Genomic DNA, 57,671 nt, shown 5'->3' on the forward strand with positions numbered 1-57,671 from the left:
CCAGCATCCTTTACCGGAGGCTTAATGGCCTGTATAATATCTATGGCTTCGGGATTTGTTGGTGTGATGATGATGACTGCCTTTTTTATTATTGGCTCAGTTGCTACTTCGTGGAAAAGAGATCAAAAGCGGAATTTTTCGGATCTGGATGAAAACAAAAATGGGAGAACAGCCGCTCAGGTTTTTGCTAATGCTGGTGTTTCTACTATCGCTGGTGTTATAGTCATTGTTTATCCTCAATCTGCTGCCCTTATGTTGCCTGCAATGGCCGCGGCTTTTGCATCTGCTACTGCAGATACGCTTTCCTCAGAACTTGGAGTAATCTACGGCAAGCGATTTTATAATGTAATCACGCTGAAATCGGATCAACGTGGGAGAGATGGTGTGATCAGTTTAGAAGGTACTTTGATTGGTGTAATGGGAAGTCTGGTGATTGCGTTGGTATATGCAATTGGTTTTGGATTTGATATTAACTTCTTGTGGATTACTTCGGCGGGTACAGCAGGGAATTTATCAGATTCAATACTCGGAGCATTGTTGGAACGCAAAGGGTTAATAGGAAATAATGTAGTCAATTTTTGTAGTACGCTAGCTGCAGCAATGATCGCTTTAATGTTGCTCGCTTTTCCGTGAAAATTTAAAGTTCAATCTAAATATCATCCTTCTAAGCTTCGACATACCTCTTTTCTTAAAAGAAGAAGCCAATGAGTTTATAGCAACCGATCAATTCCTGCCCAATCGATTTGTGAAAAATACTTCCAGAGAGAGAATTTACTTGATTTACATTTTAGCAGAACAGAGCCAATAAAGAGCTTGTTGTTTAAGTATCTAAGGTTTTGAGGTGAAGGCACCCAAAATCTTTTGGAAAACAAAATCCTGATAAAATGTAACTAGGAAATATGGAAGGAATCGACATTCTTGGAATAGTGGCGGGTATATGTACATCGTCGTCTATTCTTCCCCAGATTATTAAAACCTTGAAAAAGAAAAAGGCAGAAGAGGTATCTATATTCATGTTTATTGTTTTGATGACCGGAAATGCGCTTTGGATTTATTACGGATTCGTGAAGTCAGATATCGCGATCATTTCCACGAACTTCTTTGCGCTGGCATTGAACATTGTGATGATTGTGCTCAAATTTCGTTATCGCTAAGTTGTGCTAGATGAATTCTGAATTATAAACCCTACTAAAATCTCTCAAAATGACAATAGCTTATCATGCTTCACACGAACAATTTGCCCCTAGCGTTTTACTCGAACTTAGCAAATTAGCGCAAGCTTGTGGGTTTAATGCTATCTCCTCATCAGATCATTTTCATCCCTGGAGTGAGCGGCAGGGTGAAAGCGGCTTCTCATTTGCCTGGCTTGGCGCAGCACTTCAATCTACAACTTTACCCTACAGCGTAGTTTGTGCTCCTGGCCAACGTTATCATCCAGCCATAGTGGCTCAGGCCATTGCCACGCTCAATGAAATGTTTCCCGGACGGCTATCGGTTGCCCTGGGAAGTGGCGAAGCTTTGAATGAAAGTATCACTGGTGATAAATGGCCCGAGAAATCTTTAAGGAATGCCAGACTTTTGGAATGCTATCAAGTAATTTCAAAGCTTTTAGATGGGGAAGAGGTTAACCATAGAGGTCTGGTTAATGTAGAGAAGGCAAGACTATACACGTTGCCAAAAGAAAAACCACTGTTATTTTGTGCGGCAGTTAGCCTGGAAACTGCAAGGTGGGCTGGCGAATGGGCAGACGGCTTATTAACGACGCATAAACCGCATCATGAACTCGAAAAAGTAGTGCAGGCGTTTAGAAGCAATGGTGGCGCAGGGAAACCCATTCATTTAAAAGTTCAGGTATCTTATTCATGATCGAAGGAGGAAGCAGAAGCTGGCGCTTATGACCAGTGGCGCAGCAATATTTTTCAGGGAAGTGTATTGGGTGAATTGCCAACAGTGTCACACTTTGATGCTGCGCACAATTAGTAAAGCCTGCTGATATGGAAAAACACGTGAGAATTTCCTCCAGCCTAAATCAGCATACAAAGTGGATTGAACAAGACCTAAGTTTAGGAATCGATCGTGTGATCTTACACAATGTAAATCGAAATCAAAAGGAATTTATCAAAGATTTTGGTGTCGAAGTACTTCCTAATCTTCGTTTTTAAATAGAAACATTCTCGCTATTCGTTTATGAAAAGGCATTCGATATGATTTCTTTTTGTTAAGTGAGCTTACTGAGAAGTAAGCTCACACATAAATTAATGATGATATCAAAATTAAAGCCTTATTTTTTTTTCCTGCAAAGCAGATATAAAGCGATGCCAACTGCTACTGTGGTCAACGCTTTTTTGGCGAAAGGGCCAGCATTGTATTTCATTTCCGATTTCATGCCTCTCTCCGCAAAAATATTAGGAATTGTTCCTTTTTTTAAATCATCAACAATCCCTTCCCAAGCGTTCACGCGGTCGGCTAGAATAAGCGGAATCCAATGTCGGTAACGGTCTTCACTATGTTTAAATGCATATCTTCTAATCATTCCACTTAAACCTGATGGAGGAATCGACTCCCCAAATACCATACTAAACGCTGGCCTTTCGTTCGATTTAAGTAATTCAATGTTCACCGGTTGTGGCTCTGACCGCTCATAAACACTACGCTTATGGTCGTCTCCCGTATAGTTTTTCATTGGATAAGTGGGTTCGTTTTCAGGGTCTATATCTATTCCCCAACCCGGAATGCTTTTGTAATCTATCGAATTTGTTTTCATCTTATTTAATTTTTTGTTGAAGGAATTAATACCGTTTTGATACACTCGTCAAGTTTCTTCGAGAAAATGTTATAGGCATCTGCAATTTCTTCCAGTGGAACACGATGGGTAATTAAATCTTTCGGACTAAGCCTGCCGGATTGCACATGATCAATTAATTTAGGAAGAAGTCTTTTTACTGAAGCTTGATTGGCACGTAACGTTATTCCCTTGTTCAATACATTTCCAATAGGTACGTAATTAAACGGTGGACCATAAACACCCACCACTGACACAATACCGCCTTTTTTCACGGAATTAATGGCCCATTGTAGTGCTGTGGCAGCACCCGCCTGCATCAGCGTAATTTTTCCAGTGAAGGTTTGCAATGCGTTCCCTTCTGCCTCGCAACCCACGCAATCGATACACACATCGGCACCAAACCAATCTGTTGTTTTCTTGAGGAACAAAACCGGATCAGCCATAGATTTGAAGTTATACGCTTCACACTTCGCATAATTTTTTGCAAACTCTAAGCGATAGTCCACGTGGTCGATGATGATGACCCGTGCAGCACCAAAAAACCAGGCACATCTTGCAGCCATAATTCCAATAGGTCCGGCACCAAAAACTACTACGGTATCGCCTTCTTTAATACCACCCATTTCTGCCGCCTGATAACCAGTGGGCACCACATCGGTAAGTAACACCGCGTCATCCGGATCCATATCTGGAGGAATCACTGTTGGTCCCACGTTAGCATAAGGCACTCGTACATATTCAGCCTGTCCGCCGTTATATCCTCCCGCCGTATGGGAATATCCAAAAATGCCACCCACTGCAGTTGCCATGGTATTTGATTCATGGCAATTTCCATATAGGCCTTGTTTGCAGAAATTACACTTTCCACATGCAATATTAAATGGAACCAGAACCTGATCGCCTACTTTAACATTGGTAACTAGTGGCCCAACTTCTTCGATAATTCCGATAAACTCGTGACCGAAGGTTGATCCAACCCTCGTATCGGGCACCATACCATGATAAAGATGAAGATCAGAACCGCATATACAAGTTCTGGTCACCCTCACGATGGCATCCTCGGGATGAAGAATTTCTGGCATTGGACGTTGCTCGGCCCGGACCCTGAATGGTCCTCTATAATTCATTGCTAGCATTTCAAAAAAAATTAATGGTTTAAGGATTTAGTTATTTGAAATTGAATATTGGTATGAAAAAATTAGAGGAAGAGATGGTAAAACTTTTATTTTTTTCATAGCTAAAAACTCTTAGTTGTTAGTTGAAAAACATGCCCTAAGAAGCAAAAGTTTTGTAAATATTCGTTTCAATATATCTTCAGCAAGCTTATTGTTAATCAACTCTTTTCTACAAAGGTCTATCATCGTTGGCTTTCTACATACTTAAGCGGTGAGATTTGAAATGTACATGTCTGATCTACATAATCGCTTTTTCGCTGCTATAAAAAATCGATGTTGCCACAAAATGATAAAACCATCATTTAAAATTCTTGGTTTTTTAGAAGAGGACTAATGTAAACCGTTTGAGAAAAGCTGATCGAAGTCTAAAATATTACTGAAAGTCTTTCAGTAAACGTGAAATTGAAAAATCGAAAGCTTATGGAAAAAATATCTCAAAGTGAGGATAATCATTTTATCCCAATGACTTCATCATCCAGCTATGATGATGGAGTAATTTCTGGTGATGTATACTATTACACCAATCAAATTGTGAATATTGCTATGGTGGGCAAACCTGGTGAATCGTGGTTTCTAGTTGATGCTGGAATGCCAACTTCGGGAAAAGAGATTCTCAAAGTTGCAACAGAAAGATTTGGAGAACGAAAACCTGACTTTATTTTGCTCACTCATGGTCATTTTGATCATGTCGGAGGTCTTGTTGAACTTCTTGAAAATTGGCAAGTTCCAGTCTATGCACATCAGGCAGAGTTTCCTTTTCTAAATGGCACACAAGATTATCCTGAACCAGATGACACTGTTGAAGGTGGGCTTCTGGCAAAAATTTCTTCACTATATCCGCATAAGGCTATAAATATCGCCCCTTATCTAGAGGTTCTGCCTGAAAACCAGACCTTGCCAGGATTTGAAGATTGGAGCTGGATACATACGCCAGGACATTCGCCCGGGCATATTTCCATTTTCAGGCCAATAGATCGTGTACTGATTAGCGGTGACGCTATTGTAACCGTGAGGCCAGATTCACTCTATAAAGTTCTCTTCCAGATTAAAGAAGTTAACGGCCCGCCACGGTATTTGACTACTGATTGGGATGCTGCCCATCAATCGGTGAAAACGTTAGCCAGCCTTGATCCGGAGTTTCTACTTACCGGACATGGCCAGGTGATGGAAGGTGAAGAAATGAGATCGCAATTAAAAGATTTAGCCGAAAACTTTCACGAAAAAGCGGTACCGAAACATGGGAGATTTAGCTAAGATAGCGTCTGCCATTTAATTATGATGGATACTAATCAAAAATCAATGTGAAATATTAAAAGGACATCAAAGACATGAAACTTACAGATACGTTAATTAAGGTAATTAATAAGGCCTATCCGGAAAATGAATTTATTGAAACAAACTTCGGTAGTTATGATCTTTCGCTGAAAACAGACGATGACGGCAGAGCAATTATGATTTTCATTGGTAAGAAGGATGCAAATGGAAAAATCAGAGGCGAGCGCTACGCCAGAAGGCTTAAATTCGGATCGAATGGTGAGGTTATTAAAGACCATTGGGAGCATAAAGGCCCTGCCACTCCTTAATAGAAACGGACGCGGCGCAATTGAATGGTTGCGCAGCGTCCATTAGAATACAATAAAAAAAGTTATAAAAGGGCATTAGCTGATAAGCATTAGGATCACTGTATAAAATAAGCTAACTCACTTAATATTTCTTCCCAGCTCATCTAGCAGTTCTTTCTCCTTTTTTAATCTCGGTAACTCGTCTTTTACAAAAGCTTTTACCCTTTGTTGTCTTGCGTTATAGGCATCCTCATAAGCTTCAATGTTTTTATTCAACTCAACTGATAATTGTTTATAAAATGGTCTGTCGAATGCTATACCTACCTGCCGAGATAACCAACGAAGTGAATCAACTTGTTCGATCCGCAATGCCTCATTTAAAAGCACTTTATTTTTATTGCAAAAACCCTCCAAGTTTTTTTTATAAAATCTGGTGCGTTCACGTGCTTTTTTTGCATATGTTTTAATTTCTTCACTGCTTCCGGAAGACAAAGCCGCAGTAAGTAAACTATCCTGAACAACTAGAGATTGGCTCGCTGCTTTCAAATATCCTGCTGCATCTTCCTCCATATTTGTTTCGAATGTTTCAACCCCTCCAACGTGATCTTTAACAGCAGTATCATTTCCAACGCTGTCTTTTTCCATTGATGAACGTTTGTCGGCTATATTGCAGCCCAAGCCAAGGTTGGCTAGTGCTATAATGGTAATTGTATTTCTCCACTTAAATGTTCTTTTAATCATAATATTATATTTTATCTTCTTGAAAACATCGCTCTTTAATTGTTTGTTGATTCTACCTGTGATAGGAGAGAAAAACACGTACATTTTGAAGCTAAGCAGGTAGTTAACTTCTGTTTAGAAAAGATTGAGACTAATGAGATCTAATTCCGTTCAAATGAAGTAGCTCGACAAATGATGGTCCTAAAAATTCAAATCGCGATTGATTTGGTTTGGAAGTAATTAACCTGAGGTGATCAAAACCAATTCATGCCAAATATGTTGTCTTTCATATTAGCTATGTTATGCAATCGTATAGTTTCAACATCAATACCTACAAAGTTGAGGTAAATCAGTTTAATAATGAATACCATGTCAGTCTTGATGGGGTTCATGCAGGTGTGATATTTCCCGAAAAACTTGAAGAACCGCCATTTACAATCTGGAAAACCAGTGATCTTATTCCTGAAGATTTGGTCCAAAAAATAGGTGCAGCGATTGAGCAAGAACAGCGCTAATTTCAATGGAAGTCTAGTTAGCCGTTAATTGGTTGGTTTTTGTAGGGAAACGTTCGGAATGTAAATGAAAAGATTTAACCATCTTTTATCTTAATACGCTACTTTAGTTTAACTCCATTACGTACTGAAATCCAGTTTTTTATTTCCCTCATTATCAACGTTTAGATCTTATATTTTAATTTAAAAAAATGGAAACGCTTATACCAGGTTTGTTCTTGTATCCAGATTTTATTGATCTAGCAAAAGAAACAAAATTATTTAATGAAATTGATGGTCAGTCATGGATAGTTGATTATCAAAGAAGGCTTCAATATTATGGCTTTAGAAATGAACTGGAGGCACCCTACAATCTGGTGAACTATCCGATCGCTATTCCTCAGGAAATAGATCAACTGGCGCAGGAAATTGTTGAAAAGCATATTTTAGATCATCAGCCTGATCAGGTAATAATCAACGAATACCTTCCTGGTCAAGGCATTAAATCACATAAAGACCGGGCTTATTATGAGAATCAAATTTGCGGGATCAACCTCGGAAGTGGATGTGTGATGAAATTTACTAATACCAGCACTTTTGAAGTTATCGACGTGGTGATTCCCAGGCGATCTTTATATGTGATGCAGGATGATGCCCGCAAAAAATGGAGTCATGCAATTCCGCCAAGAAAAAAAGATATGATCGATGGAAATATAGTTCATAGAGATAGGAGAGTTTCGATCACTTATCGAAAAGTGAAACCATCCAAGGTGCAGCCACTCGATCCAAACGGAAAAGTTGCCCAAATGTTAGCCGAAAACTTAGGTGTTTAAATGATGTTGTGACACGAACTTAGCGTTCACTGTAAGCCTTTCGCCATGGTTTTTTTTTGGTTATAGAGAATGTTGCTTAAGCTTTAGGATAACGGCAAAAAGCATTAATTGAGCTGCTACAGATTTACAATTTCCTTATGACACATAGTACGGACATTGGATAAAGGAAATTTTATTCTACTGTTTTTTCAAATAGTAGGAAATGCTGTAAGGGGAGAAATTTGCCGTTCTTAACCAGCTTAAATCCACTGGCTTCGAGCTCTTTTTTCACTTGCTTTACACTCATTTTGTGCTCTGGTTTGATTGCTACCTGTGGGTTTTCTGCTTTATACTCTAATAGCAGCAGCTGACCATTAGGTTTAAGCGCTTTGCTTATCGCTGCGAGGTATGCTGCAGGGTTTTCTAATTCATGATAAACATCTACCATAAATGCCAGGTCAATTGAATTGGCTGGTAAATTGGGTGAGGTATCTGAGCCTTTGATCACTTCCACGTTTTTAACACCATCGTCGAATGCTTTTTTCTTAAGGTGATTAATTGCATCATTTTGGATTTCGACTGCATATACTTTAGCCTTCGGAATACGTGTAGCAATCCGGAAAGTATAAAATCCAGATCCTGCACCAATATCAGCAACAACGGTGTTGCTCTTTAGTGGCATCGACGCCAAAGCCAGATTAGTGTTTTCTTCCGCTGTCCGGCTGTTTCTTTCCAACCATTCTACGCCTTCGAAGCTCATTACCTGGGCAATCTCGCGGCCCATATATACCTTGCCTGTACCATTTGCAGATGGTTTTTTGAAAGTGTAAGGCGATTGTTGTTGCTGTGCAACGGCCGTTTGAAGCAATAACACCAAGAAAACGGGAAAGACAAAATTTGATATTTTCATAGTAATGAAGTATAATTTATGTGAAATTATCTATTTCTAAAACGATGTCATGAGGTTATAAAATCGACTAAACAAATGTACATTTCTTTTTTGGTGATGTTTTTTATCTCTACGAACGGGAAAAGATCAAATTATGATTTTCAACGGCGGAAGTTTTGAGTTTTGACCTAAACTCCTCATCACTTTTAAACCTGAGCTGCGTTATTGTTCTGGTTTCATAGCTGACTGAAAATTGATCTGTTTCAAAAGGCCATGGCTCAACAATGAGTGATTCTTCTTTTTGAAAGAGGAAATAGGGAAGTCCGTTAGGTCCGGTACTGATTTCTACCTTGCGGCCTTCAGGCGGGATTTGCGACTGACAGATCAATAAGGAAAGGGCATCTGAAAATTCCAAAAGAGCGTAAGCCAGGTCAATTGATTTTTTTGTAACTTCTGTATCCTTAAGCCATCGGGGTTCGTGCTTTTTTAGATTTGTTATAAAACTTTTGGCTAATGGATCGCTCCCGTGGGTAAAAGAAATGTGTCTGGCGATTAATAGCGCAATAACCCGGCTTTTGGTCAATGCCATGTCCATCAATCTCGTCGAACTGTCCAGGTCAAATCTGGTACTCTTAAAATTGATCGGTGCTCCATTCTCATCAATAAGCGGACTGCGTTCGAATTCATTGTAAACGTCATCATGTTCAGCTGTTGCGATTAAGGTCTCAACCCATTTTTCGGGCTGATCCGTAACTTTCCATCGAGCGCAAATCTGCCCGGCGAGCAATCCGTGTGAACGCTGGGTAACGATGTGCCAGCTTTTTTCATCATATTGTACAATCATGATTATTGACCTTTTCTTTCGGGTCCAAAAGATCAACAGAATTTAATTCAATAGGTTTTATCAATGTTTTGACCAGCAGTACGAGACTAAATTTATAAAAAGACAGACTTAATATCCCCATTCTAAAATCGATTGCTGTTTATCCTGATAGATGATCCCCACCATAAAAGTTATCTGGTAGTTTCTAATTCCAAAGGCCGATGCGGCACCATTTTGTATCTAAAGCAAAATTCTGGTTACGCTTACTAATTTTGCGCTTCGGAAGATACTTTATGTCACCCTCCTTGCTACCTTTAAAGTCTAGAAGTTTTGCAAATGAAAAACAACCTTTCAATATTATCTCTTTTAGCAGGCTGGTTTTTGATGCTACCTGTGATCGCTCATGCTCAAAATAAAGGCTATCCTGCTCAATACGGTCAGCCGTTTACGGGCGTTCCCGATACCAGGGATGTGATGCTTTATCAGGTAAACACTCGGGTCTTCAGTAAAACAGGTGATTTTGCAGGCGTAACTCAAAGATTGAACTCGATTAAAGAGCTTGGTATTAATGTGATCTACTTAATGCCCATTTATCCAGTAGGTAAACTCAAAGGCGCAAATTCTCCTTACGCAACAATGAATTATGATGAGGTAGGAAAAGAATTTGGTACGCTGAACGATTTACGAAAGCTGGTGGATGAGGCGCATAAAAGAAATATTGCCGTAATGCTTGATATTGTGGCTAATCATACTTCGTGGGACCATCCCTGGATAAACAAACCGGGTTATTATCTGCGTGATAGTTTGGGTGAAATCAAATACCCAGAAACATGGCGGGATGTTGCCCAATTAGATTTTCGCAACCAAGAATTGAGGTTGTCACTGATTCATTCCATGAAGTCTTGGGTATATAAAGCAAATATCGACGGCTTTCGTTGTGATTATGCTGATGGTCCTCCACTTGATTTCTGGAAACAGGTAAATGATAGTTTGAAGACCATTAAAACCCATAATCTTTTGATGTTGGCCGAGGGCAGTAGTCCCAGATATTTTACTGCTGGTTTTGACTACTTTTTTGGTTTCAATTATTTCAAGAATCTGAAAAGTATCTTTAGCAATAATAAATCTGTAAAGTCGATTGATACGTTAAATAATAGTGACTATAAAGGTGCAAAGAGTGGCCAGGCAGTGGTTCGATACTTAACAAATCACGATGTAAACGGATCAGATGGCACGCCGCTTGAGCTTTTCGGTGGCAAAAAAGGTTCTGCTGCCGCCTTCGTTGTTACCGCCTACATGAAAGGCGTTCCAATGATTTATAACGGACAGGAGATAGGAACGCCATTCAGGCTTACCTTTCCTTTTACGGAAAAATCAATCGACTGGTCTCTCGAAGAAACTAACCGGGATGTGCTGGCGGAGTATAAGAAAATAGTTGGTTTCCGAAACAAAAGTAAGGCTGTACGGAGGGGTGTTATGGTTTCATACAGTAGCGATGATGTTTGCGTTTTTACCAAAACCCTCGAAAAGGAAACTGTACTTGTATTAGCTAATTTGAGAAATAAACCTGTTGCTTACAGTCTTCCAGATAAGCTTGCGGGCAATTGGAAAAACATCTGGGATGGTTCAAAAACCAACCTGACGAAAGTAATCAGGCTGGAACCTTTTCAATACTTAATTCTTCAAAAATAGAAATCATCAAGTTTGATATTGCCTTACTCATAAATTTAAGCCACCTTTTTTATAATATCCTTCGTCTCACTAAACTTTTGCGTCAGCGTATTGTTTGTTGGCATATGGAAAAACTTAGCCTCTCTGTAAATACGCTGTTTCTTTTTGTGCTGGCCTTTGGCGGACTGTATTTTGCCGCTCCATTCTTGATTCCGGTAACACTGGCTGCAGTGTTGTCGATGGTTTTCATTAGGCTATCCAACTTCTTTGAACGCAAGGGGGCTTCGAGGGCCTTTGCTTCTTTTGCGTGTATATTGCTGTTCGTTCTTGCCATGGGGCTGATCATTGCGCTGTTGTCCATCCAACTTGGAAGTCTTGCTGATCATCTCGACGGGATGGAGAAGCGAATAGTTGGGATGTTGGAGTCGTTAAAGTCCTGGATCAATGAAACGATTGGGATCAAAAAAGCGGAGCAGCAAAAGGCCATTGAGCAAGGTACTAAGGGTAAATCAGGTGGGTTAATCTTATCTTTTGCTTCTGGTTTGATGGGCGTTCTGATCAACACCGTTCTTGTGCTGGTTTATATGTTTCTTTTTCTTTCCATGCGTGGCCACATCAAAAAGTTTTTGCTGAAGCTGGTTCCAAAAAAGGAAAACGAGGATACAACTGAAGTCATTCACCAGGCAGGGAAGGTGTCGCAGAAATATCTTAGTGGTCTGGCTGCCATGATCGGTGTATTATGGATCATGTATGGAATAGGTTTTAGCATTGTTGGGGTGGAAAGCGCCATTTTTTTTGCTGTCCTTTGCGGCCTTCTCGAAGTGATCCCATTTATTGGAAATCTAACCGGTACCGGTTTGACTGTGCTCGCCGTTGTAGCCCAGGGTGGAGATGGAAAGATGATTATTGGTGTTTTAATTACCTATTTTCTTGTGCAATTTTTGCAAAGTTATATCCTGGAACCCGTTATTGTTGGTGAGCAAGTTAACATTAACCCACTTTTTACCATTATGGCGATTGTGCTAGGTGAGTTGGTGTGGGGCGTCGCGGGAATGATTTTGGCAGTGCCGTTATTGGGGATGGCTAAAATCATTTGCGATCACTATCCGCATTTGCAGCCCTATGGTTTTCTTATTGGTCCCGAAAATCCCAGAAAACCAAAAACCTCCGTTTTGGATTATTTTAAAAAGGTGTTTGCTAAAAATTGATTTTAAGGATTTAAGAAGCTCTCGTTGTACTAGCTTCCCTGTTGCGTTCCAGATTATTCATCCATCAGTTTTATAAATAATTTTTCCGCTTTGATAATCTTCCTCTTGGTATTGCTTTAAGCTTCAAAAGCATTTTTCATTATATGATGAGCAGAGTTTACGCAAATGTTATCTTTGCGAAAATGAAAAAATCAGGAAAGGAAAATCTTCAGGAAATTTACGGTAACATCGACATTTATCTTTTCGATCAACTCCTGAAAGGGACTTATGATCATTGTGAGAAAATACTGGATGCGGGCTGCGGTGAGGGTCGCAATCTGGTGAATTTTCTTCGAAGTGGTTTCGAGGTTTTTGGGGTTGATCAGCAGCCCGAAGCGATTCAGCAAGTTGAGGAACTTGCCCACATTTATGCTGCGAAACCTTTATCCGGTCATTTTCAGGTGGCCAATATTACTTCGCTTCCCTTTCCAGATGCAGATTTTGACCTTGTTATTAGCAGTGCGGTTCTTCATTTTGCGGAAAACATGGAACATTTTGAAGCCATGCTTAACGAGATGTGGCGGGTATTAAAACCAGGCGGATATTTATTCTGCCGGCTCGCCTCTGATATTGGAATTGAATCAAGTGTCCACTTTATTGGCAACGGACGTTATATTCTCCCGGATGAGTCTGAGCGATTTTTAGTTAATCAGGAAATGCTTATCCGTTTAACCAGAAAGATGGGAGGTGAGCTGCATGAGCCCATAAAAACCACAAATGTTCAAAACCTTCGCAGTATGACCACCTGGTGTGTACAAAAACAATAGAATCACTTTTCATCTCCGATATTTAAGAACAAGGCTCTAGTGCTGCAGCTAATCTAGTTTTGCGAGTTATCAATCGCTAACTTAACGGTAGGATAACCTGTTGATGGAATGAACCGCCCGAGACCATGATTTTTTAGTTGTCGGATAGCGGTGAACTGCTATACGATATCATTTGCTGGAGCTATTTCCCAAAGTTGCAGGATGTGGAAATATATTTATATTATTGCATAAATCATTCCCTAACCAAATGATAAAAACGCTGATATTCCTGCTTGCTCTTTTCGTCGCCGGTAATTCCATGGCGCAGGAATTGCTGGGCACACCCAAAATCGTCAATTATACAAATGAAGTGTATAAGGGAGGAATTCAGAATTGGGATGTGAAACAAGATCGGGGCGGCATTCTTTACTTTGGAAACAATGAAGGATTGCTGACCTTTGATGGCAGATACTGGAATCTGCATCGTTTGCCTAATTTTACCGCTGTACGATCTCTAGGGATTGATTCCAGAAGGAGGATTTATGTAGGCGGCCAGGATGAATTTGGTTATTTTTTTCCTGATGCGCAAGGAATTCTCCGCTATCATTCGCTTTTATATTTACTGCCAGAGGACTTGAGGAAACTAGCGGACATCTGGGATATTTCAATCGTAAAGGATGAAGTTTTTTTTCGTTCAAACAATGCTGTGCTGCACTACAAGAATGATGTGATCAAATATTACAAAACCGCTACCACCTGGCTTCACCTTGGAGAAGTGAACGGAAAGGTTTTTGCTCAGGTGAGAGAAAAAGGGCTGCTCCTGTTTGACCAAGGTATCTGGACTCCCTATTGTGCAGACACTGTACTAAAGCAAGCCAGCATTACCTCTATCATGCCATTTGGAAAGGATTCTATTCTCATATCTACATTGAAAAGAGGATTGTTTATCATTTCAAAAGGAAAGCTAACCTCATTTGAAACTGAGTTTGATCCTGTACTGTTCAATGACAGGATTTTTTTTGCTAGCCAAATCAGTTCAGGTCAATACGCAATTGGTACCACTTCGGGAGGAATTTACATCATGAATAGGGAAGGTCAGGTGGTTCAAAAATACAATTATCGGGAAGGTTTACAGAATAACAATGTCCGGGGTATTTTGCTAGACAAGCATAAAAATGTGTGGCTCGCCCTTGATGATGGAATTTCATATATAGCCATTAACAGTGCGATCAAGAATATCTTTCCGGATAGAACTAAGCAGATCACCAGTTATGCTTTCCGGAAGCACAATCAATCTATTTACATCGGTACATCTAACGGACTTTACCGTTCCGCAATCACTGGCAATTCTGCTGATATAAGCTATTCTGTTTCTAACTTTCAGGAAGTGAAAAACACCAAAGGCCAGGTTTGGGGACTCAATGAATTCAACAACCAATTGCTTATGGCCCATGAAGAAGGGACATTTCTGATCAATAATAATGTAGCGGTGCCCATGTTTAGTTTGCCAGGCACGTGGATGTTCGAGTCTCTTGAAAACATCTTTCCCGTTACAGATGTGATTGCCGGAACTTATACCGGACTTCAAAAACTTGCCTATAGCAATGGAAGATTTGGCAATATGGGCAAGGTTGAAGGCATCAAAGAGACCCTTAGGTTCATCGTTGCAGATAACAATAATCCTGACTTAATTTGGGCTTCGCATCCATACCATGGCGTTTATAGAATTTTGCTGAAGCCTGATCATAAAAGCATTTTAAATGTTAAAATGTTTACTGATGTAGATGGGCTACCTTTCAAACTCTACAACTACGTTTATCGGATCAAGAATAGGGTAGTGGTCGCAACCACTAAAGGAGTTTATGAGTTCGATTCAAACAAAAATCGGTTTGTCCGTGTCAGCTTGTTTGGAAAGTTGTTGGATGATACACCGATTCAGTATCTGAAAGAAGATAACGACGGAAATGTTTGGTTTGTAAGTAATAAAAGGGTTGGGGTTATTGATTTTAGCAGACCTTCTGGTAAAAGTAATTTCAGCATTTTTTACATGCCTGAACTTGATGGGAAAGTGGTGGGAGGATTTGAATCAATCTATGCCCTGGATGATAAAAATATTTTTATTGGGGCAAATAAGGGAGCTTATCATATTAATTACAGCAAATATATACGGAATATAACCAGACCAAATATTGTGCTCGGAGCTGTAAAGCTACAAGGCAAAAGCGATAGCCTGGTTTTTGGGGGATACTTTGTAAAGAACAATGCGATTACCGAGCGGCAGGACGTCTCTCATATTCCAAGCTTTAACAATGAGCTAAACTCAATTCATTTTGAGTTTTCATCTACACTTTTTGAACAGGATAAGAATTTAACTTTCAGCTATCAGTTGGTTGGTTTCGATGATCATTGGTCAGTCTGGAGCGATAAGAGCGAAAAAGACTACACCAACCTCCCGGCCGGGTGCTATACTTTCAATGTCAAGGCAAGGTCTCATATCAATAACGAATCGAAGGTTTTGAGTTATGTTTTTGAGGTTAAGCATGCCTGGTACGATACCTGGTGGATGAAAATAATATACATCTTGTTAACTGCGCTTGCGATTAAAGTGTTGATCAAATGGCAGAAAGCAAAACATCAGAAGGCCCAGCATCGCATGAGTTATCTGCATCAGCTTGAGCTTGATCGAAATGAGAAAGAAATTATCAGACTGCAGAATGAGAAATTGGAAGCCGAAGTGAATTACAAGAACAAGGAGCTTTCTACCATGACCATGCACTTGCTGCAACGTGGAAAAGTTTTGGCCAAAATCAAGGAAGTTATCTCGGCAGTTGTTAAAAACCATGATATTACCGATAGTAGCACCAGCTTTCGGCATCTCATCCGGCTGATCAAAGATGTAGAGCGAAAGGATCAGGAACTCGATCATTTAAGTGTGCATTTCAGCCATGTGAATACCGACTTTTTCAATAAGTTAAAATCCAGATATCCTGAACTCAGTCAAAATGACTTAAAATTCTGTGCTTATTTATCAATGAACCTTTCTACAAAAGAAATGGCCCAGCTGATGAATGTTACCATCAAAGCGGTGGAAGTGGGCCGGTACAGACTTAGAAAAAAGTTGCAGCTTAAGCCTGAAACTAATCTCTACGAATTTTTAAATGAAATTTCCAAAACAAAAATGATCTAAATCGCCTCTTCAAAATCAACTTTAATTTGTATCAACCAAGTTAGAATTACGCTTGATTTGATGCTATCCCTTTCATTATGCGGTGCTGTCCGATTGGTTCGTCAGATTAATTTCTATACTGAAGGATAAGCTTATCATGAAATTGATTATTAATTAGAATTGGCATTATTAACAGGTTGTTAATGCTATTATTTCAAACGATTGAAACGTTAAGAAAAGTATCTTTTTGTAGTATTTTAATTAGGCTATTGTATTCTTTATCTGTCTTGTTGGTAAATTTAAGAAAAGCAACTATCAATCATTTAGAAAACAGACAGTCCTATCATTTCCCTCAGTACAGCCTCCAGGAGATTGTCTGAGCAGCTTAACAAATCAGTTCATTTCTAACCAAATTCTTATGAGTTCAAAAATCAATTTATTATTGGCGGGCATTGCCATGCCATTATTTTTAAGCATCTTCTCTGGCTGTTCTAAGGAGGAACAAAGTCAAAATCAGTTCTCTACCGCTACTGAAGAGAAAGTTAGTTTGGAGAAAACCATGGCAACAGCTGCCGCCCAGGCCTATCCCAGTAATATTAATACGCAGTTTAGTCGAGCCGATGGTCCGTATAGTTCCAGTGCCGCAAGTGCGGATTTTGGTGGGGCAACACTTTCTGGCTGGAATCAGGATCGTGCCTACATTTCAAGTGGCTGGGCCAGGGCTACGCTGGCCCCTAATGCAGTCTCCAATGGCTTGATTGCCGGTGCAGATATATCCGATGGATCAGCATATGAGGCTAATTTTAAAGTCCGTTTTCATTCTCAGTTCGACTGGAGCCGTGGAGGTAAAGTGGGCTTTGGGTTTCTGATTGGCGAGGGCAACACTGGTTGTGATATTGCTACCGATGGCGATGGAGGAAGTCTGCGATTGATGTGGTACAATAACGGAAGCCGAGTTTACTTTCAACCATATGTGTACCATAGAGATATGGCCGGTCCTTGTGGAGATACCTTTGGAAAAAGTTATCCTTCGAGCGGAAGCCTGGTAAAAGGTCAGAGTTATAATGTTCATCTCTACGTGAAGGCTAACACCGGATCTAGTACAAACGGTTGGGTGCAGGTGCGAATCAACGGAACCGCTGTCCTCGATCAGGCCATTCGGTGGACCACCAATGATGCGCAAAGGCTGATCAAGCGCCTTTCCTTGCATAATTTCCGTGGTGGAAAGGATGTGGCCGTATGGGGAAGCAGTCAAACCAGTTACATCTATTTCGATGACCTGGTGGTAAATAAAATTCAGTAAACTGGCGCTTCAAAGCGTGAAGCTTTAACCAGTCGTAAGCATAACTGCAACAGTCCCGGGCATGGATATTCCTGCCCGGTCTTTATTCCTTTTTACCTAATTAGACATCCGCTGAACTTCTTAAAGCATGACTTTACTTCTAATACATAAAACTCAGAGTATGTTTTTTCAAGTACCTGTTTATCAGTTTTTTGTATTGTATGTGTAGGGTCAATGTAGGGGCGGTTTCTAATTTTTTGTCATTTGAGGAAGCCTTTGTATGGTTGCTGTAGTAGTGCTGAATTGTGCGATTTTCATTTACCGCTTTAGATTTGATTCCATCATCCGGCAACCAAATCCGGATGTATATAACTAACCAAATATTAATTTAAAATTGATTTTCTATGAGAAGAAGATTTACATTCGTATTCTTCATTTACTGTCTCTTGGCATTTCCCTTTGTACTTTATGCTCAGGATATTGCCGTTACAGGAAAGATCACCGACCAAAAGGACGGTAGCCCATTACCGGGCGTAACAATTAAGCTTAATGGATCTTCCAGGGCAGCATCTACCGATCCTAATGGTGTGTTCACTATTCAGGCGCCTGTTGGTGGAACGCTTACGATCAGCCTAATCGGTATGAACACTCAAACGGTTACTATACCTTCGGGAGGGAAGGTTAATGTATCATTAACAACCAATTCTCAGGATCTGACTGACGTTGTCGTGATCGGTTACGGCGTGCAAAAGAAAAGTGTGGTAACTGGTGCGATCTCAAGTGTTCGTGCTGCGGATTTGGAGAATCAACCAACAACCACCAGGATTGAGCAAGCGCTTCAGGGTCGTACTTCTGGTTTGACTATTGCTGCACAATCTGGCCAGCCTGGCTCGGCATCAACTGTTCGGCTCCGTGGATTTACTTCCTTTGGAGGTAAAAATGATCCATTGTGGGTAATTGACGGGGTTGTGGTAGACAATGGTGGTATTGGTTACCTCAACCAAGCTGATATCGAGTCGATTGAGGTGCTTAAAGATGCGGCTTCTGCAGCTATCTATGGCGCCAGAGCTGCTTCAGGTGTGATCATCGTGACTACCAAAAAAGGAAAACAGGGTAAAATTGAAATGAGCTACAATGGCTATTACGGACAGGCCAAGGCAGCAAAGAAACTCGACCTCCTAAACGCCACGGAATATGCAACTTTGAGAAATGAAGCATATACCAATGATTATGTTTCAGGAACATTTACTTTGCCTTTCGCCAATCCAGCGGCATTTGGCGAAGGTACCGATTGGCAATCCATGGTATTCAATGACAATGCAGGCAGACAAAACCACGAATTCTCCATCAGTGGGGGCGGTGAGAAATCTACCTTTTATCTTTCAGCAGGTTATTTCAAGATTGATGGGATTGTAGCAAAGGACGTCTCAAAATTCAACAGGGCAAATATCAGGATCAATTCTACACATAAACCCTATAAATGGTTGACTATTGGAGAAAATCTTGGTTACAGTCATGCCATTACTAATTCTGTGGGGAATACCAATAGTGAGTTCGGTGGACCATTGAGTTCTGCAATCAATTTAGATCCCATCACTCCCGCCATCATCACTGATCCGGCTGTTGCCGGAGCTGCTCCCTACAGTACCCAACCGGTATTTCGCGATCAGTTTGGAAATCCTTATGGTATTTCCACAAGAGTGGCGCAGGAGATTACCAATCCACTTGGAGACATTCGAAGAAGAATCGGTAATTACTCGTGGGACCATAACATTGTGGGAAATGCTTTCCTGGAAGCGGAACCGATTAAAGGACTTCGTTTTCGTTCCACTTTGGGTTCAAAACTGGCTTTTTATGGCAGCGATGGATTCAATCCCATTTATTACTTAAACTCTTCTACAACTAATACCAGAACGCAGTTTTCACGTAACATCAATTACGTAATTACCTATAACCTGGAAAATACGTTGTCTTACACCCGCTCTTTTGGCAATCACAATCTAAGCTTACTAGTTGGTCAGGGTTCCTATAGCGACGGGTTCAGTAGAAGTGTAAGTACGACCTTTTTCGATGTTCCTGCCCAGGATTTTTATTCTGCCTCGATGAGATTCAAACCTGTTGCTACAAACAGAACTTCCGACGGCAGTGAGGGCACTGATCATAAAGTATTCTCGCTTTTCTCCCGGTTGACTTATGATTATAAGGAAAAGTATCTGTTTTCGGCATTAATCAGAAGAGATGGTTCATCACGCTTCGGTGCCAATAATAAATACGGTTATTTCCCTTCAGGACAGATTGGTTGGGTGCCAACCAAAGAAGACTTTTTTCCTCAAAACAAGGTGGTTAACTTTTTAAAACTTCGTGCCAGTTACGGAGTAACCGGTAATGATGGAATTGGAGATTTCGCTTATGTGCCTTTAGTGGGAAGTGGCAGAAACTACACTTTCGGTAATGAGAACATCGTGAATATCGGTTACAGTCCTGCGGCTTCCGCGAATCCAGATTTAAAGTGGGAAGAAACCCGTCAAACCAATATAGGTATCGACGCCACATTGTTCGAAAATGTTAATCTGGTTTTGGATTGGTATAAAAAGAAAACAGTAGGTATCCTCCAGAATCCACCTGTACCGGGCTACATCGGAAGCGGAAGTCCGGCGGCCAACATTGCAGATATGTCCAATTCTGGATTTGAGTTCGAGCTTGGCTATCGCAAGAAGTTCGGAGAGATCAACTTCGGCATCAGTGGCAACGGATCATTCCTGAAAAACCGAATTGATAAATTGAGTCCTGGTATCAACTTCATTGATGATTCTCAGGCCACTTTCCAGACACTGGGAAACATTACCCGTACACAGATCGGTCATTCGTACAATGAGTTTTTTGGCTATGTAAATCAGGGAATTTTCCAGAGCCAGGCAGAAATTAATGCTTACCGTGGTCCAAATGGAACAGTGTTACAACCTTTGGCAAAACCGGGTGATGTAAAGTTTGCAAATTTAAATAACGATGAAGCGATTGATGTGAACGATAGAGACTTTATCGGAAATGGTCTTCCAAAATTCACCTATGGAATCACGCTGAATCTGGGATTCAGAAACTGGGACCTGATCGCTTTCGGTAGCGGCGTGGCTGGCAACATGATCTTTCAGGGACTTAGACGCCTGGATATACCAAACGCGAATTATCAGACTTCAAGGCTGGATCGTTGGACACCAACCAATTCGTCAGCAACCCAACCAAGGTTAACAGATGCAGATCCGAATAAAAACCTGACCAAATTTTCTTCCCTGTATCTCGAAAAAGGAGATTATTTCAGGCTGAGGACTTTTCAGATCGGATATACTTTGCCTAAATCCATAGTCAGTAAAGTAGGCCTGCAAAAATTCAGAGTCTATGTTTTATCTGAGAACCTGTTTACCGCCACAAAATACACGGGCTACGATCCGGAACTGGGCTCAAATAACAGTGGTAATGCTTTCAGCATCGACAGAGGTCTATATCCTCAGGCCCGCTCTTTTGTATTTGGTATCAACGCTAATTTTTAAGGAAATGAAAATGAAAAATAAATTGACTTATGCCATCATCATTGCCGCCGGTTTAGCGACAGTGGCTGGCTGTAAAAAATATCTCGAAATCAATCCGCAGGAACGTATTCTGTTGGATAACTATTATAAAACCCCGCAAGAGGCAAAAGCCGCACTTATTGCCATTTATGACCGTTTTGGTTTTCAGGCAGGTGGTTTATATGATAAAATTGCGATTATGGATGCTGCTTCTGATGATCAGATCGCCGGTGGTGGAGGTCCTTCAGACATCAATGATCTGCAAGTAGTAAATAATTTTACCCTTAGTGCCACCGTAGGCCCGCAGGGATATCTATGGAATAAAGGCTACGCTGGCATATTCCGGGCAAATGTTTTTCTATCAAAAGTGGGAGATATCAGCATGGATGCAACCACTAAGGCCAATTATATCTCCGAAGCTAAAACTTTAAGGGCCATCTTTTATTTTGATCTGGTTCGTTTTTTCAAGAACATTCCCTTACTCACCGCGGCGGTTGATCCGAAGGAAATTTATAATGTAACACAGGCTGCCCCGGCTGATGTTTATGCACTTATTGAAAAAGATCTCACTGAGGCAATTCCGGGACTTCCTAACACCGTGGTGGCTAGAACAGATGGAGGCCGCATTACAAAAGGTGCAGCACAAGCTATTTTGGGGAAAGTTTATTTATGGCAGGGAAAAAATGCGCAGGCGGCCGAGCAGCTTGCCCTTGTGAATGGAACTACACCTGGACAAGCCAATTCGGTTTATGGATATAGGTTGTTAAGCAATTATGGTGACCTGTTTAAGGTGGCCAATAAATTCAATGCCGAATCCATCCTGGAAATTGTTCACTCTAATTCTTCTAATGGAGGTTGGAATGATGCGGGTGCTTCTGAAGGGAATCTACTCAACATCATCACCGGACCACGTGGTTATAAACCAGGTCCTGGCGCTCCGGATTATTATTCGGGATATAGTTTTCTGCTTTTCACCAAAGAATTTTTTGATTTTATTCATTTTGATCCGCGAAATAAAGCTACTGTAGCCAATTTAGACAGCTTGCAGCGAAATGGAATCGCCACCTACGAAGCGGGCTATCAGAACACCGGTTATTTTCTCGAAAAAACAATCGGAAGAGTAGCCGATAAAGCGCCAACCGGACAAACTGAGCTTAATTTCCCACAGAATGCTTATGAAATTCGTCTTGCAGATACCTATCTTCTTGAAGCCGAGGCATTGCTAGCCAGTAACGCAGCAGTAGGAACGGGGAGCAGGGCGTACCAACTGCTTAATGCGGTTCGTGCCCGGGTAGGATTAAACCCTGTTGCCGTTACGCTTGATAACATCATCAGAGAAAGAAGGGCTGAACTGGCAGGCGAAGGCCATCGTTTTCTCGATCTGGTTCGTTGGGGTAAGGCGGCGAGTTTGTTGGCTTATAAAGGCTTCAAAGCCGGAAGAAATGAAATTTTTCCAATTCCGCAGGCAGAATTGGCCAATACCAAACTGGAGCAGAATAAAGAGTACGGGGGTACAAAATAAGTTGGTTAGTACTATTGTTTAATTGTTAGCAAGAGAGGGGGCGATCCTCTTTCCTGTTTTTTAATCTATGATCCGATATGACGAGACGAAAACCCTTAATTTTTTTAGTATTTTTTTTGCTTCTGAACGGCTTTGTTAAGGCCCAGGTTGTGCAACAATGGCTGACCATGGCTGATCGATCAGTGCTGTTTACCCGGCAGGCTGATCTTTTGCCTTCTACTGCTTCAAAAAATAACGCACCAACGATCACCATTGACGATCGGCAGAAATTCCAGTCTGTAGATGGTTTTGGCTTCGCTTTAACTGGCGGAAGTGCACAGCACATCATCAAGATGTCGCCACCTGCGAGGGCAGCACTATTGCAGGAACTTTTTGCCACCGGGGGAAATTCCATCGGTATAAGTTACCTCCGGCTGAGTATTGGCGCTTCTGATCTGAACGAGAAAGTATTTTCATATAATGATTTGCCCGAGGGGCAGACCGATCTTTCGCTTCAGCACTTTGATCTTTCTGAAGATAAAAAGGACATTATTCCGGTGATGCGGGAGATTTTGGCCATCAATCCAAAAATAAAAATTATGGCATCGCCCTGGTCGCCGCCGCTCTGGATGAAAACCAGTTACGATGCACGTGGAGGAATGCTGAAGCCGGAATATTATGATGTGTACGCCCGCTACTTTGTTCGTTATATCCAGGAAATGAAAAAAGAGGGCATCGCTATTGACGCCATTACAGTACAGAATGAGCCACTGCATCCAGGAAATAATCCCAGTTTGTTGATGGCGGCTCCAGATCAGGCGATTTTCATTAAAAACAATTTGGGACCGGCATTTAAGGCCGCTAATTTAAAAACGAAAATCATCATCTATGATCATAATGCAGATCGTCCGGATTATCCTATCAGTATTTTAGATGATCCGGGGGCCAGTCAATACATCGACGGCTCGGCATTTCATCTTTATGGTGGCAAGATAGAAGCATTGAGCGATGTTCACCAAGCCCACCCTGATAAAAACATCTATTTTTCCGAGCAGATGGTGGTTGAACCCCCTGATAGCAAAACAATCAATATTATAAATCCTGTCAGGAGACTGATTATCGGTGCGATGAGAAACTGGAGTAAAAATGTAATTGAATGGAACCTTGCGGCCGATCCGGATAATAAACCTTTTACCGACCGCGGCGGCTGCTCCATGTGTCAGGGTGCAATTACCATCAATGGCGATCGCTTTACGAAAAACCTGGCCTACTATTCTATTGCCCATGCCTCAAAATTTGTGCGGCCGGGGGCGGTAAGAATCGCCTCTAACGAAATAGTAGATTTACCAAACGTTGCCTTTAAGACTGCCGATGGTAAAACGGTTCTAATCGTGGCCAATACTGGCAAGGAACTTATTAAATTTAATATCACTCATCGCCAAAAACAACTTAGTGCCAGTTTGCAGAAGGGCGCAGTGGCAACTTATATTTGGTAACTCATTAATTAAAAAATATGTCTCGTTTATATTCAGCTCTCTTCGTTATTTTAATATCTGGCTTAAGTTTAAATGGCTTTAGTCAGGGTTTTTTGAGGGCAGACGGAAAAAAGATTGTCAATGCTAAGGGCGAAAACGTGCTGTTGCGTGGTATGGGACTTGGTGGCTGGATGTTGCAGGAAGGTTATATGCTCAAAATTGAAAAGGAAGGCCAGCAATACAGAATACGCGAACGCATAGAAGCGCTTATGAGTCCGGTACAAACACAGGAGTTTTATGATGCCTGGCTGGCCAATCACGTTCGCAAAATTGATGTAGATTCTATGAAACGCTGGGGCTTCAATTCTGTTCGCTTGCCTATGCATTATAACCTTTATACGTTGCCAGTGGACAAAGAACCTGTGGCCGGCGAGAATACCTGGCTGCAAAAAGGGTTTCAGTTGACTGATAGTCTGCTTTCGTGGTGCAAGGCTAATAATATGTATCTCATTTTAGATTTACATGCCGCTCCTGGTGGTCAAGGTAATGATGTGAACATCGCAGACCGCAATCCTGCTAAACCTAACTTGTGGGATAGCGAGGCTAACCAATTGAAAACGATTGCTTTGTGGAGGAAAATTGCTGAAAGATATAAGGATGAACCGTTTGTTGGTGCTTATGATATTTTAAACGAGCCAAACTATGGATTCCAAAATCCTTCGGCAGACCCTAACGGCACGCAGGAGAAGCTTAATGCGCCTTTAAGAAAATTAATGATGGAGATCACCACTGCTATTCGTGATGTGGATCAGCAACATATGATTATTATTGAGGGCAATGGTTGGGGCAATAATTACAATGGAATTTTTCCCCTATGGGATAAAAACATGGCAATCAGTTTCCATAAGTATTGGAATTACAATGATCAGGCTTCCATTGCACATATGATTAAAGCCAGGGATGATCAAAATGCGCCAATATGGCTAGGGGAAACCGGAGAAAATTCAAATGTTTGGTTCAGGGATGCCATCTCACTTCTGGAAAGCAATAATATTGGCTGGTCGTGCTGGCCTTTGAAAAAAATTGGCGTGAATAATCCTTTGGAGATCCGATCTAATCCAAATTATGATGCCCTGGTAAAATACCTCAATAAAGGGGGCAACAAGCCCAAAGAGAGTAACGTGTATAGCGGCCTGATGGAACTTGCAATTTATAGCCGACTGGAACAAACCATTATCCATAGGGATGTTATTGATGCCATGCTTCGTCAACCATCCAGTAATGAAACTAAGCCTTTCAAAAATCACCTGATCAAAAATGGCTCGATGATATATGCCGTTGATTATGATTTGGGAAGGAACAATATTGCTTATTTTGATCGTGATACGGCCGATTATCATGTTTCGACTAAAAAGCGCTCTGCAGGAAACAGGGGTAGAATTTACCGGAATGATGGTGTAGATATTGCCAAAGATTCTACGGAATATGAACGTTATTATGTAAATAACATTGAAAAAGGGGAATGGTTGCAGTATACGGTCGATGTTCCGAAGAGTGATAATTTTAAGCTTAAAATGAATACTGCTGCCGCTCATGGGAATGGAAGGATGACCATTATCGTGGATGGGAAGGTGATTGTCAAAGCTGTGGCTATTCCAGAAACAGGCAGTGAGAAGAAATTTGTTCCGTTTGAGATTAAGGATGTACCGCTTAAAAAGGGAACGCACAAAATCAGGATCGTAGCAGATGAAGGTGGCTATAATTTTAGCTATATTCAGTTCATCAAATAACCAATTATAATATCCCTTTGAAAGCTTCTATTCGCATCTCCTTAATTTTATCTGCCCTATTTTTTATCATAATAGGGCTTTCCAGGTGTATGAATACAGATGACGCTTTGCCAAAAGATCAAAGGGGCGAAGATTATGCGGGGGCTAAGGCTTGCATGAAATGCCATCAGGATCTTTCCACGAGCTATGCGCACAGTGCTCATGGCTCCACCTCAAGGCCTGTAGTAAATGCCGAGTTACTCGCGATATTTGATAAGGATTCCAATACTTTTCATTACGACGGGCAGCGAAAGGTAATGATTGAACAAAGGAAAAACGGCATTTTTCAAACCGCTTATCTGGATGGAAAACAGGATCATTCAGAGCGGTTTGATATTGTGTTCGGCTCTGGGGAAAAGGCTTATACCTATGGTTATTGGAAGGGGAAAAAGTTGTATGAGCTGCCCTTGTCGTATTTTAGTGCAATCCAAAATTGGGCCATCAGTCCCGGCTTTCCAGGCAACAATTATTACTATGAACGCGGCATTACCAGCCGTTGTTTTGAATGTCATGGATCGTACGTTGAAAAAAAACTGACTCAAAATTCCGCATTTTCCCAGGAGGAAGAAATGGAGAAAGGATCAATTATCTATGGTGTTGATTGTGAACGCTGCCATGGTCCGGCAAAAGCACATGTGGTTTTCCATACCGAAAATCCAGATGAAAAATCAGCGAAGTTTACTACCGTTTTTAAATCGTTAAGTAGAAAACAGAAAATGGATGCTTGTGGCGTATGTCATTCAGGAAATACTCTAATGAGCCAAAAATCCGTTTTTTCATTTAAACCTGGAGATAATCTCGATGATTTCTATGTTCAGGATTTTAGAGGTTTTGGAGGGGCTGAATTGGATGTGCATGGAAACCAGAGTACCATGCTTCAAAGCAGTGCCTGTTATGTTAAATCATCAGCGATGACCTGCCAATCCTGCCATCAAACGCATGAAAATATTAAAGGAAACCTGAGCGCTTATTCGCAGAAATGCATGGGCTGTCATCAGTCAGTAGCACACAGCAAAAATACGCTATCGAAAGGGATGTTAACTGCTAATTGTATTGATTGCCATATGCCAAAAGTAGCCTCAAAACTGATTTCTTTTAAACAGGCCGGACGCGATCAGGTTAGTCCATATCCTTTACGTTCCCATCGTATAGCTATTTATTAATTCTGCGCTTCCTAGCGAGCATAGTATCCCATTAGGCACAAAAAATCGAAAAAATTTGAGTTAAACCCCGGGGAAATCACAAAGGCCCTAAACGGAATACCTACCTTAACGATATTTATGCCAAGCCTCTGTACCTTTATTTTCCTGCTGGTATTTTACGCTTTATCCGACTTAGGGTTTCAGGTGCTATTCCGAGATAGGACGCGATTAAGTGTTGCGGTATTCGGTTGCTTACCTCCGGATTGGTTTCAATAAATTCACTATACCTTTCACTGGCAGAGTAGGTTATGGAATTTCGAAGTCTACGTTCTTTGGTCACAATACTATTCTGGTATAAAATTCTGAAAAACCTGTCCATTTTGGGCACTTGAAGAGTGAGCGCTTCATAGTTTTCTTTGGAAATCAAAAGCAACTCAGCATCTTCCAGGGCGTCAATGAAGGATACTGATTTTATTCCTGTTAAAAAACTACTGAAATCAGATAGCCACCAGCCTTCCCATCCGAAAATACTTACACGTTCGATTCCTTTTTCATCAACATTGAAAGTTTTCAGCAAGCCGCTGCACACAAAGGCCATATTCCTGCACACTTCACCCTCACTTAACAGGTATTGCTTTTTCGCTAATTGTTTAGGTATAAAATGCTCGAAAACCATATGCTTTTCTTCAGGAGAAAGCGATATTTTTCGATCAATGTGACTGAAGAGGATTTCAAAACTGTTCATGAACTTTTTTGGTTTGGAATATCGGTACTACCTGTTATTTGAAGATATGGATTTGCCCTCTTGACAAATATCAAGTGTATTTCAATATCTCGACTATAACTTTGCACAAATAAAAAGAAAAATATGAAAAGGATAGCATTAGTGGTTGGAGCAAGTGGCATCACGGGAGGAAATCTGGCGGAAAAACTGATTGAACAGGGTTGGGAAACATACGGCCTTTCCCGAAATCCAAATTCGGAGAATGAAAAACTTATATCTGTTGCTGCAGACCTGCTTGATTTAAAAAGTTTAGAAACCGGACTTACTAATATTTTGCCGACGCATGTCTTTATTACCACATGGATGCGCAATAATACGGAAGCGGAAAATGTTCGGGTAAACGGATTAATGGTGCGAAACCTGCTGAGCGTCCTTTCGCCAAAACAAACAGTGGAACATGTAGCACTGGTAACCGGGTTGAAACATTACCTCGGACCATTTGAGGCTTACGCAAAAGAAGGTTTTCTTCCTGAAACACCTCTCAGAGAGGAACATCCCCGCCTAGATTTGGAAAATTTTTATTATGCTCAGGAAGATGAAGTTTATGCCGGAGCTGCGAGAGATGGTTATACCTGGAGCATACATCGGCCGCATACAGTAATTGGCCATGCTGTTGGTAACGCCATGAATATGGGAACTACACTGGCAGCTTATGCCACGATCTGTAAGGAAACTGGAAATGCTTTTGTTTGGCCAGGTTCAAAAGCACAGTGGGAAGGAATATCTGATGTAACGGATGCAAGAATTTTAGCTGCTCATTTAATTTGGGCTTCGACCACAGATTCTGCAAAAAATCAGGCTTACAATGTGGTAAATGGAGATGTATTTCGCTGGAACCGGCTTTGGAAAAAAATTGCCGATTACTTTGAAATTGCTAGTGTTGGCTTCAACGGGGATATAAATCCATTGGAAGATCAGATGAGTAATGCTTCTTCAGTATGGGCAGATATCGCCAGTAAATATCATTTAAAAGAAACGAACCTGGATCGATTAGCCTCAGCCTGGCATACTGATCTGGATCTGGGCAGGCCAATAGAGGTGATGACCAGCATGTCAAAAAGCAGGAATTTCGGGTTTATGGAATATCAGGATACAGAGGAAACATTTTTCAATCTGTTCGAAAGTTTGCGTGATAAAAAATTGATTCCTTAAATAAAGTTTTTTATCAAAAAAGAAACTTATCAGCTAGATTTTTTTCGGATGGAGCTTAAGCAATTCATCAGGCAATCGATTATAAAAAAGAATGTTTAAGCGGTAAAATCATACACAAGCATCCCGATTAAATCGAGCAAAAATGGTGGAGGTGCGCTGTCATAATAGAGACGTAAAATGAATTTTGGTATTTTAATAATTTCTGCTTAGTGTTTTTGATAGATAAAATTAATTTGAAATTCTAATTTAGCGCCGAGATTGACTTTAGTAACATTGTTTTATTCTGCTATATGAGGTATAACACCATTCGGTTTTGCGCTATAATTTTCTTTTTTGCCTCCGCTTTGCCTTGCTTTGGACAACTTACTACCAGTAATGATCTTGGGATTGTACGGGAAATTCCAATTAAATCTTTTATAGGAAAGCGCTTCAAGGCAGGAGTGGATATCAAGAATATACCATCCGACAGTATTGGCCTGGCGGGATTCTTTTTTCTTCAGGTTGGAAAAGGAGATTATGATTTTGTTCCCGGAACAAGGCAATCGAAACCTGCTACTAATAAAGATTCTGCCTGGCATCACTATGAGATCGCCGGAACTGTAGCGTCAAGTGCACAAAAGGTATGGTTATATGTGAATACCCGTGGAAATGGGGATTTTTATTACGATAATTTTAGCTTCGAGGTGGAAACGGCTGCTGGTTTGTGGAAAAAAGTGGTTATCCCTAATGCTGATTTCGAAGAATCGCCATTGCCACTTAAAGGCTTTAGGGGCACTGAAACTTTAAAGGAAAAACAAGGGGTAAAAATAGAACTGGCCTTGGATAGCGATCAAAATATTCTTCACCATCTGCATATACACTCCAGGAATGCAAAGGTCATTTATCCTTATGGACGTGATAAGCTCAAAGGTAAATACATCGATGTTGCGGGCTCAAAAATTTACTATGAAACTTATGGATCAGGCGAGCCTTTGCTGTTGCTACATGGTAACGGTGGATCTATTAGTGATTTCAAATCGCAGATAGGGGAGTTTGCTAAGCACTTTCAGGTAATCGCAGTAGATACCAGGGCACAGGGAAAAAGTTCAGGAAATAGGTCTGAATCCCTTTCGTATGATCTATTTGCGGAAGATATGAAAACGCTTTTAGATAGTCTACATCTCAAAAATGTGAGTATTTTAGGTTGGAGTGATGGCGGAAATACCGGTCTTACTCTTGCCATTAAAAATCCTGATTACGTTAAAAGATTGGTAGTGATGGGCGCTAACCTTAATCCTGAAGAATCCGCTGTTAGTCCGAAAATTTTGAAGCAAACTAAAAGTGATCTGAATAAGCTAAAGGCGAAAAACAATCCTGATGATAAGAATACCGTGCTGCTCCTCGAGATGTTATTAAAGGAGCCTCAGATTGATCAAAAGTCGCTTAAAAAGATAACCGCCAAAACACTGGTACTTGCGGGTGAGAAAGATATTATTTTAGAGGAGCATACCCGATCTATTGCAGAGGGAATACCCGGAGCAGAAGTACAGCTGCTACAGGGTGCAACCCATTTCGCTCCCAAGGAAAATCCGTCAGCTTTCAACAAAATTGTGTTGGATTTTTTGATGAGGAAATAATTGTTCTCATCTGCGTTCAGTCGGCTATTTTCTGTGAAGAGATCTAGGGTTTATTCAAGATGTTTGAGCAAGAGTGAGATCTAAATCCATCTGAGTAAATAGCCGAAAATACTTTCTAAATGTTATTTGATTCGGCCACTTTCATTCTCTAAAGCAGAAGTTCGGGTTCTTGGACCTTTTGAGTTTCCGGTAGAAAACTTGTAACTGAAGCTCAGTTTTAGTTGTCTGGTTTCAAAATAGCTATAGTTTCGGATGGTAAAATCCCCTATGCTTTGAAAGGAGTTTGCCTTGCTTCCTTTGAAAATATCACTATAAACAACTCTTAAAGTTCCATTCTTTCGCCAAAAGCTTCGCTGTAATCCTATGTCTACCTGACTATTGGGTTCAAAGAACTGATTTGCTCCAACAAGGCGTTTAGAGTTGTAAAATCCCATCAGTTCGCCAACAAAACCCTTGGGCAATCGGAATGTCTGCTGGAGACTTAATCTCGCAGCTGTTTGTTTAAGATCAAGGGTTCGGCTATTCCCGAAATCAATGTTGTTATTAAGACGGAAAAGCGTTCCATTAAAGGTAATATCCCACCAAGCCACAGGCTTTAGCGATTGGGTTAGTGTTAATGCAACATGCTGTTGATTGCCCAGGTTTCGGGGAATCATAACAATTTTCGATGAACCGATGGTATCCGTTACCTCCATGCTAAAATCATTGTTATACGTATAACCTAAGCCGATGATGGTGCTTTTGTGTACATATTGTATTAGTCCTCGATGGCTGATCTGAGGTTTCAGGAATGGATTTCCTTGCCAGAAAGAAAGTTCATCCAATAAATAAATAAAGGGATTTAGATTTTGGTAAGCTGGCCGATCTATCCTTTTGGAATAACTAAAAGAAAAGCTATGTGAAGGGGAGGCCGTTAAACTGGCGGAAAAGAAAGGGAAGAAGTTCGTGTAGTTTCGGTTGATAGTTTGCTGATTGCCTGAAATTTCGGAAACTTCTTCGAGCATACCTCTCGAACGTGAATTTTCAACCCTCAAACCGCCCTGGAGTTGCCATTTTCCAAATGGTTTCTTATAGTTAACATAACCACTGCTAATGTTCTCCTCGAAAGAGAATTTGTTCGATCTTGAGGGATCCAGCACTTCACCTGCCGGCTGGATTTCCAGAAACCGGGAGTTGTTTGAAGAGGATACGCTTGAATATTTCACCCCAGTCTCCAGTTTTCCTTTCCAAAGATTTGTCGTGTAATCGACTTTAACCGCACCTAAACTAATATCAATACCATTTAATGAGCGATAAAGGTTATCACTGAGTACAGTTTGATCATTCAGCGTATACTTGTTAGATTGAAGGTTTCCTGCTCGTTTGGTAAAATTCCCATAGTCCGCGTCAATATTCAGAATTCTGCCTAACGTATCTTCAAATTTATAATTCGCGTTAAAATTATATCGTTGGGTACCTTGCGCATAATAGTCGTTCACTGCAGTAAGCGTTTGCTCCACTATCTTCGTCGACTCCAGGCCAATTTCGGTTTTGGTATCTGTTATTCCTCCACCAAAAAGGAAATTACCATTTAGTAATATGCCTACAGTACTTTTTTTATTAATCATAAAATCTGCACCAATTCTCGATCCGATTTTATTTCTTTTGTCAACGTCATCGGTGAAGCTATTATAGAATCTACCCTCTTGAATTCGGTCTCCTCCGTAGAGATAAGAATAATAGCCGAAAAAATGACTATAGGAACCATAAAAATTGAATCTGTTTTTTCTATAGTTGATGGAAAGATCCTGATTGTTTCTCAAATAAACGCCATAATTTAGCCCTGAGGTGATGCTCATGTTCAAGCCATTTACAGTCGATTTCAAAGTCTTTACATTGATAATCCCAGCCGTACCTGCAGCATCGTATTTGGCTCCGGGACTGTTGATGATTTCAATTGATCTGATATTGGAGGATGACATCGTCTTAAGTAGTTCTGCAACTTCTCCGTTAGATAAATAACTCATCTTTCCATCAATTAAAATCGATGCCCCCGATTTACCATTCAACGAGATGGAATTATCACTGGCAACGCTGACACCTGGTGCCCGGGCTAACAGTTCAAGTGCATTTGTGCCCTGTGCGCTGATGCTTTTGGAGACGTTGAAGACAATATTTCCGTCATTCATTTCAATTACCCTTTGATTTCCATTAACCTGTACCGATTGTAGATTTTTAGATTGGGATTCGAGGGTGATCTTTCCAAAATCTTGTATCCCGATAGGATATTTATCCACTGGCAATTTTAGAATTAGGTTGTCGTATCCAAGGGAAGTTAGCTTCAAAGTGAAACCATTATTTTTTCTCAATGGATAGGAGAATTTAAAATTTCCATGCTCGTCTGCAATGGTTCCACCTACCAACACTCCGCTTTCTAAAAGTGAAACTGTTACAAATGGAACTCCATGGTCATTGCTATTCATAACTTTTCCAGAAATGATCACTTGATTAGGGCTGGATTTTTCAAGCTCCATCTCTTTGCTTCGAATCACAATCAATGATGCTGAAAGTGTTTGAGAAAATAGGTTTTTGAAGGCTAGGACGCTATCCAGTAATTTATTTACGTTTATTTTATTTGCCTCAATTGATATCAACGTAGAATCGGAAACGATTTCGTTACTGTAAATAATGGAGTATCCTGTTTGACTCTGGATCTGCTTAAATAGCTCTATAATAGGTTTTTTATCAAGTTTTACTGTAACCTGTTGGGCATTCGCTGATAAACTCGCAACGATGAATAACGCAAGCGTGATAATGAAATAACGATATTTTTTAGCAGTCATAGCCAATACTCTTAAAGTAGTTAATTACCCATCCTTCTATTTTCCTCTTTATTGCTTTGCTCAATGTTGTTTTGATTAAACTTATTACCGAGGCTGAAATTATAGCTGAAGGATAAACTAATATTCCGGGTTTGTCGCTTTTGATAAAAATCGATTATGGTGCCGTTATTAAACGAAAATTCCTTTTCTCCCACGGTATTAAATACGTCGGAAAGATAAATTCGCAACACTCCTTTTTCTTTAATTATTTTTTGAGAAAGCATCAGATCAACGTAGAACAGATGCCCGAGCCTCGTGTTACCGGAAAGCGATGGGGATTTATATTCTAAAATGATATCCAAGCTCGGTAATTTTTTGAAACTTATGGTCTGCATAGATTTTGCGGCCAGCGTAGTCTTTGTATTGCCCAGGTTATTTGTAGAAGCTGAAGCCCGGTAAAGGGAAAGGCTGTAGTTGCTCTTCCAGGCCTTCGAAATTTGCGGTGAAGCATTTAAGTTCAAGCCGTATTCCGTACCTTTTCTAAAGTTAAATGATTTGTACTCGACAACATTATTAGCAATTGTATTAGCCAGCAAGGCAATCAGATTAGCGGTTGAAGAGAAATAAACATCGAAACTGTAATGGCTCAGGAAATTATAACCTGCCTGAAAATTATGCGAATATTGTGGCAGTAGGTCAGGATTTCCCGTTAAAATCATATAGTCGTGAACTTGCAACCGATAAGGATTAAGATCATTAAAAGATGGTCGTTGAAGCCTTTTGGAGTAGTTAAGGAAGAGCGATGAACCTTTATCTTCATTGAGCGTTCTCATTAAATAAACCGATGGAAATAGGCTAAAATATTTTCTTTTGAAAGCGTCGCCCGATGTAACTGAAAGTCCGTTGGAATGGGTTTGCTCGGCTCTTAATCCAATTTTAAGGCTGTTTGGGCCGATAGTTTTTTCAAGCGTTGTATAAGCCATGGCCAACTGTTCTTTATACAGAAACTGATTACTGATTAGCGGATTATTTATCCACAGGCCTTGAGCCAGATTTTCGCTTATGCTTTCATTATCTCTGTGGATAGCACTATACTTTATTCCACTCTTCAATTCAAGTTTATTTTTCCAGTTTTTGGTGTAATCAATTTGGCCGGCATAAATTTCTGTACTGCTCGGTGTCAAGGTTCTGGATTGCATGTTGCTTAACGGGGAGCTATAAGTTGTTAAAAGCTGATTTTGCTCCTTTTTAGCGTTTTCAGAATAATCTCCAATCACCTTTAATGAGGAGCCAAGACTGTCGATCTTCCATGTATAGTTAAGCGTGGTGCTATTAAATTTAATTTTTCTATCCCAATCTGCACGGGCATAACCTGTTCTGGTGGTGATATTTCGATAGTTGATATCTGTTAAAAATAGTTGCGATGGTTGATTCTTTGAACCTGTATTTTGTATTGCCAGTGATTGATTTGACGCAATGTCGTAAACCGCATTGAAACGATATTGATATCTCGAAATTTTGTTGCTGCGAACCGTTGTATTGCTAAAGGTGCTCGCATCAGGGTAGTAAAAGGTTTCTTCACCATAAGAAGAATTTTTATCATTGGTGTATGAGCCATTACCGGCTAAATAAAGCCTTTTTAGCTTGTAAGCCAACGAGCTTCCACTAGTGATCAATCCCTGCTTTCCCTGTTTTTGATACCTCGCATTCAGGGATCCGTTAAGACCATCTTTCCGGGATTTGTTGAGCACAATATGAACGATCCCACCTGTTCCTGCGGCCTCGAATTCTGCAGGCGGGTTATATATTACCTCAATTTTACTGATATCTTCGGACCTTAGTGATTTTAGGTATTCTGCTAAGTCATCTTGCGACATCCGCTGAACAACGTCGTTGATCATCACCATCACAGATTGATTTCCCTTAATCCTGATGCTGCCATCCTGATTTACCCAAATTCCAGGAGATTTTTGTAATACCTCGAAAGCTGATAATCCTTGGGCTAGTGAACCGTTCTCCACATTAACGATGTAACGGTCGGTTTTTCTTTCGATGAGTGGTTTAGTGTTGACGACTGTTACGGTTTGCAAGGTTTGTGCGTCTTCAAACATCACCAGCTTTTGTAAATGAGAAATATCTACAAGGGTAAAGGAAATTTCGAGTGGTTTATAACCGACAAAGGTTGCCAGTAACCTATAGCCATGTTCGGGTAAAAGAGGAGAGCTGAGCTGGTAAAAACCGTTATCATCACTTACTGTTTTTTCTATGATATCTGATGATCGTAGTAGGGTTAAGGATACAAAGGGGATGCCTACGCCATTTTTATCTGTTATTGTTCCGGAGAATGCCGACCTGGAAACATCGCGGTTTTTCAGCGGGTAATTTTGATAACCAACTGCAATCAGTTTTTCGGAGATTAAATTAAAAACCAATCGATGGGCTTTAAGAGCCGTTCCAAGCACGTTGGAAACAGCCATGTCTTTTACCTTTATCGATACCAGCATCGTATCCTGAACAACTTCATCACTGTATATAAAACCATAATCGCAATGTTTTTCGATTTGTTTAAACAATTCTTTAAGCGGTTGTTGCCGCAACGTCAAGGTTAATTTTCTTTCCTGAGCCGAAATATCGGAACCCACTATCCACAGTAGCACAAGAAGCATCATCGCCTTTCTCATTCCCGTTCCTTAATTACAACCAACCTTTTGTTGATTGTATAGTTCAGTGGGTATGATAATTTAAGGGAAGCTATTGCCTGTTCGATCGTTTCGTTTATAAATATTCCGCTAAACCTTTTTTCCTTTAGCGCTTCGCTTTGGATATCTATTTTAACATCGTACTTTTTCTCAATTTTAAGGACCAAATCCTTAAGCTTTTCTTTTCTGAAAACAAGCGTGTCAGCAATCCATCTGGTTTCAGCCAAAAGCACAGCTGGATTTACCAATTTCATTTGTAGCTTATTCTCTTTATCCTTTAGTTGTGTGTTGTAAATAATTTTTTGATTGGGGCGTAATAATAAACTGTTGTTATTTAGTCTGTCACTAATTTCAATGAGTCCTCTTAGTAGTGCTACCTCAATATCTTTGCTATTCTTTTCAGCTTTGACATTAAAAGCGGTGCCTTTTACCTCGATATCAATATTTCCAGCGTGAACATACAGCGGAACCTGGTTGTTTTTGACTACATCAAAATAGGCTTCGCCTTCTATTATTATTTCTCTTGCACTTGCGCCAAAGCCCTTATTGTAACGTAAGGTTGAATGTTTGTTTAACCAAACTTTGGTGCCATCGTCCAGCATTTTAAAAGTCTTCACTTCTTGAGTGGTTAGCTGCTCAAATTCAGTAGGTTGTTGCCTGTTTAGACGTTGGTAAAGCAATAAACCTGCAAAGAATATGATAATTATGGCTGCAGCTGATCTAATCCATATTGCCGAGCGGACAATTTTATTTGGTTTGGAATAGCTGTATTTACCCTTGAACTGTTCATTTTCATTTGCCCCAACAGTGGCCCAGATTTGGTTTAACTGCTGCTGACCATCCGGGCTGACGGTTGTAGGTTGCTTACGCAGATAGTTCTCCAAATCATCTGCCAATGCTTTATAATGTTCATTTTCGCTGATCGCGACGTTTAAAAGATCTTGGTTCTCGGCATTAATTTTACCCGAAATTTTTTGGGAAAATAATTTAATGAATTTTTGTCTGTTCATCACTCCATGCTTTTACATTAAAGACAGTTTCAATTTAAAAACTACTCACTACGGTTAGAAAAAAAAGGAAAGAAGCAATTGAGAAGCCACCCTACGCTTTTTCCTATTTTGAGGGTGATAACCTAAATATAGACTCAGCGTATCCGCCAAAGATTTGACAGCTTTGTATAGCTGGTTTTCAACCGTCCTCACCGAAATTCCCATAATTTCTGCTACAGCCTTGGTCTTTAATCCATCTTCTTTGATAAGAATAAAAATAATTCTTCGCTGTTCTGGGAGTCCAGCCACTGCTTCATCAAGGAAATTGTATAACTCCTGGTCAGCCATACCCGAATTTTCTTGATTCATGGGTTCTTCTATGGGAGAAGAGAGGCTGAAGATTGAATTTCTCTTTTTTTCGGATCTAATCAGATTGAGACAGGCATTCTTTATTGAAATGAACAAATATACTTCTGGATTGATCACCTGAGAGAGATTGTGCCGTTTGAGCCATAGTTTCACAAAGAGTTCAGATGTGATTTCTTCAGCGCCTTCCTTACTTTTAATATATTGTTTTGCCAAACACAGTAGCTTATGGTGATATAGCATGAAAAGCTCATCGAAAGCAGCTTTGCTACCCTGCTCAATGTTTTCAAATAGCGATAAAATCTTAAGTTCTTTCTCTGACATTAACAGGCAATCTCTTGTTGTCGTATGTTTTACTAGGCACTTTGTATTAAAGACACCGATGTTTCAAGATATACTTATTCCAACAGAAAATAAATTATTTTAGAAGAAAACGATGAGGAGTCATTATATGCTGATAATAGAAACGAATAAATTATCCTTAAATGATTTATCAGCTTTAACTATTGTTTCAACAACTTCTTTCGAGAAGAGTTTTATAGTTAGATTTCTTAAGCCAGGCGAAAGCCGACCATCATCTGTTGATTGAATCAGAAACATTCTTTACGATCTGCTGATTTACCGTGTTAAGGAATCTTTTAAAGCCAATAGGTTTCACTAAAAAAGCATCTGCATTTACTTCAAATGCGGAGAGGGCATTTTCAACATGACCGCTGGTAATAATAATCGATTTTACCTGATTACGAACCATTTTTGCAATATCCAATCCTGATATCTCCATATTGATATCAAGGAATAAGATATCGGCTTTGAGTCCGCCTTGTAGGGCTTTCAAACCCGAAACTGGGTCAAGATAAAATTTAAGTAGCTCAAGTTTTGGTATCTTGGAGATATATTCTTTTAATATCTCTATCGAACTAAATTCATCATCAATAATTACACAGCTGTATCTTTTTCCGGCATCTTTCATCGTAAGAAAAAACGGGGCAAAGTATAGAATGTTTTCTGCTAACAACCAGGTGAAGTAGGGTATTAACAAATGCGTATAAAGCAGCGTATTTCTCCCGTAACTGAGATTATAAATGTCTGATGTTATGTCTTCCATCCTGATTTTTGTTTTCCTGGATTTAAGTTTGTATGCTGTTCAGGTTTATTGAGGATATCTGAGTGATCGCAAAAATAAGACGGGAGCGTGCGATAGCTTTTGCTAGGCTGCTATTATATTTTTATTTTAGCCATTGCTCATTACCACTATTATTTATATGAGAACATCAATTGATACCTTACAGGAATTATTGTTTGATTTAGCCGGGATTATGCCTGCGGATACCGGGCCTTTATTTGCCATGACCACTGTGGTATCGCTGGAAACAAATGAAGCCTATATCCGCGAAGGCGAAAATAGCCGCAGACTGGCTTTTATAGAACAAGGTATCATTCGGGTATACATCATTAAGGAGAATGGTGATGAAGCTACTCTTCTTCTGCGTGGCGAAGGCAAGTTTATTGCCTCACACGATACTATTATTAACCGCCAACCTTCAAGATTTATCTACCGTGCTCTTGAACCTGTAAAGTTATTACAGATTGACTATGATGTTTTGGAGGAAATTTTGAAGACACACCCGGAGTACGAACCGCTCCGAAATTTTTTTCTGATGAAAATGCTGGCGGAATCCTTAAAAATGTTGGAATCGTTTGTTACGCAATCGCCTGAGGAGCGCTACCGGGAACTTCTTACTGAGCGTTTTGACCTGGTAAACAGAGTGCCAGATAAATACATTGCCTCCATGCTCGGTATTACTCCGGTTTCTCTAAGCCGTATTCGAAAAAGAATGTATACAAAAGGCAAGCAATGACATAAATTATCTTTTGTTAAGCTGCTAAATTATCTTTTGTTAACGGCGCAAAATCTATCTGTTCTATACTTTTGAGAGACAAAAATAATATAGATATGGAAAAGATAATAGAATCCGCCGTTGGTATTTTTAGTATTTCAGCCATCCGGTATTTTGTACTTGCCGGAGTTCCTTTCATGCTGTTTTATCTCTTGATGCCTGCTAAACTGAATAAGTTTAAAATTCAGCAAAAGTCGGCAACAAAAAAAGACTTCATCCGTGAGGTATGGCATTCCATGCAGAGTACGTTTGTATTTTCAATCATCGCAGTGGTGTTAATTTTCACCCCAATTAAGCAGTACACCAGAATTTATAGTCAGATCGATGATTTCCCGGGATGGTATATCGGTGTTGCTTTGGTTTTGAGCCTCGTAATCCATGATACTTATTTTTATTGGATGCACCGACTGCTACATCATAAAAAACTTTTCAAACTTGCCCATCTGGTTCATCATAAAAGCACTAATCCGTCACCATGGACTTCTTATAGTTTCCATATACTGGAAGCCTTTACCGAAGGCTTTGTTTTGGTGCTAATTGTGATGCTGTTGCCGATGCATCCCTTAACAATATTGCTGTTTACTGTGACAGGTTTCATCATAAATGTGTACGGCCATCTTGGCTATGAAATCATGCCTAAATGGTTTCGCTTCACCCTGGCGTTTGAAGTTTTGAATACTTCAGTTCACCATAACCTGCACCACAGTAAATTTAAGGGAAACTATGGACTGTATTTCAGGTTCTGGGATAGGGTAATGGGCACCGAACATCCGGATTATGTGAAGGAATACGACCGCTTGCAGGATCAGCGCTTTGCTCGGGATCCTTTTGATAAACGAGAGTTGAAGATACAGCAAAAGGAGAAATATGAGCAGGCGCTCTAACATCAGGCTCGGACAAATATTTTGTTACAAAAATGCCCTGGAAACATTTGGGTTTCCAGGGCAAAATTACTTTTTCAGTCTGAGATAAAGCTAGACTAATTGATATCAAACCATAATTTGGTGGTCAGCAGGTCAGCACCCTGGCTGGCCACCGCATTTTTATAGCTTTGTCCATTTAGGGATTGCTCTGTACCCGGATAAATAAAACGTACCGGAATCTGGCCATTTAGTACGGTATTCACCGAAGCGGTAAGTTGCGGGTAATCCAATCGGCGACGCTCTGCCCATGCTTCCAAACCCTGACCAAAAAGCGCAAGCCATTTTTGCTCACCGATTGATTTTTTATAATTAGCAGCATCATATTGAACTGATGCCTGCGCCAGATAAGCATTGGCTGCAGCATCTGATACACCAAATTGTTTCAGCGAAGCTATGATGCCTTGCTTGTAAAGATCTGCAGCATTTTCTGTAGTTAAGCCTCTTGCAGCAGCCTCGGCTCTATCGAAAAGTAATTCTGCATAGCTGAAAATTACGGCAGGGGATTGTGGCGCAAGAAAATAAGTTCCTGGCTTGGATGTTTTGGCAAAACCCAGGTTACTGGCTTCTGAATTGGTTAATCCATTGGGCAAACCAACATATTCTTCAGGGGTTGCGGTTTGTGTTCTGCTTGCATAAACTGGCAGGCGTGGGTCATTTAGCGAAAACAGCTTATCAACTATTGTTTTGCTAATCCGGTAATCATCACGGGTATCAAATTGTGCACTTACAGGGTTCTGTTGTGGGGAGATCTGGTAAATCAATTGGGCAATATCGGTATTATCACTGATATATTGATCGCCATCAGCCTTAATTTCATCCAATACCTGCTTTGCCTTTGCAGGTTCTCTGTCTGCAATTCTCAAAGCGATTCTTAACCGTAAAGAGTTAGTGAACTTTTTCCATTTACCAATATTTCCACCATAGATAATGTCACCTGTAATGGCTTTCCCTGCTGGATCAAGAGCGTTTTTAGCATTTTTCAGATCTTCCAAGAGGCCAAAATATACGTCTTTTTGTTTATCATAAGCTGGTGTAATGAATTCGTCTAATTTTCCTGCCTGACTGTAGGGAATATCACCATAGGCATCTGTAAGCAACAGGAATGACCAGGATCTTAAAGTCAAAGCCACACCCCGGTAATTTGGATTGGCGGTGGTATTTCCAATCTCAATGATCTTGTTAAAACCGGTGATACTTTGGGAGTACAAAGTAGACCATAAAGAGATAAAACTACTGTTCGAATAAATAAAGCGATCTTCTTCGGTATACTGGACCTTTGCCCAGTGTTGCGCAAAAAGAAGACTCGAATTCATGTTGTTTGTTGTTCCCCAATAGGCATCGGCTGTGTTTTTTATCGCAGCAGTAAGCAGATAATCAGGCTGTGCATTTTCAGTAGCGTTCGGATTGATGTTTACTTCGTCGAGTTCCTTGCCGCAGGAGGCCGCTAAAATTGAAACGAAAGCAGTGATATATAGGAATTTATTTTTCATGTGGATAGGATTAAAATTTAATATTCAAGTTAATGCCATAGCTGCGGGTTGTTGGGTTGGAAAGGCTCTCAAGCCCCTGGCCATTACCAGTGTTAAAGGCTACCTCCGGATCGATATCGGCTACATTGCGGTGCAGTATCGCCAGGTTTCTACCTACTAGTGATACCGATACGCCTTGCAGACTTAACGGACGTATCCATTTCGAGGGTAGGTTATAACTTAGTTTAATTTCGCGGAGTTTGACGTAAGAGGCATCAAATATATTGGCCTCATCAATGGTGCGAAACGACTTGTAATAGGTTTGTGCAGAAAGTATTTTCTCATTGCGTTTCCCATCAGCCGTTACCCCATCGAAAATCATTCCGTCATCGTAAACCGTTACACCGGCAGGCGCCGTAGCACCATCAGCCAGTCTTACCGTTCCATTTGCTTTCACATTTCCCGGATAATAATAGGAAATTCCGCCAAATTCTGCTGCTCTGCCTGGCAGGGTAGAGGCCAGCACACCTGTATAGGTTCCTGTTGCATAGGTGCCGTTGTAAATTGAGCCGCCAAAGCTGGCATCAATCAACACGCCCAAACTAATACCCTTATAGGTGAAGGTATTGGATATGCCGCCTATCCAATCTGGTGTATATTTACCCAGAACCCTTTTGGTAGGATCAGTCTGTGGAGCTCCTGTTGCATTGACAATGATATTTCCACTGCCATCTCTTAAAAAAGCGTTACCGAAAAGCGTTCCATAAGGTTGGCCGACAGCTGCGATGACTTGAGCAGAGTTTGTTGCCACGACATAGTTTTGCAACAGCCCAGCTTGATCTAGCTCGATAACCTTACTTCTGTTCGCTGCATAATTCACATCAATATCCCAGGTCAGCTGCTTTCTGATAGGAGTAACCCCCAATTGTACTTCCACGCCTTTATTGTTGATTTTTCCTGCATTTAATAATTTGGACCTAAATCCGGTACTTTGACTAACATCCACACTTAAAATCTGGTCGTAGCTATTGGTATTGTATAAACTTACATCAAAACGAAGGCGCTTGTTGAACAACACAGCTTCTGCTCCTAATTCAGATGAGGTAGTGGTTTCAGGTTTCAGATCAGGATTCAAATCTGTGGCCGAAGGGCTGAGTTGAGGATTGCTCCCAAAAGGGGCACTGAAAGAATAAGTGTTAATCAGGCGATATGGATCGGCATCCTTACCTACTTTTGACCAACCTCCACGGATTTTAGCATAATCGAGCACCTCGCTCTTGATATCAAAAGCCTCTGTCAGCACAAGGCTTCCATTAAAGGAAGGGTAAAAATAAGATCTGTTCTGGGCCGGCAATGTTGATGACCAGTCGTTACGGGCCGTTACATTTGCAAAAAGGTAATTCCTAAATCCAATTTGCGCCGATGCATAACCACTGTAGGATTTCAATTTACTATAATTATTAGAAGAGGTAAGCGGATCTCTGGAATTGTTCAAAGTGTATAAGCCAGCGACAGCAAGCCTCGGTGCACTCTGATCATTTTGTTCGATATATCTCGAACGTATATTCGTTCCCAACAAAGCTTCCACGCTGAAATCATCATTAAGCTGTTTAGTGTAGTTCAAGGTTGCATCGGTATTGCTTTCGTTCACGGTAAAAGCACTTTCGGTATAGGAGCCAAAGGGAGTTCCATTGGTACCATATGCAATCTTGATCTTACGACGATCATTATAATAGTCTGTTCCCGAACGGAAGTTAAAGTTAAGACCGTCAGTAATTTTATAATTCAGGCCAATGTTTCCGATAATCCTGTTCCGGTTTTGGGATACTGTATTTTCATAGGCCACCCAGTACGGATTACTGTAGTAACTGTTGTTCCAGTTGAAAGTGTTTCCGTTTTCATCCCGGTAGTTTTTCAATTGATTAATGTCTACCTGTCTGCCAAACCAGGTAAACTGAAGCATGGTACTGGTCGACCTGGAACCGCCTGTTCCTGGTAAGTTGTCAGAACCAAGTTTACTGTAATTTGCATTTGCTGTTAGAGTTAGCTTTGGCGTAATCCGTAGGGTGGTGTTCAGAGCAAACGAATTTTTATCCTGCCCGGAGTTAGGCACCACACCAACCTGTTTTAGATTGTTGTAGGATAATCGGTAATCAAATTTCTCTCCTGCATCTTCAACGGCAATGCCATTGGAAAGAGAATAACCAGTTTCAAAAAAATCACGAACATTATCTGGATTGGCTACGAATGGGACAGCAACTCCTTTTGAAAAAAACTGGGGAATCAGCCTGCCATCCATTCTCGGGCCCCAGCTTTCATCCACACCGTCATTCGTTCCGGCACCCTTGCCATCTACATAGCTAAACTTGCCTTCTGATCCCTGACCAAAAACATCCTGGTACTTTGGCAGTGTAAGTAAACTTTCAATAACCCCATTGGAGTTAAAACTGACCCCCAAACCCTTTTTCGATTTTCCGGATTTTGTTTTGATAATAACTACTCCGGCCGCTGCCCTTGAGCCGTACAACGCTGCTGCGTTCGGGCCTTTAAGCACACTGATCGATTCTATATCATTTGGATTGATATCGGAAATTGTATTTGCGTAATCTCTTGCGCCAGCGGAATTGAGTTGCGAATTATCCACAGGTATACCATCCACAACAAAAAGCGGCTGGTTATTGCCAGAAATAGAAGTTTCTCCTCTAATCACTATGCGGGAAGAACCCATATCGCCCTGGCTATTGGTCACCCTCACGCCAGCAACCTTACCCGCCAGCGCATTTACCAGGTTGCTTTCCCTCGCTTCAGTCAAGCTCTCACCTTTGAGCTCCTGTACGGCATAACCCAGCGATTTTTTTTGTCTCGAGATACCCAGAGCCGTAACCACAACTTCATCTAAAGCGTTATCCGCATCATTTAAAACCACGTTGAGCACCTGTGTATCGCCAGATACTTCCACTTCTTTAGTGGCGAAGCCGATATAAGAAAATACCAATGTGCTCTTGCCAGTTACCGTAATGGTAAAACTGCCGGCACCATTACTCGTTACTGCCTGTTTGGTACCTTTTACAAAAATGGAAACACCGGGCAGAGTTTCTCCTGATGAACTTTTAACCGTGCCTGATATGGAGATGTTTTGTGCACGTACGAATGGGGAAAACAATAGCAGAAATAATATTGCCGGAAGCTTAATCTTGTTGAACATAATAGATATTGTTGATGATTAATTAAGGGATGATGTCGCGAAATTTAGGCAAAGCTCTTCCACTCCGCTTTTGACGAATTTTTAACACACTGATAATGAAAATTTTAAGTTTTTGTGGTATCCGCTGATTTTAGTCTAGACAAATACCCGTTCGCATTCGGTCTCTTTTACTTCGGTTTGAAATGCATGCGTAAATTGATTTTTGCTCGTTAGTTTTTTCCATTTAATTTATTTTTCTGATAGATCAACACTTATCAATTGTAGCAATCCGCTTATAAAAAAAAGCACTCCTATAAATCAGGAGTGCTCTCATATTCATTAACAATGATTTGGCCTTCAACTGACTTAACTATCCCGGACTTTCCGGGATGGAATTAGCACCATACCTAAGGCTGGTTGCTAAGGTTTCACAGGGCCATTCCCTCCACCTTTCTTGATAAGTATTTTAAAATAACTGGCGCAAAGATAATAGAAAAATCATATTGTCTAGTAATTCTATAGATTTTGTTTAAATATTTTTTTCTTAAGGCTAATCATGCCTACATTTGCGCTGTTAATTGATCAACATCCCATGAAAATAAAATATATTTTAATAGTTGTAGCAGGACTTTTCCTACAGAATGCAGCAGCGCAGTCAAAAAATGAAATCAAAAGCAATAGTGTCGAATCTCCGAAATCTTTTCGGGCAGATGGAATCTGGAGAGGTGTCTTTAATCTCAAACCCGGTGTTGAAGTACCATTTAATTTTGAAATTAAAAATAGAAACGGTGATCAACCCTTTCTCAGCTTTTTAAATGCCGATGAGCGCTTCGACGGGGGAGTTGTAAAAAGGAAAGGAGATTCATTGTTGATTAACCTGGATCAGTTCGACAATGTTCTTGCTTTTAAAATCCAGAAAGATTCACTTGTCGGCGTATTGAAGAGACAGGATGGATCTGGAAAACCACTGCCTGTGCATGCCAGTAAAGCAAAGCAATATCGGTTTGCAACCAGCGGTCAGTCACCAGATGCAGATTTTTCTGGAAAATACGATATTGTTTTTCAGTTACAGAATGGCAAAAGTGAAAATGCGGTAGGACTTTTTAAGCAGGCCGGAAATAAAATTACAGGTACATTTCTCCGCATTACCGGCGATTCCCGCTATCTTGAAGGCAGTGTTGATGGAAACCATTTTTATCTTTCCGGTTTCATCGGTTCGAGCCCTGCTTACTACAAAGGCACATTTTCAAAAGAAGGTAAAATTGTGGGAGAAGTAGTGAGTGCCAGGGGGAATACGCCCTTCACCGGAACTCAAAATCAAAATGCTGCCCTCCCGGATGCGACCAAATTAACTTTTTTAAAAGATGGGTATAAAACGCTTGACTTTTCTCTTCCGGATGTTAATGGAAAGAAGATTTCGTTAAAGGATGAAAAATTTAAAAATAAAGTGGTGATCCTGACGATTACCGGAACCTGGTGCCCTAATTGTGTAGATGAGGCAGCATTCATCGCTCCATGGTACAAGGAAAATCGCAGTCGTGGCGTTGAAGTTATTGGCATTCATTATGAGCGGCAACTGGATTCGGCTTATGTAAAAAAAGCATTAGGAAGATTTCGCGATAAGTTTGGCATTGAATATGATCAGGTGATTGCTGGCAAACCCGATAAAAAACAGGTTGCAGAATCACTTCCTGGACTAAGTAATTTCCTTTCTTTTCCAACGATGATCATCATCGATAAAAATGGAAATGTTGCTCAGATCCATACAGGTTATAGTGGACCAGCAACGGGAAAATACTACACTGATTTCGTCAAAGCATTTAATGATGAAATTGATGGATTGTTGTCAAAAAAGACTGCTGTAGAAGAGCCTCTAACAAGAAATTAATTTGTTTAGTAGTCCTTTTCCTAACATTCGACTTTATAAATATCTCGAGTACTTTGAGAAACAAAAAAGCCCGCTATCTTATGATTTGCGGGCTTTTGAAATTTTGATATTAAATCTGCGGAAAGCGAGGGATTCGAACCCCCGGACCTGTTACAGTCAACAGTTTTCAAGACTGCCGCATTCGACCACTCTGCCAGCTTTCCGGAGGCAAAAATACAAACTCCGGTTAAATCTGCCAATTAAGAATGCATTTTTTTTATATTAAATTGATAATTGCTTAACGCAGAGGTAGAAAAATTTATTTTTTTTGGATATTTCCTTCGATTGGATCAGATTTTTTGAACAAATTGAAAGTAGGTCTTATTATTTTAACACTGCGTTTACTTACATCAACGCTGGCATTTAACTCAAAACCGATTAATAAAATGAGAGAGTTTAGATATAACCAGATCATCACCACGATGAGGGTTCCGATAGATCCGTAAACTTTGTTGTACGATGCAAAATGATTAATGTAGTAGGAGAATCCCCAAATGGTTAAAAAAGCTAAAATAGTTGCCAGCCACGAGCCGGCACTAAATAACTTCCACTTTTTCGTGTGCGAAGGTCCATATCTATACAAAATTGAAATGGTGATGAAATATAAAATGGCCAATAATGCCCATCGTGTAAATTGAATGGCAAAAACTGCCAGACTTTCTTTGATGTGTAATTCTCCTTTAATGTATTTTAATGCCAATTCGCCTATTGCCATTGCACTGATACAAATAATAATAGACAAACATATTACTGTGGTTAAAACAAACGCTATTAATCTTTGCTTCAACCAGCCTCGGGTTTCTATAATGAGCGAGGATTTATTAAAGGCCTTCATTAAGTTTTTAACACCATTGGTAGCAAAAAATATAGCCGATAGAAATCCGAGAGACAACAAACCTGTATTTTGATTTTTGACAATATCTTTTAGTGTTGACTCAAAAGCATCGTAAGCATTGTGAGGTAAAACCAGCTCAATTAAACTTAGCAATTGGTCTTGGAAACCATTAATTGGAATGAAAGGGATTAACGTAAAAAGGAAAATTATTCCAGGGAATATGGCTAGCATGAAACTGTAAGCCAAAGATGAAGCTTTGTTCACCAACGTATCTTTACTAATTTCCCTAAAAAAAAATGTTGCAACGGTGTAGAGTGGCAGTGGGCTAAACCCAGGCAATACACATCCTTTGGTCCATTCGATAAAATTAGAATAGATTTTAAGATGTAGCAATTGCCGATGTAACCATTCCATTTGTTTTTTCTAAAAATACTGTTTCACACCGTCCATAAAATTTTTGGGGGGGTGGCAAGGTCTTCTGGTTTGTTTGTCAACAAAAACAAGTACAGTTTTTCCAATGTTGATTAACTCTTCCTTTTCATTATAGATTTCGTACTCTACATTTAAACGTACTGTTGGCAAATCTTTTACAATACATTTAACGGTAAGCAACTGATTGTATAAAGCAGGTTTCAAAAACTTAGATTGGAGCTCTAACAAAGGAAGCATTACACCTTCCGCCTCCATCGATTCGTAGGTGATGCCAGAACACGCTTCAAAACACTCTGTTCTAGCTAATTCATAATACAAAGCATAGTTTGCATGATGAACAACTCCCATTTGATCCGTTTCGGCATAACGTACTTTTACTTTTGTTTCATGTACAAACATTACCTGAAGATATTTCTTTTATTTAAGGCGTCACGATATTTTTTTGCATTAATTTCATGCTCTGCTTTAGTTTCTGCAAAGTTATGATAGCCAGAAAAATCTTCCTTTGCACACATATAAATGTAATTGTTCTCGTTACGATTTAAAACGGCATCAATAGCATTAATACTAGGCATCATAATAGGCCCCGGAGGTAAACCTGCATATTTATAAGTGTTATATAATGATTGCACCTGTAATAATTTTCCCGTAACGCGTTTCACCGTGAAATCATCATTTGCAAAAATAACAGTAGGGTCGGCCTGCAATAAAATACCTTTATTTAAACGGTTGAGATATAAACCAGCAATGATGGGCATTTCTTTATCGTAAAGTGCTTCTGCATCTACAATAGAAGCCAAAGTATAAACTTGCGCAGGACTTAGGTTCAAACTTGCAGCTTTTTGTTTACGCTCTGCGGTCCAGAATTTATCGTATTCATTATGCATGCGTTCCAAAAAATCGGTAGGCTTAATATTCCAGTACATCTCATAAGTATTCGGAATGAACATGGTATAGATATTGTCCTTATTGAAACCATATTTGCTGATCAATGCGGCAGAATCCAAAACGTTTATAAAACTGAGGGAGTCGGCTTCTAAATTACTGGCTAAATAGGCGGCAAAATTCTCTTTCTTACGAATATTTTGAAATTTCAGTTTAACAGGTTCTTGATTTCCAGCTTTAATTAAATTAATTAACGTTCTGTTAGTCATCCCTTTTTTCAATCGGTAACGACCAGGTTTTAAGTTGGCAGGTAAATTCATTTTCCCAGCAGCAGTAGCAAATGAGGAGGCGCTATTCAAGATATCTCTTTTCTTGATTTCGAATAGAAGCTCGTCATAACTTTCACCGGTTTTAATGTATAGATATTTTTGGTTCTCGGTTACATTGGGGGCAAAGTAAAGCCTATAAAAATTTAAGGCAAAATAACCTGCAATCAAAATAATGACTACAGTTATGGCAATAACAGCTTTTTTACGTGTGCTCGTTTTCTTTTTTTCTACTTCGATCATTGTATCTTATTGTTCTTTATTCGAAAGCGTAATGTTAATTCTTGTTCCGATAGCTACTTTTGTTACCGAATCGGCTGGCATGGGGTCTTGTTTGGTGATTACTGCATTTGCACTGTCGATAATGTTGCCCTCATAAATAATATCTCCCAAACTTAGGTTCGATCCTTTTAAGCTGAACTTAGCCTCATCAACGGTTAAGCCAACCAATTGCGGCACATCAACTTCCTGACTTCCTCTACCATCTCCCAATACCAAATTGATTCTCGATCCTACGGGGATGATGTCGCCGGCGGCAATGGCAGAGCCACCAAACGAAGCTTCTAAAACTACATCCTTGCTTACGTCGGGTTTATAAGTAGTATCACCAAGTTTTAATCTGGAACTTTCAATAATAGCCTGTGCTTCTCTGAGTGTTTTAAAAGCAATATCAGGAAATTTTGTGTTAGGCGTTTTACCTGCGTTTATAGTCAAATAAATAGTTCTGTTGTCCTTAACAAAGGTGTTGGGGTCAGGGTCTTGATCGATTACAATCCCGGCAGGCTGATCAAGAATAAAGACAGAATCTACCTCGTATTTTAAACCTACATCTTCCAGTTTTTTTACTGCTTGATCAAATGATAATCCCTTAACCATTGGTACATTTAATCCCTGACCGTGTTTGGTATAATACCTTAAACTGAAAAAAGCGATAAGTAGTAGTACAACCACTGTGATTACGGCAGCTAAAATATTGTTTCTAAAGCTTTTGGTTTTTAAATAATCTATAAATTTAGACATGAATCTTTAATTCTGGTGTTAAGCGTATAAACTCAAATGTAGTTAATTTAATTTTTGAAAGCATTTTGCAAACAATCGGGTTCATTGCTTTGAGCAAATATAATACCATCAATTATCAATTCTCTGGATCAAAATTAAACAATGCGCAAAGATATTTATATTTTTGATGATATAATTACGATCAAATTCTATTTACAAATAAGGATTTTAAAGATGAAGAAAACTATTGCGTTGTTAACAGGCGGTACCACAGGCGAATGGGTTGTTTCTGTAAAAAGTGCAGCAACTATTGCTCAAAATATCGATACCGATTTGTATGATGTTTATAAAATAATGTTAAACGATAAGGGATGGTTTTACGAACCTGCAGATTCTGTTAAAATAGATATTGATAAAAATGATTTCTCTCTAATGTTAGAGGGTCGTAAAATTAAATTTGACGGCGTATTCATTGCCATACACGGATCGCCGGGCGAAGACGGGAAACTGCAAGGATATTTCGATATGTTGGGAATACCTTACACCACTTGCGATGCCTTAACTTCATCAATAACGATGAATAAAGGTTATACAAAAGCAATTGTGGAGGGCATCGATCATTTATATACTGCAAAATCGATTCAGATTTTTAAGAATGGCAATTATAACATCAACCAAATCAAGGAAAACTTAAGGTTACCCTATTTTGTAAAACCAAATAGTGGTGGAAGTAGTATCGGAATGAGCAAGGTGAAACATGCTGATGATCTGGAAATGGCGCTTGAAAAAGCATTTGCCGAAGATACACAAGTGCTAATAGAAGAATTTGTGAGTGGCAGGGAATTTTCTATCGGCGTGTATAGCGCTAAAGGTGAAATCACGGTTTTGCCTACTACAGAAGTGATTCCAGCAAACGAATTTTTTGATTTTGAAGCCAAATACACGCCAGGCGCAACTCAGGAAATCACACCAGGAAATATGAACGAAGAAGAATATGATCGAGTTCATCAAATCGTAAAAAGCGTTTATTCAAAATTAAATTGTAGGGGAGTAGTGCGGATCGATTATTTTTTGGAAAACGAAACAGGAAATTTTTATTTTATTGAAATAAACACTATTCCAGGTCAAACTGCTACCAGTTTTATTCCGCAACAGGTTGCTGCCATGGGCATATCGTTAAAGCAGTTTTACACTAATTTAATGAAAGAAACATTGGGTTAGTGCTTCATGGATATTCAACAACTTATTGAGCACGGTTTTGCAATAAAGGTCTATCTGAAAGATGCGCTTATTTATGAACCAGGAATGTTACCACGCTATGTCTATTTTATCAAATCTGGCGAAGTTAGGATGGTCACGGTAAGCGAAGATGGGAAGGAATTTATTCAGGGAATTTTTAAAACGGGACAATACTTTGGTGAACCTGCTCTAATCATAAATAGGAAGTATTTAGCTTACACCATTGCAAATAAAGAATCTGAGATTATTCCAGTTGGAAGGAAGCAATTTTTCGACTTAATTGAAACGACACCAGGTTTCAGCATCAATCTTATTCAAACGCTAAGCAACAGGTTGTTTTACAAATCAATGATGTTGGAAGAACTGGCCAATGAAAAGGCCGAACATCGATTACTAACCATTATAAACTATCTCTTGAACGATATTGAAGTTGGTGATAGTTTGAAAGTAACAAGACAAGATCTAGCCGACATGACCGGCTTGAGGGTAGAAACGGTTATTAGAGAAATCAAAATTTTGTCTGGTAAAGGATTAATTGAAGTTAAGCGGGGAAAGATTATTCGCCCTGATAAGAGTAGACTTGCAATCTAATTTCGAAACATGATTTAGATCATAATTTGCATATTTATTAAAATGTAAATTTGTACATCAATAATATTAAATATGGCAGAGTTATCTAAATTTCAAGCATTTATAAATTGTAAATGCCCTCGTTGCCGAAAAGGTGATATATTTACCGGAAGTGCTTACTCGTTTAAGTTGCAGAAAACAAATATCAACTGCCCGGTTTGTAACTTAAAATTTGAGCGTGAGCCTGGGTTTTTTTATGTAGCAATGTTTGTGAGCTACGCAATGAATGTAGCTGAGATTATTACTATTGGAGTAGCCGCCTATGTTTTAGGTCTAGAACTTATTTACGAAAACCTTTGGTATTATGTTGGCGTAATTTTATTTGGCGTGTTTTTATGCTCTCCTATAAACTATAGATATTCAAGAGTAATTTTACTCCATTATTTAACACCGGGTTTGCATTATGTTCCCGGAAGTGGAAATAAATAGTCATAAAAAAAGCTCCAATTTTTTGGAGCTTTTTTGTTACATTTTCATCGGGTGCTGCACATATTCGGATAAACCTTGTACCTTTCCATCTTTGATTTTGAAATCGTTATACAATTGAATGGTATCGATTTTTCCATCTTTTGTGGCAGTTACTTGCTTATACCATAAGCTCACCCATTCTTCTGTCTTATCTTTATTGATTACAGATGCCATATCCTCCATCTCGATTTTAAAGCTGCTCATCTTGGCAAATTCTCCTTGGATTTGATTTAGAAATTGTGCCTTTGTTCCTTTAAATTTGTAGCCATCCAAATTAAACCAAACACTATCTGCAAGCAGTTTCCCCATCGCAATAGTATCCATATTTTCAAAAGATTTAATCGTACTAAGGGCAATGACACCATTTTTACTGTCTTTATTCATTTCCCAGCCTTGTTGTTTTTTAAAGGTATAAGGATATTTCGTAGTATCTGTTGAGTCAGCTTCAGTAGTTTTTGCGTCTTTATTTTGGCACGCTGCAAAAAATAACGCCATTAACAATAGAGATGAGATTTTTTTCATAACAAATTAATTTAGTTTAGGTATTTAAATATACTAAATATCTGAAAACTACATGATTGAAACTAAATTTTGTAAAACAGCTTTACACTTTTGCAGTAGAATATTTCATGCTGATTAAACTAACCAACACATTGAAAAGAGGAAGGGTTTGAATGACAATGAAAGTCAGTATAATTTGGTTCAGCTTCTTCTGATGATTCAATATATAGTCCATCGATTCAATATCAGTCAGTTCTATTAATGCCAATGATTTGTGAAATGAATGGCTAATCCAGATGGCAAAAACCGGTAATACAATTGATAGCATGATATGTAGCCATGTTAAGAGTTTAATGGAAAAATATTTGTTTAGGTACTTATAAAGTACGGCGAATATGAGCAAAAGCCCACAAACGAATGCCACAATCAATGTGTAATCAATAAAAAAATAAGTGTCGGCTAAATTGATTTCTATCTTTTGATCTACAAAAACAATCGAAATTAAATATAGCAATGCTGCAAACAATAAAACTTTGTGTGGTTTAAAACTTGCTACCATTTAATTTCTGTTGATTTCGTCAACCAGCTCTTTCACTTTCTTCACTGAAGTTAATTCGTATTGATATTCGTCTACAATGCTTCCCATTTTTGTTTCTGTATTGCGAAACTGCATTTTGCTAGGAACATAACTTTTGCAGGAAGCGTGGAACTGTTTCGCCCGCGTACTTTGAATTAACTCCTGAATATTAGTGATGTTAATTCCCGCTCCGGGCATAATCGAAATTCTGCCTTTTGCTTGTTTTACTAAATTTGCCAAAGTTTCTGCACCTGCTCTCGCTGATGTAGCGCCACCCGAAGAAAGCACACGGACAATTCGCAGATCGATTAAATCCTCCAATGCTTGGTGCATATCGTTACACATATCAAAAGCCCTGTGGAAAGCTACGGGAAGTGGATTAGCCAGGGCGATTAGTTCACTGCATCTTTCCTTATCAATGCTTCCATCAGCCTGAAGTATCCCAATAACAACACCATCGCAACCTAATGATTTACAATTTTTTATCTCTTCTTTCATTAATTCAAACTCGAAGTCAGAATAGAAAAAATCGCCCCCGCGAGGTCGGATGATTGGCCAGATTTCAATTTGTAGATTTCTCTTGGCCAAAGCAATTTGAGCATAACTGGGTGTTGTGCCACCTTCGGCAAGGTTATCACACAATTCTACTCTTATTGCACCACCAAGTTGTGCGTTAAATGCCGATTCGTATCCGTTAGCACAAACTTCAAGACCCCAAATGTCTACAGGGTGATTTGAAAATTCATTTTTAAATTCATCAACTCCTGAATTGGAACTTGAATTTATATCTTTCATAACAAGTATCGATTTGTTTATATAGATAAGCAAAAAGCTTTACTAGTCTTCTTGTTGTTCCCCATCAGCAGGTTTGGTGCTTACTGGTCCTAATACTTTCCATCCATTGGATGATTTATAAGTACTCAGCTGTTGAAAAGATTTTCCGTTATCCGGATACCAGCATATTTCTGTGATGATCCAATGCGTTTCACTTACTTTCTGTCTTTCTGGAAAAGCGTTTTTAATTTGCGAAAAATCGGGAAAACCGTGTTCCTTGATGCTTTTGATAAAGGACAACTTTAAAACTTCAGCCGTTTTTTCGATGATTTCTTCGTCAAGTTCAATATTTATCCCACCAAGCATAGTTCTTGCTTCTTCATAAAAATCTTTACAATCAATGGCAGCGTCTATATCTTTATTACTGTACGCTTTTTCAAGCGATAAGATTGCGCCTTCGGGTGTGTCTCTATTAATTTTGAAGTAATCAACGCCTTCATCGATATATAAACCAATACTCTGATCAAATGCAGGCTGTTCATTTGTTGGAATACCTTCTCGAATTGCCCGAATGGTGTAGCCGCCGATTAGCTTTCCACCTTCAATAATCATCCAATCTGAAATCAAATCACGCTCAATTCCGATTTTCTGATCTAGCTTTACCGTGTTCACATCAACAGGTTCATTTCCAACCGTACCATACAAATTTCCTTCGCCATCAAAATGTGGGTCAATTAACCAGATGTGTTCACCCTTATCACCATCAACAATCTTCACTTTAATGGAGAAATAAGCTTGTTCAGGTTTTGGATTTTCTAAGCTGTCTTCGAAGTACCAAAGTGTTAAATTGGCCTTTTCAATTGCCCAGTTCATGCGCTCATCTTCGTTAGCCACATAAACCAAATCAGGTTCGCCTTTACGTTCTTCGACATTCTTTTTGCCGAAAATTTTAGAGAGTAATCCCATAATATATCTTTAGATTTATAATATTTGTTTTGGGATGATTTTAATTTATTAGTAATAGCTTTTTCCTTTGATTAACAAATCTTGCTTTTCGGCGTTGCAAACCGCGTAACTAAATCCTTGCTGAATAGCGTAAGCGCCGTACTCACCTTTTTTATTTATGGCCAGGAACCCAACCTGAATATTTTTTGCAGTTTCGGGTTTCTTTTTGATAATACGCATCACGGCCTCTTTACAAGCGGCTTCGGGTGTATAACCCTGTCGCATTAACTCAACCACCAAAAACGAACCAACATTTCTTACTACTTCTTCTCCAACACCTGTTGAAGTGGCACCACCAACCTCATTATCTACATAGAGTCCAGCTCCAATAATTGGGCTATCGCCAATTCTACCATGTAATTTATACGCCATGCCGCTTGTTGTACAGGCACCAGAAATATTGCCTTTGCTGTCAATGGCCAACATTCCAATGGTGTCGTGATTGTACTGGTTGCCTGGTAATTTCTGTGGTGCTGCCTTTTCGTACAGCATATTCTCGATATTCATCACCGGCTCGTACTTCGCAGTCTTTAACCAATCTTTCCAGGCCTTTTCGCTCGATGGGGTAAGTAAATTTTCTTTTTTAAAACCTTGCTCCAAAGCAAACTGTAAAGCACCATCACCGGCAAGCATTACATGAGGCGTTTTTTCCATAACTTTTCTAGCAACAGAAATTGGATGTTTGATATGCTCCAGCGCTAAAACCGCTCCACAGTTGCCATTTTCATCCATAATACAAGCGTCGAGCGTTACTTTGCCATCTCTATCTGGCAAGCCACCATAACCTACAGATTGATTTTTTTCATCAGCCTCTGGTACCCAAACGCCTTGTTCTACTGCGTCTAATGCTTTGCCTCCTTTAGATAAGACCTTCCAGGCATCAGCATTTGCTGCAATTCCAAAATTCCAGGTCGAAATCACAATAGGGAGATTAGTAGCTTTTTCTTTATGAGACGGGATGGCATCAGCCATGCTGGTTTTATCGAGAACGAGTAAACCTGCAGAAAGGGTAGATGCTTTTATAAATTTGCGACGGTTGAACATGTTGAGGTTAATTACTAATGTTTGACTTTTTTTGACGAGTTATTTTTTTGTAAAATAGTTAAGTGATAGAAAATTGATCAGCATCCTTTAGGAAAGGAAATTGCCTTCTAATTTTTACCAATTCCTCATAATTAATGGTTACCGTATACATGTCTTCATCTTCTGGTTTGTAATATACGGTGCTGCCATAAGGATCGATTACCATGGAATGCCCGCCATGATAAATCTGATTTCCATCGTGACCAACACGATTAACACCTATAACGTAACTTTGATTTTCAATGGCTCGAGCCGGAATTAATGCCCTCCAGTGCGCCGAACGTTTATCTGGCCAGCTGGCCACAATAAGTAATATATCATATTCCTCATTAACGTTGCGTAACCAAACAGGGAACCGCAAATCGTAGCAAACCGCTAATCTAATTTTCCAGCCCTTAAGTTCGACAATAAGTTTATCCTTGCCAGCAGTGAAATTTTTATCCTCTTCGCCTAAACCAAATAAATGCCGCTTATCATAATATTTATAATCGCCATTCTGTTCCATCCAAATTAACCGATTATAGTAATTTCCATTCTCTTTAATGATAAGACTTCCCGTGATCACACAATTATATTGATAGGCTGTTTTTTGCATCCATTGCATGGTAAAACCGCCCATTTCCTCTGCCAGGGCCTCCGAGTTCATGCTAAAACCACTATTAAACATTTCAGGTAAAATGATTAAATCTGTCTTTTCCCGAACTCCCATTGATAATCTCAGGGCAAGGTTTTGAAGATTTTTTTCGATGTTTTCCCAAAATAGATAAGCCTGGAAAATAGTGACTTTCAGGTTTTCTATTTGAGTGTAAACAGGTGTATCCATATATGTTTATTTTACGGGATGATTAAACATTTTTTAACTTTTCTGCAGCCGAAGCAAGCGTAGCATTTTTTTTTGCAAAACAAAATCTAATAATCTTGTGATCGGTTGATTTTTGATAGAACGCTGAAACAGGGATGGTGGCAACGCCAAACTCCTTAATTAGCCTCATGCTGAAATCTACGTCCTTCTCATCACTGATATTACTATAACTTACACATTGAAAATAGGAACCGTTGCAAGGAAGTAACTGCAATCGGCTAGAAGCCAGTAGCTTTCTAAAGTAATCTCTCTTTTCCTGAAAAAATTTGCCAATACCTAAATAATGTTGGGGTTTTTGAAGGTAGTTAGCGATAGCTTGTTGCATAGGGCTATTAACGCTGAAAACATTAAATTGGTGTACTTTCCTG

The 57,671-nt window shown here is 39.7% G+C and carries 50 protein-coding genes, 1 tRNA gene and 1 riboswitch (2 of these 52 cut by a window edge); of the genes, 26 read left to right on the forward strand and 25 right to left on the reverse strand.

All coding sequences use genetic code 11. The features are described 5' to 3' along the window. The 4 genes from OQZ33_RS08825 to OQZ33_RS08840 all read left to right on the forward strand — a co-directional run. Positions 1–633, forward strand: partial view of a DUF92 domain-containing protein gene (locus tag OQZ33_RS08825; RefSeq protein ID WP_265798676.1) — the 3' portion only. The gene continues 111 nt to the left of window position 1, outside the view; only the last 633 of its 744 coding nucleotides appear in the window; its start codon lies off the left edge, out of view; its stop codon occupies positions 631–633. A 266-nt stretch (positions 634–899) separates the two neighbouring features. Then, complete coding sequence (locus tag OQZ33_RS08830) at positions 900–1,154, forward strand: SemiSWEET family sugar transporter (protein ID WP_265798677.1); 255 nt, start codon at positions 900–902, stop codon at positions 1,152–1,154. Positions 1,155–1,203: 49 nt separating this feature from the next. Then, positions 1,204–1,866 carry an LLM class flavin-dependent oxidoreductase gene (locus tag OQZ33_RS08835; RefSeq protein WP_265798678.1) on the forward strand — a complete coding sequence of 221 codons (663 nt, stop codon included), beginning with the start codon at positions 1,204–1,206 and terminating at the stop codon, positions 1,864–1,866. Positions 1,867–1,994: 128 nt separating this feature from the next. Continuing rightward, positions 1,995–2,162, forward strand: coding sequence for a hypothetical protein (locus OQZ33_RS08840; RefSeq protein WP_265798679.1), 168 nt, complete (start codon positions 1,995–1,997; stop codon positions 2,160–2,162). Positions 2,163–2,281: 119 nt separating this feature from the next. Here the strand turns inward: OQZ33_RS08840 and OQZ33_RS08845 are convergent, their stop codons facing one another. Together OQZ33_RS08845 and OQZ33_RS08850 are read right to left on the reverse strand one after the other, a co-directional pair. Further along, complete coding sequence (locus OQZ33_RS08845; protein ID WP_265798680.1) at positions 2,282–2,764, reverse strand: hypothetical protein; 483 nt, start codon at positions 2,762–2,764, stop codon at positions 2,282–2,284. A 5-nt stretch (positions 2,765–2,769) separates the two neighbouring features. Next, positions 2,770–3,912: a zinc-dependent alcohol dehydrogenase gene (locus tag OQZ33_RS08850; RefSeq protein ID WP_265798681.1), complete on the reverse strand. Its 1,143-nt coding sequence runs from the start codon at positions 3,910–3,912 to the stop codon at positions 2,770–2,772. A 468-nt stretch (positions 3,913–4,380) separates the two neighbouring features. Here OQZ33_RS08850 and OQZ33_RS08855 point away from each other — a divergent pair, with 468 nt between their 5' ends. Together OQZ33_RS08855 and OQZ33_RS08860 are read left to right on the forward strand one after the other, a co-directional pair. Further along, entirely contained in the window at positions 4,381–5,214 is an 834-nt protein-coding gene (locus OQZ33_RS08855) for an MBL fold metallo-hydrolase (RefSeq protein WP_265798682.1), read from the forward strand. A 74-nt stretch (positions 5,215–5,288) separates the two neighbouring features. After that, on the forward strand, positions 5,289–5,543 hold the full coding sequence (locus tag OQZ33_RS08860; RefSeq protein WP_265798683.1) for a hypothetical protein: 255 nt from the start codon (positions 5,289–5,291) through the stop codon (positions 5,541–5,543). A gap of 117 nt (positions 5,544–5,660) precedes the next feature. Here OQZ33_RS08860 and OQZ33_RS08865 read toward each other — a convergent pair whose 3' ends face one another. Continuing rightward, positions 5,661–6,263, reverse strand: coding sequence for a DUF4142 domain-containing protein (locus OQZ33_RS08865; protein ID WP_265798684.1), 603 nt, complete (start codon positions 6,261–6,263; stop codon positions 5,661–5,663). A 281-nt stretch (positions 6,264–6,544) separates the two neighbouring features. On the opposite strand from OQZ33_RS08865, the gene OQZ33_RS08870 reads away from it, so the two are divergent. After that, positions 6,545–6,757: a hypothetical protein gene (locus OQZ33_RS08870; RefSeq protein WP_056848860.1), complete on the forward strand. Its 213-nt coding sequence runs from the start codon at positions 6,545–6,547 to the stop codon at positions 6,755–6,757. A 188-nt stretch (positions 6,758–6,945) separates the two neighbouring features. Then, complete coding sequence (locus OQZ33_RS08875) at positions 6,946–7,566, forward strand: alpha-ketoglutarate-dependent dioxygenase AlkB (RefSeq protein ID WP_265798685.1); 621 nt, start codon at positions 6,946–6,948, stop codon at positions 7,564–7,566. Positions 7,567–7,738: 172 nt separating this feature from the next. On the opposite strand, the gene OQZ33_RS08880 is transcribed toward OQZ33_RS08875, so the two are convergent. Next, positions 7,739–8,455 carry a class I SAM-dependent methyltransferase gene (locus OQZ33_RS08880; RefSeq protein WP_265798686.1) on the reverse strand — a complete coding sequence of 239 codons (717 nt, stop codon included), beginning with the start codon at positions 8,453–8,455 and terminating at the stop codon, positions 7,739–7,741. 109 nt (positions 8,456–8,564) lie between these two features. Then, positions 8,565–9,278: a DUF3891 family protein gene (locus OQZ33_RS08885; protein ID WP_265798687.1), complete on the reverse strand. Its 714-nt coding sequence runs from the start codon at positions 9,276–9,278 to the stop codon at positions 8,565–8,567. Positions 9,279–9,593: 315 nt separating this feature from the next. Between OQZ33_RS08885 and OQZ33_RS08890 the strand changes: the two genes are divergently transcribed. The 10 genes from OQZ33_RS08890 (at position 9,594) to OQZ33_RS08935 (ending at position 26,900) form a co-directional block, all read left to right on the forward strand. Then, positions 9,594–10,949, forward strand: a complete 1,356-nt coding sequence (locus OQZ33_RS08890; protein ID WP_265798689.1) for an alpha-amylase family glycosyl hydrolase — start codon at positions 9,594–9,596, stop codon at positions 10,947–10,949. Further along, positions 10,862–12,136, forward strand: coding sequence for an AI-2E family transporter (locus OQZ33_RS08895; RefSeq protein WP_265798690.1), 1,275 nt, complete (start codon positions 10,862–10,864; stop codon positions 12,134–12,136). The genes OQZ33_RS08890 and OQZ33_RS08895 overlap by 88 nt, the downstream gene beginning before the upstream one ends. A 182-nt stretch (positions 12,137–12,318) precedes the next feature. Beyond that, a complete protein-coding gene (locus OQZ33_RS08900) occupies positions 12,319–12,942 on the forward strand; it encodes a class I SAM-dependent methyltransferase (protein ID WP_265798691.1) in 624 nt (207 codons plus the stop codon). Positions 12,943–13,189: 247 nt separating this feature from the next. After that, on the forward strand, positions 13,190–16,108 hold the full coding sequence (locus tag OQZ33_RS08905) for a triple tyrosine motif-containing protein (protein WP_265798693.1): 2,919 nt from the start codon (positions 13,190–13,192) through the stop codon (positions 16,106–16,108). Positions 16,109–16,505: 397 nt separating this feature from the next. Beyond that, complete coding sequence (locus OQZ33_RS08910; protein WP_265798694.1) at positions 16,506–17,390, forward strand: polysaccharide lyase; 885 nt, start codon at positions 16,506–16,508, stop codon at positions 17,388–17,390. 383 nt (positions 17,391–17,773) lie between these two features. Then, the gene (locus OQZ33_RS08915) at positions 17,774–20,914 is read left to right on the forward strand and encodes a SusC/RagA family TonB-linked outer membrane protein (RefSeq protein WP_265798695.1); all 3,141 of its coding nucleotides are present in this window, start codon (positions 17,774–17,776) and stop codon (positions 20,912–20,914) included. Between the two features lie 10 nt (positions 20,915–20,924). After that, positions 20,925–22,454: a RagB/SusD family nutrient uptake outer membrane protein gene (locus OQZ33_RS08920; protein ID WP_265798696.1), complete on the forward strand. Its 1,530-nt coding sequence runs from the start codon at positions 20,925–20,927 to the stop codon at positions 22,452–22,454. Between the two features lie 167 nt (positions 22,455–22,621). Then, the gene (locus OQZ33_RS08925; protein WP_265798697.1) at positions 22,622–23,929 is read left to right on the forward strand and encodes a glycoside hydrolase family 30 protein; all 1,308 of its coding nucleotides are present in this window, start codon (positions 22,622–22,624) and stop codon (positions 23,927–23,929) included. 17 nt (positions 23,930–23,946) lie between these two features. After that, positions 23,947–25,698: a cellulase family glycosylhydrolase gene (locus tag OQZ33_RS08930; protein ID WP_265798698.1), complete on the forward strand. Its 1,752-nt coding sequence runs from the start codon at positions 23,947–23,949 to the stop codon at positions 25,696–25,698. An 89-nt stretch (positions 25,699–25,787) separates the two neighbouring features. Continuing rightward, positions 25,788–26,900: a multiheme c-type cytochrome gene (locus OQZ33_RS08935; RefSeq protein WP_265798699.1), complete on the forward strand. Its 1,113-nt coding sequence runs from the start codon at positions 25,788–25,790 to the stop codon at positions 26,898–26,900. A 136-nt stretch (positions 26,901–27,036) separates the two neighbouring features. Here the strand turns inward: OQZ33_RS08935 and OQZ33_RS08940 are convergent, their stop codons facing one another. After that, complete coding sequence (locus tag OQZ33_RS08940) at positions 27,037–27,624, reverse strand: Crp/Fnr family transcriptional regulator (RefSeq protein ID WP_265798701.1); 588 nt, start codon at positions 27,622–27,624, stop codon at positions 27,037–27,039. A 123-nt stretch (positions 27,625–27,747) separates the two neighbouring features. On the opposite strand from OQZ33_RS08940, the gene OQZ33_RS08945 reads away from it, so the two are divergent. Both OQZ33_RS08945 and OQZ33_RS08950 read left to right on the forward strand, forming a co-directional pair. Then, complete coding sequence (locus OQZ33_RS08945) at positions 27,748–28,815, forward strand: SDR family oxidoreductase (protein ID WP_265798702.1); 1,068 nt, start codon at positions 27,748–27,750, stop codon at positions 28,813–28,815. 290 nt (positions 28,816–29,105) lie between these two features. Next, on the forward strand, positions 29,106–30,431 hold the full coding sequence (locus OQZ33_RS08950) for an alpha/beta fold hydrolase (protein ID WP_265798703.1): 1,326 nt from the start codon (positions 29,106–29,108) through the stop codon (positions 30,429–30,431). A gap of 122 nt (positions 30,432–30,553) precedes the next feature. Here the strand turns inward: OQZ33_RS08950 and OQZ33_RS08955 are convergent, their stop codons facing one another. From OQZ33_RS08955 to OQZ33_RS08975, 5 genes are all read right to left on the reverse strand, one after another. Continuing rightward, a complete protein-coding gene (locus tag OQZ33_RS08955; protein ID WP_265798704.1) occupies positions 30,554–33,253 on the reverse strand; it encodes an outer membrane beta-barrel family protein in 2,700 nt (899 codons plus the stop codon). Positions 33,254–33,273: 20 nt separating this feature from the next. Next, positions 33,274–35,913 (reverse strand): outer membrane beta-barrel protein, encoded by a 2,640-nt coding sequence (locus OQZ33_RS08960; protein ID WP_265798705.1) that lies wholly within the window; start codon positions 35,911–35,913, stop codon positions 33,274–33,276. Beyond that, the gene (locus OQZ33_RS08965; RefSeq protein ID WP_265798706.1) at positions 35,910–36,941 is read right to left on the reverse strand and encodes a FecR family protein; all 1,032 of its coding nucleotides are present in this window, start codon (positions 36,939–36,941) and stop codon (positions 35,910–35,912) included. Before OQZ33_RS08965 ends, OQZ33_RS08960 begins: the two co-directional genes overlap by 4 nt. Before the next feature lie 54 nt (positions 36,942–36,995). Next, positions 36,996–37,610 (reverse strand): RNA polymerase sigma-70 factor, encoded by a 615-nt coding sequence (locus OQZ33_RS08970; RefSeq protein WP_265798707.1) that lies wholly within the window; start codon positions 37,608–37,610, stop codon positions 36,996–36,998. A gap of 250 nt (positions 37,611–37,860) precedes the next feature. Beyond that, the gene (locus OQZ33_RS08975; protein WP_265798708.1) at positions 37,861–38,391 is read right to left on the reverse strand and encodes a LytR/AlgR family response regulator transcription factor; all 531 of its coding nucleotides are present in this window, start codon (positions 38,389–38,391) and stop codon (positions 37,861–37,863) included. 157 nt (positions 38,392–38,548) lie between these two features. Here OQZ33_RS08975 and OQZ33_RS08980 point away from each other — a divergent pair, with 157 nt between their 5' ends. Then, positions 38,549–39,145 carry a Crp/Fnr family transcriptional regulator gene (locus OQZ33_RS08980; RefSeq protein WP_265798709.1) on the forward strand — a complete coding sequence of 199 codons (597 nt, stop codon included), beginning with the start codon at positions 38,549–38,551 and terminating at the stop codon, positions 39,143–39,145. Between the two features lie 95 nt (positions 39,146–39,240). Continuing rightward, a complete protein-coding gene (locus OQZ33_RS08985) occupies positions 39,241–40,068 on the forward strand; it encodes a sterol desaturase family protein (protein WP_265798710.1) in 828 nt (275 codons plus the stop codon). A gap of 95 nt (positions 40,069–40,163) precedes the next feature. Here the strand turns inward: OQZ33_RS08985 and OQZ33_RS08990 are convergent, their stop codons facing one another. Then, positions 40,164–41,597: a SusD/RagB family nutrient-binding outer membrane lipoprotein gene (locus OQZ33_RS08990; protein WP_265798711.1), complete on the reverse strand. Its 1,434-nt coding sequence runs from the start codon at positions 41,595–41,597 to the stop codon at positions 40,164–40,166. Between the two features lie 10 nt (positions 41,598–41,607). Continuing rightward, positions 41,608–44,781: a SusC/RagA family TonB-linked outer membrane protein gene (locus OQZ33_RS08995; protein WP_265798712.1), complete on the reverse strand. Its 3,174-nt coding sequence runs from the start codon at positions 44,779–44,781 to the stop codon at positions 41,608–41,610. 342 nt (positions 44,782–45,123) lie between these two features. Beyond that, positions 45,124–45,224: riboswitch (SAM riboswitch) on the reverse strand. A 92-nt stretch (positions 45,225–45,316) separates the two neighbouring features. Here OQZ33_RS08995 and OQZ33_RS09000 point away from each other — a divergent pair. Further along, on the forward strand, positions 45,317–46,648 hold the full coding sequence (locus OQZ33_RS09000) for a peroxiredoxin family protein (RefSeq protein WP_265798713.1): 1,332 nt from the start codon (positions 45,317–45,319) through the stop codon (positions 46,646–46,648). Between the two features lie 118 nt (positions 46,649–46,766). On the opposite strand, the gene OQZ33_RS09005 is transcribed toward OQZ33_RS09000, so the two are convergent. From OQZ33_RS09005 to OQZ33_RS09025, 5 genes are all read right to left on the reverse strand, one after another. After that, positions 46,767–46,851: transfer RNA gene (locus OQZ33_RS09005), tRNA-Ser, on the reverse strand. A gap of 95 nt (positions 46,852–46,946) precedes the next feature. After that, positions 46,947–47,936 carry a YihY/virulence factor BrkB family protein gene (locus tag OQZ33_RS09010; protein WP_265798714.1) on the reverse strand — a complete coding sequence of 330 codons (990 nt, stop codon included), beginning with the start codon at positions 47,934–47,936 and terminating at the stop codon, positions 46,947–46,949. 9 nt (positions 47,937–47,945) lie between these two features. After that, positions 47,946–48,353: an acyl-CoA thioesterase gene (locus OQZ33_RS09015; RefSeq protein ID WP_265798715.1), complete on the reverse strand. Its 408-nt coding sequence runs from the start codon at positions 48,351–48,353 to the stop codon at positions 47,946–47,948. Continuing rightward, positions 48,353–49,408 carry an endolytic transglycosylase MltG gene (gene mltG / locus OQZ33_RS09020; RefSeq protein WP_265798716.1) on the reverse strand — a complete coding sequence of 352 codons (1,056 nt, stop codon included), beginning with the start codon at positions 49,406–49,408 and terminating at the stop codon, positions 48,353–48,355. The genes OQZ33_RS09015 and mltG overlap by 1 nt, the downstream gene beginning before the upstream one ends. A gap of 6 nt (positions 49,409–49,414) precedes the next feature. Next, complete coding sequence (locus OQZ33_RS09025) at positions 49,415–50,185, reverse strand: PASTA domain-containing protein (RefSeq protein WP_265798718.1); 771 nt, start codon at positions 50,183–50,185, stop codon at positions 49,415–49,417. Between the two features lie 213 nt (positions 50,186–50,398). Here OQZ33_RS09025 and OQZ33_RS09030 point away from each other — a divergent pair, with 213 nt between their 5' ends. The 3 genes from OQZ33_RS09030 (at position 50,399) to OQZ33_RS09040 (ending at position 52,462) form a co-directional block, all read left to right on the forward strand. After that, positions 50,399–51,385 carry a D-alanine--D-alanine ligase gene (locus OQZ33_RS09030; protein WP_265798719.1) on the forward strand — a complete coding sequence of 329 codons (987 nt, stop codon included), beginning with the start codon at positions 50,399–50,401 and terminating at the stop codon, positions 51,383–51,385. A 6-nt stretch (positions 51,386–51,391) separates the two neighbouring features. Beyond that, complete coding sequence (locus OQZ33_RS09035; RefSeq protein WP_265798720.1) at positions 51,392–51,994, forward strand: Crp/Fnr family transcriptional regulator; 603 nt, start codon at positions 51,392–51,394, stop codon at positions 51,992–51,994. A gap of 72 nt (positions 51,995–52,066) precedes the next feature. Continuing rightward, positions 52,067–52,462 carry a DUF983 domain-containing protein gene (locus tag OQZ33_RS09040; protein ID WP_265798722.1) on the forward strand — a complete coding sequence of 132 codons (396 nt, stop codon included), beginning with the start codon at positions 52,067–52,069 and terminating at the stop codon, positions 52,460–52,462. Positions 52,463–52,498: 36 nt separating this feature from the next. Here the strand turns inward: OQZ33_RS09040 and OQZ33_RS09045 are convergent, their stop codons facing one another. From OQZ33_RS09045 to OQZ33_RS09075, 7 genes are all read right to left on the reverse strand, one after another. Then, positions 52,499–53,023, reverse strand: a complete 525-nt coding sequence (locus OQZ33_RS09045; RefSeq protein WP_265798723.1) for a hypothetical protein — start codon at positions 53,021–53,023, stop codon at positions 52,499–52,501. A gap of 82 nt (positions 53,024–53,105) precedes the next feature. Further along, positions 53,106–53,561, reverse strand: a complete 456-nt coding sequence (locus OQZ33_RS09050; RefSeq protein WP_265798724.1) for a hypothetical protein — start codon at positions 53,559–53,561, stop codon at positions 53,106–53,108. Continuing rightward, positions 53,562–54,374: a copper homeostasis protein CutC gene (locus OQZ33_RS09055; RefSeq protein WP_265798725.1), complete on the reverse strand. Its 813-nt coding sequence runs from the start codon at positions 54,372–54,374 to the stop codon at positions 53,562–53,564. Positions 54,375–54,416: 42 nt separating this feature from the next. Continuing rightward, complete coding sequence (locus OQZ33_RS09060) at positions 54,417–55,319, reverse strand: YegJ family protein (RefSeq protein WP_265798726.1); 903 nt, start codon at positions 55,317–55,319, stop codon at positions 54,417–54,419. Between the two features lie 48 nt (positions 55,320–55,367). Beyond that, a complete protein-coding gene (locus OQZ33_RS09065) occupies positions 55,368–56,402 on the reverse strand; it encodes a N(4)-(beta-N-acetylglucosaminyl)-L-asparaginase (protein WP_265798727.1) in 1,035 nt (344 codons plus the stop codon). Positions 56,403–56,460: 58 nt separating this feature from the next. After that, positions 56,461–57,264 (reverse strand): nitrilase family protein, encoded by an 804-nt coding sequence (locus OQZ33_RS09070; protein WP_265798728.1) that lies wholly within the window; start codon positions 57,262–57,264, stop codon positions 56,461–56,463. Positions 57,265–57,286: 22 nt separating this feature from the next. Next, positions 57,287–57,671: the 3' end of a methionine aminotransferase gene (locus OQZ33_RS09075; RefSeq protein ID WP_265798729.1), read on the reverse strand. The gene runs 761 nt beyond the window's last position; 385 of the gene's 1,146 nt are visible here — the last part of the coding sequence; its start codon lies beyond the right edge, outside the window; the stop codon is at positions 57,287–57,289.

Source organism: Pedobacter sp. MC2016-05, assembly GCF_026239735.1.
Lineage (GTDB): Bacteria > Bacteroidota > Bacteroidia > Sphingobacteriales > Sphingobacteriaceae > Pedobacter.

What these genes read in the sequence shown, in the direction of transcription:
- OQZ33_RS08835 (WP_265798678.1), top strand. Translation starts at nt 1,204, where the DNA reads ATGACAATAGCTTATCATGCTTCACACGAACAATTTGCCCCTAGCGTT.
- OQZ33_RS08860 (WP_265798683.1), top strand. Translation starts at nt 5,289, where the DNA reads ATGAAACTTACAGATACGTTAATTAAGGTAATTAATAAGGCCTATCCG.
- OQZ33_RS08905 (WP_265798693.1), top strand. Translation starts at nt 13,190, where the DNA reads ATGATAAAAACGCTGATATTCCTGCTTGCTCTTTTCGTCGCCGGTAAT.
- OQZ33_RS09015 (WP_265798715.1), bottom strand. Translation starts at nt 48,353, where the DNA reads ATGTTTGTACATGAAACAAAAGTAAAAGTACGTTATGCCGAAACGGAT.
- OQZ33_RS08910 (WP_265798694.1), top strand. Translation starts at nt 16,506, where the DNA reads ATGAGTTCAAAAATCAATTTATTATTGGCGGGCATTGCCATGCCATTA.
- OQZ33_RS08980 (WP_265798709.1), top strand. Translation starts at nt 38,549, where the DNA reads ATGAGAACATCAATTGATACCTTACAGGAATTATTGTTTGATTTAGCC.
- OQZ33_RS08900 (WP_265798691.1), top strand. Translation starts at nt 12,319, where the DNA reads ATGAAAAAATCAGGAAAGGAAAATCTTCAGGAAATTTACGGTAACATC.
- OQZ33_RS09065 (WP_265798727.1), bottom strand. Translation starts at nt 56,402, where the DNA reads ATGTTCAACCGTCGCAAATTTATAAAAGCATCTACCCTTTCTGCAGGT.
- OQZ33_RS08920 (WP_265798696.1), top strand. Translation starts at nt 20,925, where the DNA reads ATGAAAAATAAATTGACTTATGCCATCATCATTGCCGCCGGTTTAGCG.
- OQZ33_RS08940 (WP_265798701.1), bottom strand. Translation starts at nt 27,624, where the DNA reads ATGAACAGTTTTGAAATCCTCTTCAGTCACATTGATCGAAAAATATCG.
- OQZ33_RS08875 (WP_265798685.1), top strand. Translation starts at nt 6,946, where the DNA reads ATGGAAACGCTTATACCAGGTTTGTTCTTGTATCCAGATTTTATTGAT.
- OQZ33_RS08915 (WP_265798695.1), top strand. Translation starts at nt 17,774, where the DNA reads ATGAGAAGAAGATTTACATTCGTATTCTTCATTTACTGTCTCTTGGCA.
- OQZ33_RS09060 (WP_265798726.1), bottom strand. Translation starts at nt 55,319, where the DNA reads ATGGGATTACTCTCTAAAATTTTCGGCAAAAAGAATGTCGAAGAACGT.
- OQZ33_RS08880 (WP_265798686.1), bottom strand. Translation starts at nt 8,455, where the DNA reads ATGAAAATATCAAATTTTGTCTTTCCCGTTTTCTTGGTGTTATTGCTT.
- OQZ33_RS08925 (WP_265798697.1), top strand. Translation starts at nt 22,622, where the DNA reads ATGGCTGATCGATCAGTGCTGTTTACCCGGCAGGCTGATCTTTTGCCT.
- OQZ33_RS08965 (WP_265798706.1), bottom strand. Translation starts at nt 36,941, where the DNA reads ATGAACAGACAAAAATTCATTAAATTATTTTCCCAAAAAATTTCGGGT.
- OQZ33_RS08870 (WP_056848860.1), top strand. Translation starts at nt 6,545, where the DNA reads ATGCAATCGTATAGTTTCAACATCAATACCTACAAAGTTGAGGTAAAT.
- OQZ33_RS08995 (WP_265798712.1), bottom strand. Translation starts at nt 44,781, where the DNA reads ATGTTCAACAAGATTAAGCTTCCGGCAATATTATTTCTGCTATTGTTT.
- OQZ33_RS08855 (WP_265798682.1), top strand. Translation starts at nt 4,381, where the DNA reads ATGGAAAAAATATCTCAAAGTGAGGATAATCATTTTATCCCAATGACT.
- OQZ33_RS09030 (WP_265798719.1), top strand. Translation starts at nt 50,399, where the DNA reads ATGAAGAAAACTATTGCGTTGTTAACAGGCGGTACCACAGGCGAATGG.
- OQZ33_RS09000 (WP_265798713.1), top strand. Translation starts at nt 45,317, where the DNA reads ATGCCTACATTTGCGCTGTTAATTGATCAACATCCCATGAAAATAAAA.
- OQZ33_RS08890 (WP_265798689.1), top strand. Translation starts at nt 9,594, where the DNA reads ATGAAAAACAACCTTTCAATATTATCTCTTTTAGCAGGCTGGTTTTTG.
- OQZ33_RS09010 (WP_265798714.1), bottom strand. Translation starts at nt 47,936, where the DNA reads ATGGAATGGTTACATCGGCAATTGCTACATCTTAAAATCTATTCTAAT.
- OQZ33_RS08990 (WP_265798711.1), bottom strand. Translation starts at nt 41,597, where the DNA reads ATGAAAAATAAATTCCTATATATCACTGCTTTCGTTTCAATTTTAGCG.
- OQZ33_RS08865 (WP_265798684.1), bottom strand. Translation starts at nt 6,263, where the DNA reads ATGATTAAAAGAACATTTAAGTGGAGAAATACAATTACCATTATAGCA.
- mltG (WP_265798716.1), bottom strand. Translation starts at nt 49,408, where the DNA reads ATGATCGAAGTAGAAAAAAAGAAAACGAGCACACGTAAAAAAGCTGTT.
- OQZ33_RS08830 (WP_265798677.1), top strand. Translation starts at nt 900, where the DNA reads ATGGAAGGAATCGACATTCTTGGAATAGTGGCGGGTATATGTACATCG.
- OQZ33_RS08985 (WP_265798710.1), top strand. Translation starts at nt 39,241, where the DNA reads ATGGAAAAGATAATAGAATCCGCCGTTGGTATTTTTAGTATTTCAGCC.
- OQZ33_RS08850 (WP_265798681.1), bottom strand. Translation starts at nt 3,912, where the DNA reads ATGAATTATAGAGGACCATTCAGGGTCCGGGCCGAGCAACGTCCAATG.
- OQZ33_RS08935 (WP_265798699.1), top strand. Translation starts at nt 25,788, where the DNA reads ATGAATACAGATGACGCTTTGCCAAAAGATCAAAGGGGCGAAGATTAT.
- OQZ33_RS08945 (WP_265798702.1), top strand. Translation starts at nt 27,748, where the DNA reads ATGAAAAGGATAGCATTAGTGGTTGGAGCAAGTGGCATCACGGGAGGA.
- OQZ33_RS09050 (WP_265798724.1), bottom strand. Translation starts at nt 53,561, where the DNA reads ATGGTAGCAAGTTTTAAACCACACAAAGTTTTATTGTTTGCAGCATTG.
- OQZ33_RS08885 (WP_265798687.1), bottom strand. Translation starts at nt 9,278, where the DNA reads ATGATTGTACAATATGATGAAAAAAGCTGGCACATCGTTACCCAGCGT.
- OQZ33_RS08950 (WP_265798703.1), top strand. Translation starts at nt 29,106, where the DNA reads ATGAGGTATAACACCATTCGGTTTTGCGCTATAATTTTCTTTTTTGCC.
- OQZ33_RS09055 (WP_265798725.1), bottom strand. Translation starts at nt 54,374, where the DNA reads ATGAAAGATATAAATTCAAGTTCCAATTCAGGAGTTGATGAATTTAAA.
- OQZ33_RS08975 (WP_265798708.1), bottom strand. Translation starts at nt 38,391, where the DNA reads ATGGAAGACATAACATCAGACATTTATAATCTCAGTTACGGGAGAAAT.
- OQZ33_RS08960 (WP_265798705.1), bottom strand. Translation starts at nt 35,913, where the DNA reads ATGAGAAAGGCGATGATGCTTCTTGTGCTACTGTGGATAGTGGGTTCC.
- OQZ33_RS08845 (WP_265798680.1), bottom strand. Translation starts at nt 2,764, where the DNA reads ATGAAAACAAATTCGATAGATTACAAAAGCATTCCGGGTTGGGGAATA.
- OQZ33_RS09070 (WP_265798728.1), bottom strand. Translation starts at nt 57,264, where the DNA reads ATGGATACACCTGTTTACACTCAAATAGAAAACCTGAAAGTCACTATT.
- OQZ33_RS08955 (WP_265798704.1), bottom strand. Translation starts at nt 33,253, where the DNA reads ATGACTGCTAAAAAATATCGTTATTTCATTATCACGCTTGCGTTATTC.
- OQZ33_RS09040 (WP_265798722.1), top strand. Translation starts at nt 52,067, where the DNA reads ATGGCAGAGTTATCTAAATTTCAAGCATTTATAAATTGTAAATGCCCT.
- OQZ33_RS09045 (WP_265798723.1), bottom strand. Translation starts at nt 53,023, where the DNA reads ATGAAAAAAATCTCATCTCTATTGTTAATGGCGTTATTTTTTGCAGCG.
- OQZ33_RS08970 (WP_265798707.1), bottom strand. Translation starts at nt 37,610, where the DNA reads ATGTCAGAGAAAGAACTTAAGATTTTATCGCTATTTGAAAACATTGAG.
- OQZ33_RS08840 (WP_265798679.1), top strand. Translation starts at nt 1,995, where the DNA reads ATGGAAAAACACGTGAGAATTTCCTCCAGCCTAAATCAGCATACAAAG.
- OQZ33_RS08930 (WP_265798698.1), top strand. Translation starts at nt 23,947, where the DNA reads ATGTCTCGTTTATATTCAGCTCTCTTCGTTATTTTAATATCTGGCTTA.
- OQZ33_RS09025 (WP_265798718.1), bottom strand. Translation starts at nt 50,185, where the DNA reads ATGTCTAAATTTATAGATTATTTAAAAACCAAAAGCTTTAGAAACAAT.
- OQZ33_RS09035 (WP_265798720.1), top strand. Translation starts at nt 51,392, where the DNA reads ATGGATATTCAACAACTTATTGAGCACGGTTTTGCAATAAAGGTCTAT.